The organism is Kocuria sp. WRN011, from assembly GCF_002295155.1.
Taxonomy (GTDB): Bacteria; Actinomycetota; Actinomycetes; order Actinomycetales; family Micrococcaceae; genus Kocuria; species Kocuria carniphila.
Genome location: NZ_NSGI01000005.1, coordinates 224,919 through 281,570, shown reverse-complemented (window position 1 = coordinate 281,570; position 56,652 = coordinate 224,919). Strand labels below are relative to the sequence as shown.

The following is a 56,652-nucleotide window of genomic DNA, read 5'->3' as shown; positions in this document are numbered from 1 at the left end:
GACGCTCTGGACCCGGAAATCGTGGCGAGGTGGGTTCAGGTCGGAGTGAGCGGCGTCGTCCTGGAGACCGGCCCCTATGACGTGGAACTGGCCGTGCGCGCGGCCGCCGGGGTGGTCCCGGAGCTGGTTGGCACTGATGAGTCACCGGACGAACAATCCACCCTGCGCGCGCGCCTGGGCCTGCCACCGGCGGAGAACCGCTACGCGAACGCCTGATGCGGTGAAAACCCCCGCCGATTGGGGCCTGAGCGGGGTTGTCTGCTACTGTCTTGGGTGCATCTGAACCGTGCTCGGTTCTGCTGCGCCACCTTAGCTCAGTCGGTAGAGCAATTCCCTCGTAAAGAATAGGTCGCCGGTTCGATTCCGGCAGGTGGCTCCGAACAGAAGAAAACCCCGGGAACCTGATCAGGTTCCCGGGGTTTTCTCGTATCCGAGCGACTTCCGCTCGGATGGTCACGCTTGGCCCCGGGGGGGTGTCCCTTTCCGGACCGGAGCGCGCCCACGAGGTGAGTTGCGATCAGACGGTCAGCTTGCCGTCCAGCATGGTGACCTCGCGGTCGGCCATGTCCACGAATTCCAGGTCGTGGGTGACCACCACGGTGGCCAGGTCGAACTTGCGGGTGAGGTTCTTGAGCAGTTGCATGACCTCGGCCGAGCGCTGCTGGTCCAGAGCGGACGTGGGTTCGTCCACCAGAAGCAGTTTGGGTTCGCCCATGAGCGCGCGGGCAATGTTCACGCGCTGCCGCTGGCCACCGGAGAGCTCGTGCGGGCGGCGCCGCCCGGCGTCCTCGAGGCCCACCAGCTCGAGCAGTTGCCGGGCCCGTTCGCGAGCCTGTCGTTTGGCCGCACCTCGAGCGCCGCGGATGTGGCTGGTCACGACCAACTGGTCCACGGCCTTGAGCGAGGGAATCAAGTTGGGCTGCTGGAACACGGTGCCCACCTCGTTGCGGCGCAGGCGAGCGCGTTCCTTCTCGGACAGTGTTCCCACGGACGTCTCGCCGATGAGCACCTCACCCGAAGTCGGCTTCAACAGCGTGGACGCCACGGCCAACAGGGAAGACTTGCCCGAACCCGACGGGCCGGTCAACGCGGTCATGGTGCCGGGAACGGCCGATAAGGACACGTTGTCGAGCGCGGTGATGGTGCGGGGAGCGCCGTCGGGCCCCTTGCCGTCCGGATAGGACAGCGTGACGTTGCGAAGCTCGAAAGCGGGCGCGGCCACAGCACGATCCTGCTCGTTCCAGGGCGCGGTGTGAGTGGTGGTGGACATGTCAGTTACCTCCCAGGGCAATCATGGGGTCGACTTTGGCAACGCGGCGTACGGCGAGCAACGAACCCACGATGCCCAGCAGCAGCACGCCGAGCGCCGGAATGGCCACGGCGGCCAGCGAGAACAGGAAAGGAACGGCGGTGACCTGCGTGGCCACGAGCCAGCCCATCAGGCCACCCATGAGAGCGCCGATGATCACGCCCAGGCCGACCACGAGCGTGGCCTGCACCAGGGAGTCGCGCACCAGGTACCCGCGTGAGGCGCCCAGTGCGCGCAGTACGGCTACATCGCGGGTGCGCTGAACGGTCCACACGGTGATGAACGAAATCACCACGAGCGCAGAGATCCCGTACAGGAAAGCCTGCATGAGCATGAGCGAGCCGTTCTCGGAGGAATAGGACGGGATGGCCTGGAACGACTCTCGGGTCGTCTGGGTCATGGTGTCGACCCGCCCGTCCAGGTTGGTCGCGATCTCGTCCATCTGAGCGGAATCGGTGCCGTCCGCGAACTGGACCATGATCTCGGTCCCCACGGTGGCGCTGGGCTGATGAGCGACCGCCAGGGCGTCCGCATCGGTCAGCCACGCCACGGGCAGGTGGCTGTAGAACTCGTCCGCAACGAACCCGACGACCTCAAGATCCTTGCCGCCAATACCCACGGTGTCACCCAGGCCGATGCCCAGGTCCTCCGTATAGGACTCCGACAGCATGATCTGGCCGTCGTCGGGGCGGTGCTGACCTTCGAGCAGGTCGACCTTCTGCGCGAACATCGAATCCTGGGGCAGGCCCATTACGGCACCGGTGGTTACCTTTGAATCCGAGCCCACCTGCGTCAGCGTGACCACGAGCGGTTCGGCGTGCTCAACCGCGGGCTCCGCGGTCCAGGCGTCCAGCTGCTCCTGGGTGATCTGCGAGGTGGTGAACGAGGGCATTTCCTCCGTACCCTCGGCCGGACCGAACACGATGCGCTGCGCGTCCAGCGTTTCCAACGCGGCGGTGTTCTGCTTGCCCAATCCGTTGGTCAACCCGCTCAACATGATCAGGAGAATGGTGATCAGCGCGACCACCGACGCCACCAGGGCTACACGCCCCTTGGCGAAAACGATGTCTCTCACCGAGACGAACATAGGTACCTCCGGTCCCTTCATGACAGATTTCTTCCATTTCAGGTTCCCGAAAATCCCTCGCCGTCACATCGCGCATCCGAGCGACCTTCCGATGCCGTTGAGTTGAGTGCACAATCCACCTTTTGGTGGATCTGCCGCTCGGGTTCGCCGCGTATGCTGCGCTAGCGAGACCGACGACGCCGCCGCGGCGTCGTCATCCTCGCTTTGAGACCAGCGAACCGGCACGAAAGGCAGACTCAGGTGGAAACGACCTCGACCGCCCAGGTGCTGCGGGCACTGCGGCTGGCCCTCCACGTGAGTTTCGCGGGGCTGTTGTTGCTCGGCGTGCTGCGGATGGCCTCGGACCCGCCCATGAAGTTCGCGTGGTCCCTGTGCTTGGCGTGCTTGCTGGCTGCCGTGTACTTGGTGGGCACCGTGTGGGAGAACCGGTACGCCCACGGTCGCAGTGATCGAAATCCTCGATTCCTGGCGATTCCGTGGCTCGTGATGATCTCCGTGCTGTGGGGCGCCCTGGTCCTCATGAGCGTCGACTTCATCTCCGTGGTGTTCCCACTCTTCTTCTTGTTCCTGCTGCTACTGCCGCGGGCCGTCGCACTGGCCTGTGTGGTGGTTATGACGGGCGTGGTGGTGCTGTCCCAACGGCTGCACATCGGTGCCGATGAGTTCACGTCCGCCATGGTCTACGGTCCCGCCCTGGGCGCGGTGTTCTCCGTGATCATGGCTTCTTCCTACCGGGCCATGTATCAGGACGTGCTGCGGTATCAGCGCACGTTGACTGCGCTGGAAAACACACGTTCGGAACTGGCCCGCACCGAACGTGCCGCTGGCCAGGCCACCGAACGTGAACGCTTGGCCCGCGAAATCCACGACACGTTGGCTCAGGGGCTTTCGTCGATCGTCCTGATGTCCCGTGCCGCCAGGTCGTCCCTGTCCGAGGTAGACATGCGGCGCACCGATGAACGGCTGGGCACCATCGAGACCGCGGCGTCCGAGAACCTGGCGGAGGCACGGCGGTTCGTCCACAACCTCTCGTCCCCGGCCCTGGCTGTTCCGTTGGCCGATGCGCTGCGTCAGCTGAGCGAGCGAACCACGGAGCAGGCCCGCGCCCGCGGGGAAGATCTCACCGTGACGTTCACTGAGGACGGCGCGGGACAGGCCGAGTTCGCTCAGCAGACGGTGCTGTTGCGCGCCGCGCAAACTCTGCTGGCCAATGTGGCCTCACACGCACACGCTCGCCAGGCCGTGGCCAGCCTCTCCTGGTGGGACCACGAGGTGAGCGTGGACGTGGTCGACAACGGTGTGGGCTTCTCACCGGATCGGCTGCCACCCAGGGACGGGTCCAACGGTTTCGGTTTGCCCGGCCTCCATGAACGGGTGACGGCCGCCGGTGGAATCGCCACCGTTGAGTCCGCACCCGGGGACGGCACCGCAGTGACCGTGCGGCTTCCCTTGAAACCGCCGCGTCCGAATCCGGCGTCCAGCCTTGTTGACCCCGCCCTCAACAGCACGGAACCTCAGAGCTCCCCCGACAACGACCTCTCCGGAGAATCATCATGAGCACTCGAGTCCTATTGGTCGACGATCACCCCGTGGTGCGTGCCGGACTGCGGGCCGTGTTGGAAGGTCTCCCGGACATCACCGTGGTGGCTGAGGCACGGGACGCGCTGTCCGCTCAACAGCGATCCCGCCACGACGACATCGATGTGGTGGTCATGGACATCCAGATGGGCCCCGGGCCCACGGGCATCGATGCGACACGTGCCATTCGCGCCGCCGGCGGACCTCCCGTGCTGATCCTCACCACGTACGACACGCAGTCGGACATCCTCTCCGCACTGGAAGCCGGGGCCACCGGGTACCTGTTGAAGGACGCACCGGAAGAAACATTGCGCCAGGCAGTTCTCGACGCCGCCGCGAATCGCCCGGTGCTTTCCCCACAAGTAACCGCGCAATTAGTGATGCGCACCACAAAACCCGCATCGGCTTTATCGCCGCGTGAAATTGAAATACTTGAATTAGCGGCTACCGGTGCAAGTAATCGCAGCATGGCAAAGCAATTGTTCATCTCCGAGGCAACCGTGAAAACGCATCTAGTTCACGTCTACAACAAACTCAATGTGGACAATCGGACAGCGGCCATCGATCGAGCCAGACAACAACGCATTATCTGATACTTGTCCCCCAAAAAGCTGCTGTAACCTGGGGCGTTGTCCCCAGCAGGGTGGATTTTAGTGCACTACCAGCGCCTATACTCTTAATAACGAACACTGACGGGGATTGGGCTCTCGGTCAGCGATTCAAAGCGCACAGGGGACGCGCGAGTGCGGTGGACTTTCAGTAAGAAACCTTGGGGAGAGGTTGAGAGTCTTCTACGCTCTTTATCACACGTAGAAGGACCGATCACCAACATGATCGTTGCGATCATTCCTGCCCATAACGAAGCACAAAGTATTCAAGGCACCATCACGTCCTTGTTACATCAAACACATTCACCGGATCGTATTCTGGTGGTTTCCGACAACTCCACGGACAACACCGTGGAGATCGCACGGGCCGCGGGGGCGGACGTGATGGAGAGTGTCGACAACACGCACCGCAAGGCCGGTGCGCTCAATCAGGCCCTCGAGGTCGTCTCGACCATGAACCCACGGCATGTGATGGTCATGGACGCGGACACCGAATTGGCACCGCAATTCATCGAGATCGCCCTTGAGCGGCTGCGCGACCCGAAAATGGGTGCCGTGGGAGCTGTCTTCGGTGGTGTGGACCCGGAAGGCTACCTGCAGTACATGCAGCGTCTGGAATGGGCCCGCTACGCGGAGCAGATCGAACGCACCGATCAGACTTTCGTACTCTCCGGCACCGCGGCATTGATCCGCTGGGACGCCATGGAAGCGGTCAAGGAGCACTTCGGTCGTTACTACGACCTGGGCTCCATCACCGAGGACATGCGTCTAACGCTGGATCTGAAGACCGTGGGGTACCGCTTGTGCTCACCGGTCGAATGCGAGTCCACGACCGAGATGATGCCGTCGGTCAAGCTGCTGTTCCTGCAGCGCCGCCGCTGGTACCTGGGCGCTCTGCAGAACGTGACCGCCTACGGCTTCACACGCGTCTCGGCCCCGTACTGGCGCCAGCAGCTCATGCTCTGCCTGTCCGTGGGGCTCATGTCCCTGTATCTGACGCTCACGGCCATGTCACTCGTGTTCGGTTGGTTCGCACTGAACCCGTTCTGGCTCGCGGTGGGCGCCGTGTTCGCCGTGGAACGCACCGTCACAGTGTGGAAGCTCGGCTGGCAGGCCCGCTTCACCGCGGCGCTCGTACTCCCCGAACTGATTTATGCACTGATCCTGCAGTCCGCGTTCGTCGCGGCTGTCCACCAGCACCTCACGGGCCAGACCGGCTCGTGGCACCACGTAGAAGTAGAGGAAGGTACCGCCGTCAATGTATAGCGTAGATCTCACCCAGGCCATGCCCGTAGCCGCCGCAGGACTCGCAGGCGTGAGTCTCACCGTTTCACAGAACATCCTGTCCGTGGGTGTCCTCTTCTTTGCCACGCTCGCCCTGATCACCACGGTGCGTTCGGTGTGGTTCACGGTGCGGAAGCGCCGCCGCGGCCGTCACGCGGCCGCCACGGATTCCGCCGTACTCGACACGCTGCAGTACTACCGGAATCGTCGCATCCAGGAGGCACAGCCCCAGCAGCTCGCCGCCTAGTCTCTCAGCAAGGTCTAGTCGCGCAGCAAGGCTTCTGCCTGCTCCACGCATTCGTGCACGCTGGCGGCCCGTCGTTCGATTCCTTGAACGCGCGGGTCGCTTTTGCTTTCCTCGTCCGTCGAATTCGCCGACGACGCCGCGAACCGCGCCATGGTCAGCGCCTCCGCCGTTTGTGCCATGGCATTCCCGCTGCGGGACAGTTGGCGGTGGACGTCCGAGAGATAACCGCCTTTGGACGCGGGGATGTCCTGTGTTTCGGACGGCGCGCGACGGTGGGCCTCCATACAGACCTGGCGCACTCGCGGCAACAGATCCGCGAGGTCGTTGGCGATCGGGATCGCCCCGGCGCGAAGATCGGGGTCCGTCACGCCCTCCAACATCTGGTGGTACCGGTCCAGACCTCGCTGGAAACGGTCGTGAGCACGCCGCCACACGCCGCGACCCAATTCCTGGTCGTCGCGACGGGTAGCCACGTAATCGCGTAAGAAACCCACGCACTGCCCCTTTCATGCATGAACCGCCGCGTCCAAGACGCGGCGGTTCATGGTATCGCTTCAGCAGCACCGACCCTGCGGGTTGTGGTCCTGCCAGTCCTGATAATCCCTCCAGAACTCGCGTTCCGTCATGGGCTCACCGGGTTGTCCACTCGCTCGGTGGTAGTCGAGGTACTTCTCATACTTGTCCGCGCCCAGCACACCGTTGCCGAACCGGAGTGCGGAACGGGCCCATGACCGCGCAAGGTCCCCGAGCGGCGTCGTCCGTGAATCCGACATCAGTGGTGACCGTGTCCCGTGGGGACCCGCTGCTCGTACGGCAGTGCGTCCCATTCCTTGGCCAGGGCCTTCTCGGAAGGCGTCGAGAGCATTCCCGACGGCGCGTAGTAGCGGGACTCCACGGCCGGGTCCTCGTGGGACGCGCGCTGATGACCGCGGAAGGCCTTGACCATCTCGATGAACGCCATGGTCACCACGATGATCGTGAGGACCGCGAACAGGACGGACAGCGTGCCCTGCACCAGGGTGTTGCGCACTACGGCTTCCATGGCCTCCACGTTCTGGGCGGTGCCCAGGCTGGTCTCGCCGTTGGCCAGGGCCTCCTTGAAGCGGAAGTGGTTCGCCCAGTACCCCACGGTGGGATCCGAGGAGAAGATCTTGTGCCACGAACCCGTCATGGTGACCACCACGTCGAAGAGCAGCGGAATCATGATGATCCACAGGTACTTGAACCGTTTGAGGTTCGCTGCAATCGCCAGGCACACCGCGAGCGCAATGGCCGCCAGCAGCTGATTGGAAATACCGAACAGCGGGAAGAACGTGTTGATACCGCCCAGTGGGTCGGTCACGCCCAGGATCAGGATGGACCCCCAGCCGGCCACCATGATGGCCGTGGTGAGCCACGCCCCGAGTCTCCAGTCGGTGTCGCGGAACTTGGGAATGAAGTTGCCCAGGGTATCGGTGAGCATGAAGCGGGCCACGCGGGTACCGGCGTCAACTGCGGTGAGGATGAACAGCGCCTCGAACATGATCGCGAAGTGGTACCAGAAGCTCATCATGGATGCGCCGCCGATCCACTGGTTCATGATGTGGGCCAGGCCCACGGCCAGGGTCGGCGCGCCACCGGTGCGGGAGACGATGGATTCCTCGCCCACGGCGTCCGCGGTGCCCTGCAGTAGTTCGGGCGTGACGTGCACACCGGAGAGGCCCAGTGAGTTCACGAAAGCGGCGGCGCCCTCGACGGTTCCCATGGTCACGGCCGGGGACGAGTTCATCGCGAAGTAGATACCGCGGTCGATGGACACGGCAGCAACCAGCGCCATGATCGCCACGAAGGACTCCATGAGCATGCCGCCGTAGCCGATGAACCGGGTCTGGCGTTCCTTCTCGATCATCTTGGGGGTGGTGCCGGAGGCAATGAGCGCGTGGAACCCGGACAGCGCACCACACGCGATGGTGACGAACAGGAACGGGAAGAGCGAACCGGTGAACACGGGGCCGTCGGAGCGTCCCGCGAATTCGGAGACGGCCGGAACGGTGATCTCCGGGCGCACCACCACGATCGCGGCGGCCAACAGCACGATGGTGCCGACCTTCATGAACGTGGAGAGGTAGTCACGCGGGGACAGCAGCAACCACACGGGCAGCACTGCGGCGATGAAGCCGTAGATGATCACGCACCACGCCAGAGTGATGCGGTCCAGGGTGAACAGCTGAGCGCCCAACTCGGTCTCGGCCACCCACCCGCCGGCCACGATGGCCGCCATGAGCAGGATGAAGCCGATGATGGAGATCTCCATGACCTTGCCGGGGCGCAGGTAACGCAGATACACGCCCATGAAAAGCGCGATGGGGATGGTCATACCCACGGAGAACACACCCCACGGGGACTCGCCCAGGGCGTTGACGACCACCAGCGCCAGAATGGCCACGATGATGATCATGATCGCCAGGGTCGCGATGATGGCCGCGTAACCACCCACGGTGCCCAGTTCCTCGCGGGCCATCTGGCCCAGGGAACGACCGCCGCGGCGCATGGAGAAGAACAGCACCAGGTAGTCCTGGACCGCGCCGGCCAGGATCACACCCACGATGATCCAAATGGTGCCGGGCAGGTAGCCCATCTGGGCCGCGAGCACGGGTCCGACCAGCGGACCGGCACCGGCGATGGCGGCGAAGTGGTGGCCGTACAGCACACGGCGATCCGTGGGCATGTAGTCCTTGCCGTTGGCCATGTACTCGGCCGGTGTGGCGCGGCGGTCATCCGGGCGCGTGAGTTTTGCCTCGATGAACTTGGAGTAGAACCGGTACGCAATGAAGTAACTGCACACCGCGGCAAAAACGAACCAAATGGCATTGACCGACTCGCCGCGGGCAAAGGCGATCATGACCCACGCGAAAGCGCCGAGCAGGGCGATGCCGACCCACACCGCGATGCGCAGGGGCGTCCAGCGGGTTTGTTCGGCCTCGAGGACCTCGGGGTCCACGTGGTTGGGTGGTAGATCAGTCGAGGGGGATCCGCCCGGCTGGGGAGACCCGGCGGCGGGGCCGCGGTGGGTAGTGCTCATGGGGAAGCTCCGAATCTCGTGTGAATTCGCTCAGAATCCTTGGGGACTCCGCAAGCGGGATTCTATTCCACATGGCACGCATCACAAACAACCACGGCCGCCGCCGTGTCAACCCGGTTCTCACATGGTCAGGAGCACCTTGCCGATGTGCGAGCCGGAGTCGAAGTATTCGTGGGCCTCGCGGACCAGCTCCAAGGGGAAGGTCTTGTCCAGGATGGGTCGCACCTCACCGGACTCCACGTGCGGCCACACGATCTGACGCACCGCACCCATGATCTGGGCCTTCTCGCTCAGGGGACGCGAACGCAGTGTGGTCCCGATGACCGCGCCTCGCTTGTTCATCAAGCGGCCGATGTTCAGCTCTCCCTTGACCCCACCCTGCATGCCGATGATGGTGATGCGGCCGTTGTTCGCCAGTGCCTTGACGTTGGGCTCCAGGTACTTGGCGCCCATGACATCGAGAATCACGTCCGCCCCGTGGCCGTCGGTCAGTTCCTTGACCCGCTCCACGAAGTCTTCGTCCTCGTACTTGATGGCCGTGACTCCGAGTTCGGTCACAAAGTCGGCCTTCTCCTGACTGCCCACGGTGGCCAGCACCGTTAGGCCCAGGGCCTTGGCCACCTGAATTGCGTGGGTTCCGATGCCACCGGCGCCGCCGTGGACGAGCAGGGTCTCCCCCTCGCGCGCGGCCGCGGCCATGAACACGTTGGAGAACACCGTGGCTGCCACCTCCGGCAGTGCGGCCGCCTCCACCAGGTCCATTCCTTCCGGTGCGGGGAGCACCTGCGGCCACGGTGCGACGACCTTTTCCGCGTAACCGCCGGAATCCAGCAGGGCTACAACCTTGTCTCCCACGTTGAGTCCCGCCTCAGACGGCACATCCGGGCCGAGTTCGGCAACGGTTCCCGAAACCTCGAGGCCGAACACGTCGGTCGCGTCCGGAGGCACGGGGTAGTTACCCTGCCGCTGCAGCACGTCCGCGCGGTTGATACCCGCGGCAGCCACCTCGATCAGCACGCCATCCCCGGTAACCGAAGGTTCGTCGATCTCCGTGGCCTTCAGGACCTCGGGGCCACCCGATTCAATATCTCGTACCGCGCGCATGGATTCTCCTTCTCGCTCGTTGTCTACCTTCTCCCTCCATCCTTACGCGGATTCACAGTCGCGGCTAGATTCCGACGCCGCTCGGCCATTTCACCACGCGCGTCACCGGACCGAGCGGCGTCGTATTGGCCCTGCGCCGTGGTCACGTGGAATAATGACGTGTCGTTCGCGACCGCCCCCGCGGGCGGCCGCGAACGGTCAGGAAGGTTGTCCGAGCGGCCTAAGGAGCTGGTCTTGAAAACCAGTGTGCGGTAACCCCGTACCAAGGGTTCAAATCCCTTACCTTCCGCCCATGACGAAGGCCCCGGCGCTCCCATTGAGGAGTGCCGGGGCCTTCGTGGTCCGCAGCGATGATTTGTGGTTCCTTATCCCCGATTTCTTACCTGATTTCGGTAATAGGGAACCATAAATCGCAGGCGGTGGCGCTAGAAGCCCACGGCCTGACGGATTTCGTCGCTGATCTGCTCGAGGCGAGATGTAGCTTCCGCTCGCGGGATCTCGGCGCCCTCTTCGACCGGCAGGACCACTTCCAGGTAGCACTTGAGCTTGGGTTCGGTGCCGGAGGGACGGACGATCACGCGGTCGTCGGCCTCGGTGCGGATGAGCACGCCCTCGGTGGGCAGCAGTTCGGGGCCGCCCTTGGACAGGTCCGTGTACTCGACCACCGGGGAACCCACCAGCTCTACGGGCGGGTTTTCGCGCAGTCGCTGCATGCCCTGCGGGATCAATTCCAGATCCGCCACGCGGAACGTCAGCGGAGCGGTCGCGTAGAGCCCGTGCAGACGCGCGAGCCGATCCAGTTCACCCTGCACCGTGGCGCTGGAGTGCTTGAGCCGATCCACATACGAGGCAACGCGCACCGCGGTGGTGATGCCGTCCTTGTCGCGCACCGCGAGCGGGTCGGTGCAGTACCCAATGGCCTCTTCGTAACCGAACCGCAGGCCGGGTGCACGGGCGATCCACTTGAAGCCGGTCAGGGTCTGGCGGAACTTCAGCCCGTGATGCTCCGCAATCCGACCGAGCAGGCGCCCGGAGACGATCGAACAGGCCAGAGTGTCGCCGCTACGTTCGGGGTCCGACGCCGCGTGCTCACCCAACAGCGCGCCCAGCTCATCACCGGTGAGTCGCCGCCACGTGGTTTCACCGTCTTCCGAGGTGCTCGGAATCGCGATGGCACAGCGGTCCGCATCAGGATCCAGGGCAATGACCACGTCCGCGTTCTCCGCCGAGCCCAAGGCAACGGCGAGGTCCATGGCACCTGGCTCTTCCGGGTTCGGGAAGACCACGGTCGGGAACTCAGGGTCGGGTTGAGCCTGTTCCGGAACCACCGTGACGTTCGGGAATCCGGCGCGTTCCAACACGCGAACTGCGGTCTCCCCACCCACACCGTGCATGGGGGTCAGGACGATGCGCACGTCGGAGGGCTCAGCGGTGCCCCGTAGGGAAGCCGCACGGTTGATGTAGCCATCGAGCAGCGAGTTGTCCGCCCATTCCACACCAGCTTCAGCACGCGGCACTTCGTTGGCGGGCGGGGCCGCCGCGATCCGCTCGGCGATGTGAGCATCGTCCGGCGGCACGATCTGCACGCCGCGCTCGTCGTCCGAGTCCACCGCGCGACCGCCCAGGTACACCTTGTACCCGTTGTCCGCAGGCGGGTTATGGGAGGCCGTGACCATGACACCCGCGTCCGCCCCGAGTTCCCGCACGGCATAGGCCACCACGGGAGTGGGGAGCTGGGCGGACAACCGAATGGCTCGGCAACCGGCGGCAGCGAGGACGGCGGCGGCGTCGGCGGAGAAATCCTCCGAACCGTGGCGGGCATCGCAACCGACGACCACCACGGGCCGCTCCCCCACGCGTTCGGTGAGGAATTCCGCGAGACCGGCGGTGGCGCGAATGACCACCGCGCGGTTCATGCGGGATTCACCCGCGCCCACGGCGGCACGCAGACCGGCCGTTCCGAACATGAGCGGACCCGCGAAACGGGACGCGAGATCTTCCAGGGCGGCCTGATCATTCGACTCGGCACTGGCCACGAGCGCTTCGAGCTCGGCGCGCGTGGTCGGGTCCGGATCCTGTTCGATCCAGCTGCGGACAGACGATAAGAGTTCAGCGGTCATGCGTACCTCCGCGGGGTGAGCGGTTGAATCAGTCGGACAGGCCGTCGAGCACGGCGCGCGAGCCGGAGAGGCCCAGGCGGGTGGCCCCGGCCTCAACCATGGCCAGCGCCGTGGCAGTATCGCGGATGCCACCGGAGGCCTTGACGCCCAAGCGGCCGCCCACGGTGTCCGCCATGAGACGCACGGCCTCGACCGACGCTCCGCCGGCCGGGTGGAAGCCCGTGGAGGTCTTCACGAAGTCCGCGCCAGCAGCCTCGGAGGCCTTGCACGCGGCCACGATCTCGTCATCGGTGAGTGCTGCGGACTCGATGATGACCTTGAGCACCACGTTCGACGGGCACGCCTCGCGCACCGCGGCGATCTCCGCCTGCACGCCGTCCCAGTCGCCGACCTTGGCCAGACCCAGGTTGATGACCATGTCCACTTCGTCCACGCCCGCGGCCACAGAATCCGCGGCCTCTGCAGCCTTCACGGCAGCGGCGTGCGCGCCGGACGGGAAACCGCACACCGTGGCCAGCTTGACGCCCTCGGGCAGGTCCACGTCCAGCTGGGACGGTGAGACGCAGATGGAGAAGGTGCCCAGCTCACCGGCCTCGCGGGCCAGCTCGGCCACCTGTTCGGCGGTGGCCTCCGGCTTGAGCAGCGTGTGATCGATCATGGTGGCCAGTTCGGCGCGGGTGGTCATGAATTAACTCCTTGGTTCGGTGAGCCGGGCGGTGGGTGAGGTCAGGAAATCCGGTCGAGCACGACGTCGTCGCGCGCGCCGGTGCCCTCGGCCGCCTGGGGATCGATGGTGTAGCCGCCGCGCAGGGAATCCAGCGCGCGGTCGAAACGGTCCGGGGTGTCCGTGTGCAGGGTGAACAGCTTCTGGCCCTTGGTGATCTTGTCGCCGGGCACCGCGTGGATCTCGATGCCGGCACCGGCCTGCACGGGGTCCTGCTGGCGAGCGCGGCCCGCACCCAGACGCCACGACGCGACGCCCACGGCGAGCGCGTCCATTTCGGTCATGACGCCGTCTTGTTCGGCAGTGACCTCGTGGGTGTCGGTGGCCACGGGCAGCGGGGCGCCCGGATCTCCGCCCTGCGCGGAGATCATGCGCTTCCAGGAGTCCATGGCGCGGCCGTCCTTGAGGGCTTCCTCCACGTCCGGGTCCTTGACGCCGGCGGCCTCAAGCATTTCCTTGGCCAGGGCAACGGTCAAACGAACGACGTCGCTCGGGCCGCCACCTGCCAAGACCTCCACGGACTCGCGGACCTCCAGGGCGTTGCCCACGGTCAGGCCCAGCGGGCGGGACATATCGGTCAGCAGCGCCACGGTGTTCACGTCGGCGTCGGTGCCGAGGTCGACCATGGTGCGTGCGAGTTCACGGGCGTCCGCTTCCTTCTTCATGAACGCACCGGGGCCCACCTTGACGTCCAGCACCAGGGCGCCGGTGCCCTCGGCGATCTTCTTGGACATGATCGAGGAGGCAATCAGCGGGATGCAGTCCACGGTGGAGGTGATGTCGCGCAGGGCGTAGAGCTTCTTGTCCGCGGGAGCCAGGCCGGAACCTGCGGCGCAAATGACAGCGCCCACGTCTTCCAGGATCTCCATCATGCGGTCATTGCTGAGGTCAGCCTGCCAGCCCGGGATGGCTTCGAGCTTGTCCAGGGTGCCACCGGTGTGGCCCAACCCGCGGCCGGACAGCTGCGGAACCGCCACGCCGTAGGACGCGACCAGGGGTGCCAGCGGAAGGGTGATCTTGTCGCCCACGCCACCGGTGGAGTGCTTGTCGGTGGTGGCCTTGGACAGGGCGTTGAAGTTCATGGTTTCGCCGGAGTTGATCATGGCCTGGGTCCAGCGGGCGATCTCCTCGCGGTCCATGCCGTTGAGGAAGATGGCCATGGCCAGTGCGGACATCTGCTCATCCGCGACAACCCCGCGGGTGTAGGCGTCCACCACCCAGTCGATGGCGTCCATGGGCAACTTCTGACGGTCTCGTTTGATACGGATGACATCTACAGCGTCGTAGGCCTCGACCACCGCGATCACTCCCTCGGGATTGGGGTTCGAAAACTCGTGTTCCTGGCTTGTGGAACCGGTGTTCACATCCTAAGCTGCTCATGAGAAATTTTGTCAATCACTCCTTTGACAAATGTTCGCGCCGACACGGCGCCCCATGTGAAGGCAGGATCATCGTGGATCGCTTCCAAGGCCTGATTGGCATTGTGCTCATTCTGGGCCTCATCATTCTTCTCTCCAGACACCGCAGCGCCATCAAGTGGCGCACCCTAGCGGTGGGCCTGGCCCTTCAGGTGGGCGTAGCCCTGCTGATCCTGAAATGGGGGCCCGGTTTCGAGGCCCTCAAGTGGTTCTCCGGTCTGGTGCAGGGACTCATCTCGTTCACCGATCAGGGCACATCGTTCGTGTTCGGCGGCCTGTTCGGGGAGAACAGTGGATTCGTCTTCGCCCTGAACGTGCTGCCCGTGATCATCTTCCTGGGTGCGCTCATCGGTGCGCTGTACTACCTGCGCGTGGTTCAGCTCTTCGTGCACCTGCTGGGTACCGCGCTCAACAAGATCATGGGCACGTCCAAGATCGAATCCGTCTTCGCCTCTACCGTGATCTTCCTGGGGCAGAGCGAAGCCCCGCTGATGATCAAGCCGTACATCAGCAAGCTCACCCGCTCCGAGCTTTTCGCGTGCATGACCGGTGGTTTCGCCGCCGTGGCCGGTTCCACCCTGGTGGGTTACTCGCTGCTGGGCGCGCCACTGCCCTATCTTCTGGCCGCGGCCGTGATGAACGCCCCGGGTTCGTTGCTCGTGGCCAAGGCCATGATGCCCGAAACCGAGAAGTCCGTGGCCTCCGTCAATGTGCTCAAGGTGCGCGACACCGAGTCCAAGAACCTCATCGACGCCATCGGCACCGGCGCCATGAGCGGCGGCAAAATCGCCGTGATCGTGGGCTGCCTGCTCATCGCATTCATCGCCCTGATCGGCATGGTCTCCGCAGTGCTCGGTTGGTTCGGTGGCCTGTTCGGTTTCGAGGGCTGGTCCCTGGAGGGCCTGTTCGGCATCATCTTCGCCCCGCTCGCGTGGGCGCTGGGCGTGCCTTGGAACGACGCCGCCATGGTCGGCAACTTCATCGGCCAGAAGACCATTCTCAACGAGTTCGTGGGCTACACGTCGTTCGGTCCGGAGATCCCCAACATGGATCCCCAGTCCGTGCTGATCACCACGTTTGCTCTGGCCGGTTTCGCCAACCTGTCCTCGATCGCCATCCAGATCGGTTCGATCGGCGGTCTGGCACCGGATCGCCGCGGCGACGTGGCGCAGATGGGTCTGTTCGCTCTGCTGGGTGGCTTCCTGACCAACATGCTCAACGCTGCACTGGTGGGCGTGATTCTGGGGCTTTGATCCCCGCTGATCACCACCTTTCACGAACGAGAGACCCCCATGTCATTGAGCCCCAGAGATATCCAGGGACTGAGCGCCGCGCGCCTCTACTACGAGCGCGGCCTGTCCCAGGGAGATGTGGCCCGTGAACTGGGGGTCTCTCGTCCAACCGTCTCCAAACTGATCCAGCACGCCAAGGATCGCGGTTTCGTGACCATTGAGATTCACGACCCCCGTCAGGTGTCCACGGCGGTGGCTGATCAGCTGCGCGAGCGTTTCGGCCTGGCCGAGGCCCGAGTCATCACCAGTCAGCCCACGGACGAGGAGCTGGTCCGCGAGTTAGGTGCCGTGGGCGCCCTCATGCTCGAGGAAAACGTTGCCGACGGCGATCTGGTCGGGATCACGTGGGGCCGCACCTTGCACGCGGTGGCCCGGTCCCTCAAGCACCAGAACTGTCACGGGGTGCAGGTGGTTCAGCTCAAGGGTGGGGCCACGCTGACCTCCCGTTCCACGAGTCACTACGAGACCATCCGGTTGTTCTGCGAAGCGTTCAACGCCTACCCGCAGACCCTGCCCCTCCCGGTCATCTTCGACAACGCAGAGGTCAAACGGGTGGTCGAGGAAGATCGGCACATCAAACACATCCTGGACCTGGGCAGGGACGCCCAGACCGCCATCTTCACGGTGGGCACCATGAGCCCGGAATCCACGTTGTTGAAACTCGGTTACCTCTCCGAGGCCGAACAAACTGCCCTGTTGGACAACGCCGTGGGCGACATCTGCTCACGCTTCATCGATGAGCAGGGAGAGCCATGCCTGCCGGAGCTCGAGGAACGCACGGTGGCGGTGTCCCTGCAGAACCTGCGTGCTAAACAAACCCGAATCTGCGTGGCCGGTGGACAACAAAAGGTTCGCCCCTTGAAGGCCGCTCTGGGCGCCGGATACGTGTCCCACCTGGTCACCGACGAGGACACCGCCCGGGCCGTTCTCGCCTGATCCGACACCGTTCTGCGGCTGGTTCTGCGCGTCGGTGGCGTGTGTCATATTGGGCTCAAGACCCCGTAATGACGCGCGGGTCATGATGCACAAGGAGAACTCCGTGGCCCCTTCCGGCACCCGCCCCGTGGCCCATGTGGTGGGCACTGTTCTGGCCGAGCTGGGCGCCGGTCACTGCTTTGGCGTGGTGGGGAGCGGGAATTTCGAGATGACCGCGGCGCTGCGCCGGGCAGGTGTCCCGTTCACCGCGGCACGCCACGAGGGTGGGGCGGCCATGATGGCGGACGGGTTTGCCCGGATGTCCGGTCGCGTTGCGGTGCTGTCCACTCACCAGGGCTGCGGGCTCACCAATGCGCTCACGGGCATCGCCGAGGCCGCCAAGAGCAGAACACCTTTGATCGTGCTCACCGCGGACACGGCGAGCGCTGCGGTGCGATCGAACTTCAACGTGGACCAAGACGCTCTCGCCCGCAGTGTGAGTGCCGTCCCGGAGCGCGTCCACTCCCCCGCGAGCGCCGTAGCCGATGTGGTGCGGGCTTACCGAACGACCCTGACAGAACGACGGACCGTGGTGCTGTCGGTTCCCACGGACATTCAACAGGCCAAGGTTGACTTCGACCCCGCTTTACTTCCCACGGTGTCCACCGCGCAGCCGGTTCGCCCCTCACGGCAGGCCGTGGCCGAACTCGCGCAACTCATCACCAAAGCCAAGAAACCCGTATTCGTGGCCGGTCGCGGCGCACGTCATGCGGCTGACCAGCTGAGGGAACTGGCCGAAGCGTCCGGCGCACTTTTGGCCACGTCTGCTGTGGCTCACGGGCTGTTCCACGATGACCCGTTCAACCTGGGCATCTCGGGTGGTTTCTCCTCCCCCTTCACAGCGGCCACTGTTGCCGACGCGGATTTGATCGTCGGGTGGGGCTGCGCCTTGAACATGTGGACCATGCGGCACGGATCCCTGATCGGCCCGGAAGCGACGGTCGTTCAAGTGGATACGGACCTGGACGCCCTGGGTGCCAACCGCCCCATCGACCTCGGAGTGCTCGGTGACTGCGCGGAATCCGCAACTGACGTGACCAAGGCTCTGAGCGGCGTCGGCGGCGATACGTGGCGAACCCCTGAAATGGCACAGCGGATCAAGTCGCATGCGCGGTGGGCCAGCGAGGCGATCGAGGACCTTTCCACGGAGACCCACATCGACCCGCGCGTGTTCTCGCGTGAGGTCGACAAGCTTCTGCCGGTTGAACGGGTGGTTTCCGTGGATTCGGGCAACTTCATGGGATACCCCAGTGCGTATCTGGACGTGCCGGACGAATTCGGCTTCTGCTTCACGCAGGCGTTCCAGTCCATTGGCCTGGGGTTGGGAACCGCCATCGGAGCGGCAATCGCGCAACCTGAGCGGCTCCCCGTGCTCGCGACCGGAGACGGCGGCTTTCTCATGGCCATCTCCGAACTGGAAACGGCCGTGCGCCTGGGGCTACCCCTGGTGGTGCTGGTCTACAACGACTCCGCGTACGGGGCCGAGATCCATCATTTCGATCAGGCCTCGAACAAGGACCTTGAAACGGTGACCTTCCCGGACACGGACATCGCTGCGATCGCCCGAGGCTACGGTGCCCACGGAGTGACCGTGCGGACGGTCGCCGATCTGTCCGGTATCACCGACTGGCTCAATGGAGCGCGCGATACCCTGCTGGTCGTGGACGCGCGCATCGCCTCGGACGGCGGAGCCTGGTGGCTCGCTGAAGCGTTCAAGGGCCACTGAGCACCCCGCACCATCAACCGATCCTTTCCGTCAGCAGACATCCGTCACCATTCATAGGCATAGACAAGGAGCACGCCGTGGGCGTCATCTCGCAACTCACCCGGGCACTGACCGATCAGCAGGTTCGATTGGTCGATCTCACCAACAAGCTCAGCGCCACCACACCCACGCTGGAGCTGCCGGAACCGTTTTCCAATCTGATCGACTTCTCACTGGAGGAAGTGTCGGCCTACAACGAGCCCGGTCCCTTCTGGAAACACCACAACATCCACACCGGTGAGCACATCGGCACGCACATCGATGCTCCCGTGCACTGGGCCACGGGTCGCGAGGGCAAGGACGTCTCCCAGATCGAACCCGCCCGGCTGATCGGACCGGCCGTGGTGCTGGACTTCACGGCGGAGGCCGAACAGGACGCAGATTTCTTGGTGGACGTTTCCCACATTCAGGAGTGGGAGGCCGAGCACGGTGCCATCCCGGACAACGCCTGGGTGTTGTTCCGCACCGGTTGGGATCGCTTCGCTCAGGATCGGGATGCCTTCTTGAACAAGGACGAGAACGGACCCCACAGCCCCGGTTTCACGGTGGAGTGTGCCCGTTGGCTCGGCGAGGAACGAGCGATCTCGGGTGTGGGTGTCGAGACTGTGGGCATCGACGCCGGAGCAGCAGGCGGCCTGGATCCCGCGTTCCCCATGCATTACTACTTGCTGGGTAACGACAAGTACGGGATCACCTCACTGCAGAACCTGGGTGAACTGCCACCCACGGGGGCGTTGTTGGTCGTCGCTCCCCTGCCCATCGAAGGCGGCACAGGCAGTCCCTCCCGCGTCTTCGCACTGATGGACGCTGAGTAGTTCCCTCGGGCAGTTAACCCATTGAGGGTTGACCGATTGAGCTCGGGGCCGCCGCCGTCCCAATGGCCCAGCTCGGGGCCGCCCGGGGCAGCTGGCCGGAGCTGGCTAGTCCGCCAGGATTGCCTGCGCCACCTGGTCCGCGTCCGCGAGGGTGCGGGCGCCCAGGTGCGCCGGCGATTCCGCTTCCGCGGCAATCGAGACACCCCACTGCACTGAGGACAGCTGTAGGCCCAGCACGTAAATCCCGGGTTCCACGGCGTCCTTCTCCCCCACAACTCGGTAGGCGAATGCGCCGGTTCCGAGTTTGAGACCGCCCAGCGCGGCGTCGCCACGGCGGGCGCTCGCGCTCACGTCCAGACCCGTGCTCGTGACGGGGCTCGCGCCGTCGCGCGTTTCCATGAGCTTGCCGCGCACCAAACCGCGCTCGTGCATATTGGACAGCAGCGGGGAGATGTTGCGGTGCACATCGTTGGCGGGCGACATGGCCTCGATAAGCCAGCGAGCACGAACGGGCGTATCGCTGACCCACGGCGACGCCGCCACGAAGCAGCCCTCGTTGCGGTCCACCACGAAGCGAGGCTCGGGGCCGAGGAACCGCACCACACCCGCCCGCGTCAGGGCCGCCAACTGCTGGATGCGCAACACGGGCGGACCCGAAGCCAGACCTTCCACGAAGGGCTCGAAATCCCGTCGCAGCTCATTGACCCAGGACGAGTCCGAGATTCCGGCCTCTGCCAGGACACACTTGAGCACGGTGCGGGCCGCGTTGAGAGATGAAATGGCCATCTTGACGGGGTCGTCCTCACCCCGCAGCGAGCCGTGAACGTCCCGGTCCAAATAATGCACCACCGCGGCGGCGTACTCATCGTGGCTGTCAAAGTTGACGTCCTCGAAAGGTCGCGCCAATCGTTCTTGTTGGAGCTGCCTGCCCGGCACCACGGAGGCCGTAACCAAGGCTTCGACGCGCTGGGACCAGCGAGCGCCGTCGTCATCAAGAAGGATGGCGTCCAACTTGCGTAAGAACTCGCCCGCGGGCTGGGTGAAGGCATCCGGGGAGGTGCGCGCCAGGACGCGGTAGTAGTTCCAATTCGCGTCCTTGCGGATCAGGGGCCACACATCGCGCTCGAACGACAGCTGTTCGCTGCTGGTATCGAGCAGGTTCTGGACGGCCTCGAGCGTGAAAAACCGAGTCTCCAGGGTGTGTGCGTAGTAACCCTCGAGCTGCGGCTTAGCGCGGTAGGGCGTGCCGCGGCGTGAGCCCGCGACGATGTGCGGTTCCTTGCCCGACGGCCGGTAAATCAACCGTTCGGGGTTGTTCTTATCCGGCTCGAACGTGCCGCCGCGGCCTTCGGTGAGCTGGGCGAGCGCGTCGCAGAAGTTCAAACCCATGCCGCGTACGAGCACGGTTTCCTGTTCGGGGAGGTCCGCCCACGGCGCATCGGCGGGCACGGTGGGCGGCCAGTACGTCAGACCGTGTTCGGCCGCACCGTCCACCAGTTCCTTCTGGCCGGGGCGCAGGTGGGCGTCCAAATGGCCCAGTGCAAGCACCACGGCATCCGCGGGGATCGACTGACCGCCCGCGAGCTCCACGGCGTAACGGTGCCGCGCCTCTTCGTGAACCCACGCGTCCACGGCCTCAGCGCGGTGGACGGTGAGGGTCACGTTGCTCGGCAGGTGGTTGTTGAGGGTCGTGAAGATCCACTCCAGATACCGCCCGTAGATGGCGCGAGGCGGGAAGTCCTGCGAGGTCAGCGCCTCCAGCGCATCGCGTTCGGCCTGATCAAGGGCGCTCACCGGGGTGATGCTGCCGTCGACGACGCCGCGCCGCCACCTGTCGAAGCTCATGTTCCGCACCTCGGCCAGCGGATCCACCGCCAGGGCGCCGTCCGGCGCGATCACCGTGGGGAACAGGGACGGGGTGTTCATCAGGAACAGCAGTGATTGATCGGTGCGCCACACGTGGCCGGCTCCGGGAGGGAAGGGGTCCACCAGATCTATGTGCACCCGGGCGCGTGTCTGTGCCGCCTGCGCCGTCAGCCGTTCCACCGCGGAGAGCCCTCGGGGGCCCGCACCTACCACTACCACTCGTCGCTGACTCACCATGACCACCAGGATAACGAGCCATCTGTGCGTGTCTTACCCCGCCCGTAGCATGGGCCCATGGTCACCACTTCTACTTCTCCCACGCATCTCGAGGATGAGCTTGTCGATGAGTTCTTGTGGCTCGAGGACATTCACGGCGAGCGCCCCATGGAGTGGGTGCGGGAGCAGAACCGGCGGACCGAAACCTTGCTGGACGGCCCGGAACTCACGTCCATGACCGAACGCGTCCTGGACGTGATGGACAGCCCCTTCCGCATTGCGGCCGTGACCAAGCACGGGCCCTATTACTACAACTTCTGGCGGGACGCTCAGCACCCGCGCGGGCTGTGGCGGCGCACCACGTGGGAGTCCTGGGTCAGCGACAGCCCCGAGTGGGACGTCTTGTTGGACGTGGATGAATTGGCGCGCACCGAGAACGTGGACTGGGTCTTCTCCGGTGCTCGGCTGCTGCGACCGCAGTACACCGACGGGCAGTGGCAGCGCGCTCTGGTCAGGCTCTCCCCGGATGGTGGCGACGCCGTGCGCACACGGGAATTCGACCTGGAGAGCCGGGAATTCGTGACCGGTGGCTTCGACGTCCCCACGGCCAAGTCTTCCGTTTCCTGGGTGGACGCGAACACCGTATTCGTGGCGACCGATACCGGCCCCGGCTCCATGACCGAGTCCTCATATCCGCGCCAGGTGCGCCGAGTGTCCCGCGGGCAGAACACCGCGCACGCTCCCGTGATTTTCGAGGTGCCCGCTGACCACGCCCAGGCCGCGGTCTACAAGGACCACACACCCGGCTTCGAACGCGTGATCGCCATGGATCTCGTGGATTTCTTCACGGTGCGCACATACCTGTGGAGCGAGGAGCAGTGGGTTGAACTCGACCTGGACCCCACGGTGAGCGTGGATCTCCACAAACAGTGGCTCCTGATACGCCCGCGGCACACTCTGGAACTCAACGGGACCGAGTACCCCGCCGGTTGTCTGCTCGCCGCGGATCTCCGAGCGTTCATGAACGGCGACCGCTCCGTGGAATCGGTCTTTACTCCGGACGCACACTCGAGTCTGGAGAGGTGGTCCTGGACGCGCGACCACCTGATCCTCAACACCCTGCATGATGTCTCCTCCGCGCTCTACTCCACGGTGCCCGGTGAGTGGGAGCTCACTCCCCTGCCGGGCATCCCGCCGCTGCACAGCGCTTCCGCGTGGGCCGTGGACGATGAAGATCCCGAGGTCGGCAACGACTATTTCTTCTCGGTTACCGGGTACCTCACACCGTCCTCCTTGGGGCGGGGTTCCCTGCCCGAAGTCTCCGGCCCCGAAGGCACTGCAGACAGCACCGAACGCCCGGCGAGCGAGCCCGCAATCCTGAAGCGAGCGCCGTCGTTCTTCGACGCGCAGGGTCTGGACGTGACTCAGCATTTCGCCACGTCCGCGGATGGTACGCGCGTGCCGTATTTCCAGGTAGGCCCGCGCAATCTGGAGCTGGACGGGCTGAACCCCACGCTGCTCAGCGGCTACGGAGGTTTCGAGGTCTCCCGCACCCCGGGATATTCGGGAGCCACCGGGATCACCTGGTTGACCCGGGAGGACCAGCGCGGTCGCACGGGCGTCTACGTGGTGGCCAATATTCGCGGTGGTGGCGAATACGGGCCGTCGTGGCACACCGCCGCACTCAAGGAAAACCGCCACCGTGCGTACGAGGATTTCGCGGCGGTCGCGGAGGATCTGCATCGACGCAGCGTATGCACCGCCAGGAAACTCGCGTGCGCCGGCGGCTCCAACGGCGGACTGCTGGTGGGCAACATGCTGACCACCTACCCGGAGCTGTTCGGTGCGATCTCGTGCGGTGTGCCTCTGCTGGACATGCGCCGGTACACCAAGCTCTCGGCCGGGGCCTCGTGGATCGCGGAATACGGTGACCCCGAGCAACCGGAGCAATGGGAGTACATCCGCACGTTCTCCCCCTACCACCTGCTGTCACCCGTGATGTGTTATCCGCCCGCTCTGATCTGGACCGCAACCTCCGATGATCGGGTGGGGCCCGTTCAGGCCCGCAAGATGGCGGCGAAAATGCTCGATCAGGGGCACCAGAACGTATGGTTCCACGAGGCCACGGACGGCGGCCACGCGGGTGCCTCGGACAACCGACAGGCTGCGGCGCTGCACGCCCGTTCCCACGAGTTCATGTGGCAGATGCTCGAGAATCCGAAGGGCCGTTAACCACTGGCAAGTCACCATGGCTATCCTGGCTGACGGCCCTGGTACAGATCTGCCAACGGGCACATCCTCAAGACATTCAAGCGTTGGAGATCATCCTTGCCTTCTTCACCCTCTCAACCGGCGTCGGGCGGCACCGCGGAACACCCACCGCAAACCGCTCCGGGCGCAATGGGAACCATTGCCGTTCTGCTGATCGCAGCCTTCGTGGTCATCCTGAACGAAACCATTTTGAACGTGGCCCTTCCTCACCTGATGGAGGACCTCCACGTTGACGCGGCCACTGTGCAGTGGGTGGCCACCGCGTTCATGCTGACCATGGCCGTGGTCATTCCGACCACTGGCTTCCTGCTGCAGAAGGTCTCCACCCGGGCCGTTTTCGGACTGGCCATGGGCTCCTTCGCGCTGGGCACGCTCCTTGCAGCACTGTCACCCAGTTTCGCCATTCTCCTGGTGGCTCGAGTGATCCAGGCGTTCGGTTCGGCCATCATGCTGCCGCTACTGATGACCACCATCCTCACGCTTGTACCCAAGCAACGGCGCGGTCTGGTCATGGGCAACGTGTCCATCGTGATCTCCGTGGCCCCGGCCCTGGGCCCCACGATCTCCGGAGTCATCCTGAACCACTTCCCGTGGCGCAGCATCTTCTGGTTCGTGCTGCCCATTGCCGTGCTCGCCCTGATCATCGGTCTGACCCGTCTGAAGGACGTCGGATCACGGGGCGATCTGCGGTTGGATGTGCTCTCCGTGGTGCTGTCCGTGTTCGGTTTCGGCCTGCTGGTCCACGGTTTGTCCACGGTGGGCGCCGGTGGCACACAGGGCGACGACTCCGATTCCTTCATGGGCTGGGCAACTTCCGCCGGTGGCGGCGCAGTGATCCTGATGCTCGGTGTTCTGCTCGTGGCAGCGTTCGCGTTGCGCCAGCTCCAGTTGCAGCGGAAGAACAACCCCTTCCTGGACCTGCGCACGTTCAAGCACCGCGATTTCACCGTCTCCGTGGCGTTGATGGCCGTGGCCATGATGACCTTGTTCGGTGGAGTGATCGTGCTCCCGCTCTACCTGCAGACCATTCGCGGCCTGGACACCCTCCAGACCGGTCTGATCCTGCTGCCCGGCGGTCTGATCATGGGCCTGTTGGGGCCGGTGATCGGTCGCTTGTTCGACGCCTTCGGTCCCCGGCCGCTGGCCGTACCCGGTGCTGCGCTGCTGACGTTCGTGATGTTCAACTTCTCGCGGCTACAGGCGGACACCGCCGTGTGGTGGATCGTCACGCTGCAAATCGCGATGTCCGTGGGTCTGGCCATGATCTTCACCCCCGCGTTCACGTCCGGGCTGAACCCGCTGCCGCCCAAACTGTATTCGCACGGTTCGGCAACTTTGTCCACGCTGCAGCAAGTGGCCGGTGCGGCGGGCACCGCACTGCTGGTAGGCATCATGCAGGCCGGCACCACGGTGCTCCAGAACCCCGACGGGTCAACGACTACTGACGCCATTCCCGGTGTTCACGCGGCCTTCCTCACCGCAACCGCTCTGGGTGTCGTGGCCTTCGTGCTGACCCTGTTCATGCGCAAGGCCACCCCGGAGAACACCCGCGTGACGGTTGAGGGCTTCGAGCCGGCCACCCACTAGTCGAGCTCCGTCCCGTCCGTTTTCGGACAGACTGAAGGCCCCGCTTGCTAGAAGCGGGGCCTTCAGTCTGTTCGCACCCCTGGCGCCCGGTCACAGACGCCTGATTACGGTCATTCGACCGGTGGAGCAATCTTTACAGTCGCGTCACCTTCACCCCGCCCCGCGGGGTCCAGGTGTACTGCGTCCGCACGCCGGTCTTGATGTTGAGGAAGCGCTGGTACGTACCGGTCGAGGTCTTGACTTCGCCAGTGGTCGGGTATCCGGCCTTGGCCTCGTAGCCGTTGCGCGCCCAGGTCTGACCGATGCCCGAACGTTCCACGATCGGGTTGGCCCGGCTGCGCGAGCTCCACAGGATCTTGGTGGTCTTGTTCGTCTGCGGGTTCACGAAGGTCTGGTACGCACCACCGGTCGAGGTGGGTTGTTCGTTGTTGAACGGGATACCCACTCCGCGAGGGCCGCCCAGCGATACGTGCCTGGCTCCGATCCCCGTCCAGGTTTTCACTTCGTGGGCGCCGGTCCGGGAGGACCAGTAGATCTTGGTGGCCCGGCCGTTCTTCACGAACGTCTGCACCACTCCACCCACACCGGTGCTCTGCTCACCCGTAGTTGGCGGACCGTACACAGCGGCCCCGCCCCTGGCGTTGTAGTAGCTGGCAATCGCCCCGCGCGCCGTGGGCGCCACGGCACGCGCGGCGCGGTTCGCGTCAACCTTGCGGTAACCGCTCACGTTCACCCCGGTGTTGCGGAGGGTGGTACGGATGGATTCGACGCCCAGGTTCGGGTTGCGTTCCTTCATCATCGCAATCACGCCGGACACGTGCGGTGCCGCCATGGACGTTCCGCTCAGGTCGCCGTACGTGGGCGAGCCCAGGGAAAACTGTCCGGTGTTGACCGTGGACCAGATCTGCGCGTTGGTATCGCCGCCCGGCGCCACCACATCCACCATCGGGCCCCAGTTCGAATAACCGGTCATCCTGTTGTGGGACGACGTCGCTCCCACCACGATCGCGCCACCACAGTTGGCCGGCGAGGCCAGATTCGCACTCTTGCGCGCGTTGCCCGCAGCCACCACGAGCGGGACGCCAATCTGGTGCATCCGGTTGACCGCGTTCTGCATCACGGGCGCGCAGGTCGCGGCGTCCCAGGCTTCGGAGAGATTGACGACCTTGGCGGGAGTCGTGTTCCTCGGGACTCCTGGGATGGCAATGCCGGCCGACCACATCACGCCGTCGGCGATGTCCGAGACGTAACCGCGGCCGTCGGCTCCCAGGACGCGCGCGTGCTGAATCCTCGCGTCCGGGGCGACCCCGGCAATGCCGGTGCGGTTATTGGTGTGTGCTGCCGCAATGCCGGCAACGTGCGCACCGTGCCACCAGTTGGCCCGGCCCGGACTCCAATCACCCATGTCCTGGGGGTTGCTGTCCCGACCGTTACCGTCGCGCGAGTGGTAGAGGTCGGACAGGAAGTCGTAGCCGCGGACCGTGCGCTGGTTCAGGTCCGGGTGGTTGATCTGGCCGGTATCCGCGATGCCGATCACCACGCCGTCGCCGGTACCTTGCCACCAGGCACCCGGCACGCCAATGTTTCTGGGGCCCCATTGATAGCCCCAGTAGCGGTCATTCGGGGTGGACCCGGCATGAGCAGCGAGCGCGTTGACCACGATCTGGTCCGGTTCGGCCGATTCGACGGCCGGGTCTTCCTCAATGGTTTCGACCACGGCTTCCTGCTCGGCCTTGTTGAGCATCGTGTCGGATTCCACGACGTCTTCGGCGTTACCGGTGGTCTTGACGATTTCCGGGTCCTCGATCTCGGTGGTGGTCTCCACCTCGGTCAGGACATCTTCCTTCTGGACCTCGGGCACCTGATCCTTGAATTTCACGACGATGCGGTCGGTTTCCGGCAACACCGTGCCCTGGGTGCCGGTACCCCTACCGAGCGACCCGATGCCGCCCACGGTGGGTGGCTGAACTTGGGCTTGCTGTTCCGGTGATGGTCCCTCGGGCGGTGCCGCCACCGCAGGTGCGGCCGTGGCGATCAACAGCGCCGAGAGTGAGAGTGTCAGAAAGGATCTTGCGGAGCTCTTTTTCATGGTTTCCCCCTAGGAAACAGCCCCCTGTCGCCGTGATCAGCGCTGGCCCTCATTGACTGACGTCCGTTGGCAGGAATTCCGAACTGCTAGTGGCTCGGAGTTTACACCTGCAAATCACTGTTAGATAGGTCACGGCACGACTGAGGGCCTCACATTTCACATGTGAGGCCCTCAGATTTTTTGGCGGAGACGGGGGGATTTGAAAACCGCTCACGGCTGTTTCCGGGACTGACCTATCTCGGTACTGTGCGGAACTGGTCTAACCGTGAGGGGTGGGAAACCGGGGGTTCGTTGACGGCGTCAACGGGCATAATCCCATCTATGGAAACCGTCTGGGCACCCTCCGATATTGCTCGAGTCTACGGCCGCACCCACAGTGTGGTGCACCGGTGGATCAAAGACCCACAGCAGCACTTTCCGGAACCAGACTTCATGACACCGGTGGGCAAACCCACCTGGCGGCCGGACACCGTGCGAGCCTGGACTGCCGAGCACAAGCCCGTGCTTGTCGAGCAGCTGCCATACACACCTCCCAGGTAACACTCAGGTTAGAGTGACGACACTCCCCACCGTGCCAAACTCCAACCTCATCCCGGTCGAGTATTCATACATGGCCCTTCGCAGACACAACGTCGGCGTCGCACTACCTGGCCGCGGGGAAAGTGTTCCAACTATGAGGTACATCGAGCATCTGTCAACGGATAACTACCTGACCGGTTTTACAGCGATAAGTCAGATCGCGCAGGTAAGGCTTACTTATCACGATCCCTCGGGAGTTAGGGTCGCGTTTATGAATGCAGCTGGCCAGGTGTTGGCTTCCAAGGTTATGTCTTCTAGTAGCTCCGCAAGGGAGCTCGTACGCCGCTATGCAGCTTACTGCGAGAGCTCAGCGACGGATTGGCCCCACACTTTCGATTTGGAAGTCGTAGGTGAGGAAGTCATCGATGGGCATCCGCGTTAATTTTTGCCCTTAACCACGGAAGAAGCGCCCCACACCATTCGGTGTGGGGCGCCTTAGATCGGCCAGGTCAGCGGGACTCGACCTCAACCACGGTATGCGTCACAATCGGGTCCGGCTCAATCAGCTCCTCCGGATCCGCGAGCTCATCAGCAGCGACAGCAGCGGACGACCCGCCAGCCGCACGGTGATCACCCGTGCCTTCCGGGATCACTGCGGCTTCCGGTGCCGGCGCACCGAACGGTTCCGCGATCTTCTCTCCCGCGGTGAACACCGGGTTCAAGACCGAGGTACACACCGATGCGAGCGCCATGAGCAAGGCGAAGAGCACGGCCGTGACGACGACTGACCAGGTAGTGGGTAGAACCACGTTGGTGAGGTCGGTGGGAAGCGCTTCAGTGCCGGCTGCCGCTGCGGTTCCGCCGGAGAAGAGGCCTCCGACGAAGAGGCCCTGCACGAAGGACTTCAGTGCGCGTTCCCCGGCGCCCTGCCAGAATGCTTTAGTCCAGATCGAGGTGGTGTAAATGATGGGTTGGGTGCTCATTACTTGTTCTCCAAATTCTTCTCGATAGCTTCCAGGCGGGTGCGTACGTCGTCCCAGTTGTCCTTGTCGTAGGCGATGACTTCCGCAAGGGTCACGACGGACCCGGCGCCGGAGCCCTTGCGTTTGGCGCCGAACGCGAAGATCGACTGCACCAGCCCTTTGACCAGCGCTTCGATGTTCACCCCGCGGTCGCGGTTGTTGCCGATTCCCCACGCGAGGCTGCCGGCCACGCCGCGGCGTTGGCGGTAGTAGGTGTCCATGTAGGTGTTGAACTTTTCCTGGCTCATGAGAAAGACCTCCAGATCATCAGTGAGCGCGGCGGCCACGGCTTGATCCCATTGGGGGATGCCGCCGAAGTATCGGTTCACGTCCAAGGGGCCGCCGTAGCCGGGGAGGATCGTGTTGTCGGAGTACTGCCAGAGGGCGACCTTCCAGCCCGGTGCGGGAGGGATGTGGGAGAAGTCCGTGGCGTAGCCGCTGCGGCGCGCCGCGCTGCCATACCAGGACAGCCACATGGGTCTGCGGAACGAGCCCCACGATGTGTGTGCCGCGGCTGTCTGACGTTGGTACACGACGACCTGGGATCCGGTTTTCTTCTCCACGTAGCGGATCCAGTCGATCGCCCAATCGGCTCGGTGATTCCAGGCGTCCTCTTCCCAGTCGAGCACCGGCACCGCCCCGGCCTTGATTGCCTTGGCTGCAGCCTTGAGGAAGTACTTCGCCTGAGTGTCCGAGTCCGACTGGCTGACCCTCGCGTAGTGGTACGCGAGGGTGCGACGGCCCAGCTTCTGCGCCTGGTTGATCTGTTCCTTGAACGTGGGCGAGGTGAACCCCGCGCCGTCGGTTGCGAGCACCCCGACGAAATCCGCCGGCACCCTCGAAAGGTCAATGCCCTTCTGCCAGTTGGACACATCAATGCCGTTACCCGGCAGCGTGACTTTCTGCGCCACCTCGGCCGGGGTGGTCTTCCCGCCATAGCCACGCTTGTCCGCACCGGTGTAAACAACCTTCTCCCAGCGCGGTCGAAGCCACCCGATCACGTCCCCAACAGCCGGATCCCCGATGTACCAGAACGTTGCCTTGTGCGCGGGCTTAACCGAGTACCGGTACTTGTAGGTAGGTGGCCACAACTTCGCCGGCTCCGCCGCGCCATCCTGCTGCACACCCGTCTGTTGGGTCGACGTACGAGAGTCCACAACGAACGTGTGACCGTAGTACTTCCCATCCCACAACGGCGCCGCGCCCCGGTACACCGCGATGTCACCCACGCGAGGCAACAAATTCGGGTTCTTCGGGTCGTTATAGATCTTGTGGAAGTACGCCGTTGAAGCATTCGTGATGTGATCAATGGCGTTCCCGTACCTCAATGTCTCCTGGTACGGACGCCCGAACAACGTGACGCTGTTCGATTGGATCGCCGCGGAGCACTGATTCCCGAACTCATTCGGCATCGACCTGCCCACTGCAGTCGCCAACCACTCGAGCTGCTCCGCGTCGGCCTGGGCCTGCGACTTGCAATACGTCACCACCGCGGACCTCCTATCCCCCGCAAGTGCGGGCATGAAAAAACCCCGCGGTGCGCGGGGCTTAGATGTTTGTGATGTCCGGGGGCGGTGGTGGATCCTCGGAGAGCCGGACAATATGCCACCGTCCACGTATGTCGAGGATCCATTCCCCCTGGATCGTGTTGATGCGGGTGACGTGCTCGAACTTCGCGCCAAGTTCTTTCATCTGGTCCTGTAGCGTGCGCAGGGATCCCCGGTCGCTGTCGGAGATAGCCAGCGCTTGGCGCGCGATCCATAGCGCATCTCTATCTGGTGCCGGCGCAGCCACCGTCTCCACCGCTTCCACTTGCTCAGATTTGGGGGGTTTGTCTTTTAGAACATGGCGGATGACTAGCATCACGACGCCGCCGAGACCGCCCGTTCCAAACACTGCAGTGAGGACGGTCGTTGCGTCGGAGGATCCAGCCCACTCCCAAAAACCCATTACGCCCCCTCCGCTTGTAGTCTCCGCAGCGCGTCCGTGGTGGCCCGTCGGGCGGTGATCTCCTGTCGTACCTCGCGTTCCAGTGACCACAGGAGGACCGCTTTCGACGCGGCACCGAGGGTTAAAGCGGTCATGATCACAAGAGAGAGCGTGGACCCCATTCGCCCGTTGCCGTACACAGCGACAGCGGTGGTGCCCCACCCGAAAGCGAGCATCAGCCACCCAGTGCGCTCGAGCAGGATCGTGGTCAGCGGCGCGAAAGCGTGCTCACGTACCCGGCGCACCAGCACCCCCAGAGCGGTGACCACTCCCCCGCCGATGAGCAGCACGGCAATCACGACCTGCACCCACACGGGGATCGAAGCCAGCGAGTATGAGGCCAACCATCTACCGTCCGGCACTAGCGCGTCCGTGGCGATCAACCCACCACCCACCATTGCTAATGCGGAGTCCCGCAGGGAGAGGATATTAGCTCGCGCCCGGTCCCACAGCCACGGCGGGTCATGACGGGCGCGGGGAGCGTGATCAGGCATCACTGACCCCCAAGCTCGACCGCCAGCTCGGCCGGGTCACCGCCGGCGGCCTCGTACTGCTCGGCGAGCGCCCGGATGTCGGTGGGGATTCGGGCGAGGTTGCGGCGGCGTTCCAGCTCGGACATGAGTGCGACTCGTGTTTGTTCGAGCTGGGCGTCAGTGAGCTTCGAGTAGTCAGTGGTGGCCATGGTGTGTCTCCTTCGGGTACGAAAAAAGCCACCGTGTGAGGGTGGCTTGTGTGGTGCTTTTAGACCGTGCGGTGTAGCCGGCCGTGCTCGTCTAGATTGTCGCGTTGGCGACGGTCAATTGATAAGGCGATAACACCGAAAGGTGCCCGGCATCCCGCTGGGTCGCGATGTGATCGAGTATCCGGGTGAGAATTGCGGTTGTAACGCGGCCAGCTCGGTCCAGTGCTGAAGGGTGCATCATGAACTGCAGCCCAGTTTTGTTAGCGATCGCGGCGGCGATTTGGTTACTCGCTCCGGTCGGGCTGGACGCTGCCGTGGTGTCTAGCGTGTAGTGGCTTGATCCCTGGCGGAGCCGTCCATCGAGAACACGATGTGATGTACCAGCCATGTATCCCGCCGAAACGGCGTGATGTTCCAGGATGATCCGGCCAGCTTCCGTTCCGAAAGCTTCGGGGCGGTCGCCTCCATTGAATCCCGCGTACCCTCCGACACCCACACCGGCCGGGGCGAACCCGTAGATTTTCGCGGAAGGGATCTGAGCTTCCAGTTCCCTTTTGCCCCCGACAATCACCTCATCGAGTTCGTCCATGGGATGATCCGAATGATCAATGCCGTGATTCCACACCTCGCATAGTCCACCGGTGGCCCAGTAGTTCACCACCCCGGCGTCCACGCCGGCGTTCTCTGCCAATCCCCAAGCGCGGGAATTCAGCACGAGCGAGTACGGCAATCCGCGGGCTTCCAGTAGGGGCCGGATCTTAGCATTGAAGTTTGCTAGCCCATGATCAAAACGCAGTGCTACAGCACCTTTGCCACCGGTGCTCACGACACCCATAGCATGAGTGAATTCATCCTCTCGAACCTCGTGCACGAATTCAGGGCGGTCGGCAGTATTCATCAGTCCCCCTCGAAAATAGTTGACTTCTACGGGCATATCAGGGCGGGCTCTAGATCGTACGAAGGCGCGCATCCTGGACCGTGACGGTCCCGCCCGAGACCCGTGTGATGTTCACATCAATCGATGACCCGAGCGCGGTACCGGCCGGGATCGTGGCGGGCTTGTAGATCCACTGCGTGGACGCCGTCAGGGTCACGTTCCGTGTGGTGTTCAGCGCACCGCCGGCGGCCGTGAGGTTGATACGGACGATATCGCCGGCCGTGCCGCTGACCTTCACCGCGAGCTCGACCGGCGCGCCACGAGATCCGGCGAACGGATTGATCGTGAGCTTGTGTGTCAGCGGGCGAAGCCCCGAAGTGGACGCGGCGCCTCCACTGATGCTCCATTCGGCACTGGCCCATTCCGGTCCAATGGGGGGAAGCATGTTCACGCGGTGGCTACTGGACGCATTCGCGAAAGCCATACCCGTGGCAGTGAGCGCCACAAGACGCCCCGCCTCGCGTTCCCCGGCGATCCACCCCATGGCCTGATCCAGGGTCGCACTGGTCATGTGCCCTGCCGTGTCCAGTTTGCTGGGGTGGAGCATCAGAGTGATACCCATGCCGGCGTTTTGTGCCTTACGCACCATATCCTGGACCTGGGCGAGCGTGTACGCCTCGATGGTCACGTGGGACTGCCCTATGGTCGGCTCACCCGTGAGGGGCTGCAGCCACCCGCCCGTGCCACCGTAAGCCGCGGCGTAGCGTTCGAGGATGAGACGGCCAGCGTAGGTGTCCGCGAACAGACTGGCGTAAGCGCCGGCGTTGAGACCACCGAAGTCCCCGCCGCCCGGGAACGTCCACGCGTCCACCACGACCTGACCCACGAGGGACTGTAAATCATCAGCCCACGTGTAGACGTTGTCGAGGATCGCGGGATCCGTCGCGGAATCCGAGTGGGTCCGCGAGTGCGAGGTGACCTCGGCGGCGTCGTTGAGCGCCCACGCCTGCAGGTCCGCGCCAGTGACCGTTGAGCCGTCAAGGTTTGTCTTGGATACGGCCCAGTAGCCGGGCAGCGCGTGCTTACGCAGTAGCGGCAGCACCTTGTCCCGTGCTGCGTCGTGGCCGTCATCGAAGCGCAGGGCCACGGCACCCACACCGCCAGTGCCAGCGCCGCCCAGCAGCCGCTTGCGGGCAGCGTCCACGCGGGCGGTACGGCGGATTGCCGACATCCCAGGAGAGCCAGCAGCAGAGGATTCAGGGGTGGGTGCGGGGGTGCTCACGGTCCCTGACGTTACCTGCTCCCACGCGCCCCACACAGACCCTGCCGCGACACGACGCCAGATGCCCAGCCCGGGCGATGTTGGCCAGTACGTTTGCGACCGGTCACCGCCGGCCGCGTACAGAGTGCGGACTTCCAGTTGCCCGGCAGACTTCACCGGGTACCCCAGCTCCGGGGTAGCGCCGGAGCTGTACCTCTGGAACCATGTGCCCTCATCGATCACTTGATCCAGATGGGTGGACCCAATGATGCCGCGGTTGCGGATCGAGGAGTCAACGCGTTCCCACGCGGACCACTGGAAGTCTGCGCCGCGCTTACGCCGCCAATTCCCGCGGCCAGCATCAGCGGAATACGTCTGCCAAATGATTGACCCTGATGAGACGGCAGTAAGAAACCCCGACGTCGTGATGGGGTAATGCAGGTCAGTCGTCGCGCCGGACGAGTACGGCTGCTGCCAGAACCCCTCAGCCACATCATCAAGATCTTTCGACCCTAGATTGCCGCGGTTGGTCATCGTGGACGTGAGCCGGACCCATTCCCCCCAGAGGTAGGCCACGCGAGCGCGGTGCCAGATACCGGTGGTGCCGATGAAGGTCTGTCGGATCTGATTGTCCGGGTCCGAGACGGTGGCCACCAGGACTCCGGTGATGTTCGCTTGAGGGTAGTTGCGCGCCTCGGTTGCGTTGCCTTGATAGGGCTGCGACCACAGGCCGCGGCCAATGTCATTGAGATTCTGGGTGCCGAGGATCCCCTCGTTCTTGAGAGCCTTACCGTCCAACACCCCCAGAGCATCGCTAATGACCTTGTCCTGAACGTCCGCGTACGTCTTCGCCGAGCCCAGAGCTTGCTGATCGCCCGTAGTGATAGCTTCATGGATGGATTGGTCCAGGTTGTCCCTATTCAGGGCAATGGCTTTCAGCCCCTCGACCAGCTGCGTGAACGTCCCTGACGCCCCGAGCCAAGCGTTGCCGCCCGGGGTTTCCTGAAGGTCGTATGCCATGTGTGTTTCTCCTATCGGCTCAGTGGTGCGGCATCGAGTGCCGCAAGTGTTTGCCCGGACCACAGGGCCTCGAACTCCGCCAGCGTCTTACCTGCGTGCCAGGTGTCGAACTCACCCAGCGTCGGGTAGGCCGCATCGACCTTCGTGACGATCAGGGACACGGTCATGGTGTGCTCACCGGCCTTCACCGACTGATCCACCCCGCAGATCACACCGGTGATGGACAAGCCCGTGATATCCGGGTCCTGGACCTGGACTTTGTCCCCGAGCTGCAAACGCGGGTCCGGGCGGATCGGAATGGACTCGAACACCGGCAGCGGGTCCGCCGTGGCCTGCGCGATCTCATTCGCCAGCGCCAGCGCATCCGCCCGATACTGAATGAACCAGCTGGCGTCGTGGGTGAGATCCGTGGCCCACGACGGGCCCGTGATCCCCGGCGTGACCTCTTGGTCCGTCCACTTGCCCTTACCCATACACCGCAGCAAAGGCAGCCCACGGGACCGGTACGACTTTTTGATCGCCGAGGTATCCTCCGACCGCGACTGAGTAATGACACGGTCCACGTTCGGGGGCATCTTCGGGATCGACAGGGTTGTGCGCCACGCACGCGTACCCACCAGCTCGAAAGCCATGCGGTAATCGGCGGCGGAACCGTCAAAGAACGCGTACTCGTCGCCGTCCTTGTTCAGCCCCGTGAAGCCAATGAAGCTACCCTCACCCGAATTGAACTTGTCCGCGTTGAAGTCGCTGAGGATCGTGCGCGGGGTGGAATCAACCATCAGCCATTCCTCGTCCTCCGGCGGCTCGATCAGCACCTCCTGGTCCTCGCCCTCCCGCAACTCCTCCTTCTGGCCCTCATAGGCCACCAGAGTGGAGCGGCGGGTAATAGACACTGCCGCGTCCCGGTACTTGACCGTGACCTTCCGGCGCGCGTCCTGGGAGTCCGTGGACCACGACAGGCCCAGCAGATCCCGCCTCGAGGTCAGGGTCTTCACCACCGACCCGGACAGCAGAGAGGCTCGGTCACGGTACTGCAACCGCCCGTCCTCATCGATCCACAACGCGGAGATCTCCGCCTCCGCCTGCGCCTTCAACAGCTCACCCGCCGACCGGGTCGTCAGCCCCGGCACAAGGATCATGTTCCGCAGCGGAGTGGACGGACGGATAGCCGCGGTACGCGACCACGACGACGCCGGCGACAACGACGAGAACGACACCTGCGCCCCCGCGATATAGCACCCCGCCGGAGCGTAGACCCGCACCTGAGTGATCGGGGCAGTGAACATGCCCGCCGTGGACAACGGGGTGGCCGACCCGGTCGCTGATGCGCCCGTGTCCGTGGTCAGCTCCACCGTCAGCGAGGCTGATCCAGATGGCCGGAAACGCGCCGTGACCGTCGTCCACGCCCCCGCAGCGGTGGGAGTAATGAGCGCCATGTTGGTGACGGTGCCGTCAGCGGCGATCATTTGCGCCCGGATCTCACGAGACCCAGTGCACGCCACGCGCAGCATGTGCCCGGACGCCCAATAAGCCGCCACGTACGACGACAGGGACTGCGTCCTGCCGGCCATCATCGTCAGATTCAGCGGCCTGGCCGACGTGATGCCCGCGTTGTACGGAGTGTTGTACGGGTCCGGCTCATACATGGCATAAACATTCGACATCGTCAGCCACCCGTCCGGCTCACGCGTCGCGCCGGGGTGGTACTTATGCCAGACCCCGACGTTGTCTCCACGGTAGGAGTCACGCAGCTCCCCCCGCTCCGGCCACGTGGACCCCTGCAATGGGGCCGACACCAGGCAGTACCCATCCATGGGCGGGGTCGCGTAGAAACCCGCAGCGCGGGCGGCGAGGTCCGTCACCCACGACGACAACAGCCCAGTCATGCGCTGGAAACCCTGCCCGATCGTGGACAGTGGCGGCATCATCCTCGCCATGGGACGGTGAGAGAACTCAGAGTTGAGCTTGTCGAAGTCGTCGACCACTTCCACACTGATCTCCCTGGAGGACACATCACCAGAGGTGGAGTCCACGCGGCCGGTGAAGACACGAGCCTCAGCCCCATCATGGGACACCCAAATCTGAACCCGCTCCCCACGCTTCGGATAAGTGCGCGAAGTCCACGGCGTAGCTACACGCCCCGACACGTCCTCCGCAGGGGCGATCACCATCGTGCCCGTCGCCGCCGTCAGACCCCCAGCCATGGCCACCTGACCCGGCAAGGTACGCGGAAGCTCCCGCGTCGTACTGACAGAGACCAGCTTCACCGCACGGCCCGCGACCGTGGCGCGAGCGCCGGCGGTGACGATGTCGGCGGTTGGCCAGCCTTGGACGTTAAGCACCGGCTCCCACCTCCGTGACTGTGAAATCGAAGTCCGCGATCTGCTGACGGTCGAAGCGTCCCGCGAGGACCGTGGAGTCACTGATCCCGTGGATGACGGCCTTGTCGCAGCCGCGCCCGCGAGACCAGGGCATGAGTTTGCTGGTCCAGGTGATCGCGGGGGCCGCGACCACCGAGGCACCGGTGACGGTGAGGTACGCCGCAGCGGCACCCGAGGGCACGGTCACAGTAAGGCTGTGGCGTTTCAAAGTGGCTGCGGGGGCGTCGGTGGTCAGTCCGCCAATGCCCGTGAGGTATGCGCCCTCGGAGTCGAAGAACCCAAAGGTGATCTTCACCGCCGAGCCCCGGGCGTAGAACGAGCCCGTGATCTTCCGCCCCGGGACGACCGGGGCGTTGTTGCCGAGCGAGACCAGCCCGCCTCCGGAGAGCAGGGACGGCACGCGAGCGCCGTCCTCGGTGAGTGCGAGACCGCCGGCGAGCGCGTCGCCGGAGACTCCGGGAGTGTTCCCGCCCAGCCCAGGGAGGGACTTCAGCGGGCTGATCACATTGGTGACCAGCGCGAGAGGTTCGAGGAACCGGTGCTGGTCGCCGTACGCGCCCATGGTGAGCAGGTCGAATCCGGCCCATTGGGTGGGGTCCATGTGGGTGGCGGATAGTGACCAGGTGCGTAGGCCGGTGGTGGGGGACGTTTGTCCGAAGCGTCCCCCACCGATGGTGGTTGTGAACTTCACGTCACGGTCCAGGTCCGCGGAGGCGGACCCCTTGTAATGGGCGAACTCGATCATGTTGCCCCGTGGGCCGAGCCATGCGCTCATCGTGAACCCCATTTCGTGTCGAGTCGTTTCACGGTGGTGTGCAGTTCCCGGCCGTCCACGGACAGTTGGACGTCACGGTCAGCGACAGCGCGCAGCAGGGCCCGGTCGGCGGCGGATAGTTCCACGGTGCCGACACGGTCCGCTGATGCGGCCATGGGTGCGACTCGTTGGAAGTATTCCGAGCTGCCGGTGCCGTTGTAGATCGTGTTCACACCCGGTCGTAGTGACTGGATGCTTCCCACGGGGCTGTCCCACACACCGTCGATGGCCGGGCGGGCCCCGGCGCCGAAGATCTTCCCGAGCAGGCCGTCGGCCCAGTCGGGAATGATTTTGTCTGCGGCGTCGGTGATGGTCTTGGACACGAAGCCCTTGAACCCGTCCCACACGGTTTTCGCTGCGCCCTTCATCAGGTCGGTGGCGAATCCTCCGCCGGGGATGCGGCCCAGGAGGCTGTCGAAGTTGACGATGCCCTTGAGCTTGTCCCAGATGGAGGATGCGATGTCGCTGATGGAGGGCCCGGAGTCCCCGCCGCCTTCGGGCGGGTTGCCCTTGCCTGCGCCGCCGTAGATCCGTTGGATCGTGGAACGGTCGTAGGACGAGGGCCACAGGGGTCCGCGCATCATGGGGTGCATGATCGAGTTGGTGCCGGCGTGGTCGAGCCCGAGGACGTGCCCGACCTCGTGTGCGCCGGTACCGGTCTTCATGCCACCGGGGATACCGGTGTTGAGGCGGATCTGACCGTTGGTCCAGGCGTAGCCCCAGGTTCCTGCGGGTGCGCCGCCTCCGACGGTGATCTGGTTCTGACCGGAACCGTGCTTGACCTTGAGGTTGGACATGTTGTTCCACGCCCTGGCCATGGCCCCGATATTGAACCCGGATGCGCCACCGTTGAGGTGGGCAATACCCGTGCGGTAGATCGCGTTCTGCAACGGACCCCACAGGTACGTACCCGGCCCACCCGGACCACCAGCAGCCAGACCGCCATGAGCGGCATGACCGGAGTGACCAAAGGTCGGCAGCGCGGATGCACCGTGCTTGTTCAGGCGGTCCAGGAAACCCGGTGCGGCCCGCTCGATGTCACGAGTGGACTCCGCACGGATCACTTCCTCCTGGCCGTGCACCACGCCAGCGACCTCGTCCTTGCGGTACTTGCCGCCGGTGTAACCACCGGTGCGGAAGCCCCGGAAGGAGACCTCGGGGATCTTATCGATCTTGAACTTCTCAGCGATCTTGTTGAAGTTCTTGATGAACCCATCGTTGATGACAGTGTTGACCACGAAATCAACGGGCTTCGACACAATCGACTTGATCTTGTTCCAGGCCGTCTCAATACCGGACTTCGCCGTCTCCCACGCGGAAACCACGTTGTTACGGACGAAGTTGATCATCGGGTCGAGTACGTTGCCGCGGACCCAGTTCCAAGCGCCGCTGACAGCGGACTTGATCCCGCCCCAAACACGCTCGATCAGACCACGCAGCCAGTTCCACGCACCCGCCAGGGGGCCTTTCAGGAACCCAATCAACGGATTCAGGACGACGCCGCGGATCCAGTTCCACGCAGACGAGATCACGGCCCGAATCACAGACCACACGGCGTTGATTAGGATTCGCAGCCCGATCCACGCATTGGTGAGCACGCCACGGACGAAGCCAATCAGCGGAACCAGGACCGAGTTACGGATCCAGTTCCACGCCGCGGTGATTGCGCCGCGAATCGCGCCCCACACGGCGGCCACGATGGTACGCAACCAGGTCCATGCGGCGGTCAGCGTGCCGCGCACGAAGCCAATCAGCGGCACCAGGATCACATTGCGGATGAAATTCCAGGCCGCAGCGATCGCGTTCCGGATCCCGTTCCAAACCGGCACGATGATGTTGACGTAGAGCCAAGTGAACGCCGGGCCCAGGACGCTACGCACGAACCAGACCAGGCCCTGGATGATCGTCATGACCACCGCTATCACGATGGCCACGGCAACCTTGATCCCGTTCCAGACTGGAAGGATCACATTGGTGTATAGCCACTGGAACGCCAGACCGATCGCGGACACGGCAGCGGACAGCATCGGCAGCACCACGGTCTGGAACCAGGCCACGACACCGGCCACGATGGTCTTGATCGCGGTCCACACCGTTGACCAGATCTGCTGCCCCAACTGAGTCTGAGTGAAGAACCACACCAGACCCGCCACCAATGCGGCGATCGCCAAGATCACGAGCCCGATTGGGTTAGCGGACAGCGCGGCGTTGAACACCCACTGCGCCGCCGCTGCAGCCCGCGTAGCGATCGCAGACGCCACCGTGGCCACACGATGGGCCACCGTTGCGGCCACGGCCCGCACACGGGCGAATACACCCATGTTCTGGGCCGTGTTATTCGCGGCGGTCGCGGTCGTGTTCGTGGTTGTGGCAGCCGTGTTGGCCAGGTTCGCGCTAGTTTGCCGGTTCTCCAGCGTGATATTGATCAGACGCAGCGCGTTATTGGCCAACAGCACCGGCGCCATAGCAACCTGCGCCCACTGCAACTTCTGAGACGAGTACGCGAGCGCGGTGGATGCCACGCGCCATGCGACGAAGCCGGCGACGATGGCCGGCATGAATCGAACGATGGTGTCGGAGTGGTCCGCGAGGAATCCGAGAGCGCCGGCCAGCAGCTTCACGCCGCTAACTGCGAGGGTGACGACTGAGCCACCGATGGCCGGGAGCTGTCGGGCGAATTCGGACATAGCCGGCCGCAGCGTGCCGAGAGACTCCCCCACTGATGAGAGTGCGGGCCCGAATTCGCGGCCGAGCGCACCGGAGGTGGTGGACAGGGAGCTGGTGAAGCTCGACCACGACGAGAAGTCGAGGTTGCTCATGGCGTTGCCGAGCTTCTCCGAGATCGTGGCCACGAACGGAGTGACCTTCGCCTCGGCGGCGTCGAGCATCGCGGTGATCTTGTTGAACGTGGGGCCGATGGCCGGGTAGATGCCCTTGAGCATGCCCGCACCGAAGCGCGAGAGCGCGGCCATCATGTTCTTCCACGCGCCCGTGGTGGTCTCGCCGCCCTTGAGTGCGGCGCCCTCCATCGAACCCATGGCCTTCAAGAACTCGTCGGAGCTGATCTTGCCCTTCGAGCCGAGGTCATAGACTTCGTCGGCTGCGATTCCCATGGAATCTGCGAGCATCTGCACGACCGGGATACCAGAGTCCGAGAGTTGGGCGAACACGTCGCCCTGGACCTTGCCGGAGGTCATGACCTTGTTGAAGATCGACCCCATCGAGCCCATGTCCGTTCCCGCGATGGTCGCAGCGTCACCGACCAGGCCGAGGTACTTGGTGAGGTCCTGGCCGGGCTTCACACCAGCAGCCACGGCAGAAGCAGCCGTAGTGGCTGCCTCGTCCATGCCGAAGGCGGTTCCCTTCACCGCGGCGAGGGCGTTGTCCATGATCTTCGACGTGTCGGCGGCAGAGTTGCCCAGGCCGGTGAGCTTCGCCTCGGCGTTTTCAATGGCCGAGAGCCGCTGGAAGCCCTTCACGAGGGAGGTTCCCAGGACGGTGGCCACGCCCGCGCCAGCGACCTTCACACCGGTCTTGAGTCCGGAGGACAGACGCGAGCTCATGCGCGCGCCCATGGTCTGGCCAACCTGGTCCGAAGCCTTCGCCGCAGCAGGGGCCATGGCGTTGGTCAGGTTGCGCTGCAACCCCTTCATCGAGGGGATGACCGGCATGTGGGCAACTGCGACTTCGGTCATGTCCCCTCCTTCGGAAACGACGGAAGGGGCAGACCGTTGTGGTCTGCCCCTTCCTGGTGGTGCTGTATTCGGTTATGCGGCGAGCGCGAAGTCCTCGAAGCCGGGTCCGAGCCATTCGACGATGTCGTTGACTGGTTCGGGGGTGCCCTTGATCCTCTTGGTCTTGTCCTCCACGCCGGGCCGTGGGATGGGTTTGGGCTGGTTTCGGCCCTTTTCCCCGTCCTTGGTTTTGGCCCATTGCAGCCAGTGGATGCCGTCGGCGACGGTGGCCATGAGGAGCGCTTCGAGGGACCATCCGGCGGCGTCCGGGTCGATTTCCGCGACTAGGGCGGATTCGCGTGGGAGGTATTTGATGAAGATTCGCAGGTCTCGCCAGGTGAATTCCGGGGTTCCTACGTCTCGTAGGCGTAGTTTGCGTTCGATTAGGTCGAATTCGAGGGCCTCACCGTGATCCCAGATCAGTCGGATGAGGCCGCGGATTCCCCCATGGTGACTCCCTGGGCGCCGAACCACTGCGTCATGAGGTCCTCGAGCGAACCGTCGATGCCTTCGAAGTTCTGCTGCGGCAGCATGCGAACCACTGCGAGGGACTCTTCGTCGGTGTTCTCGGTGAGCATCTTCGTGAAGATCTCGCCCTCGGTGAGGTTGGCGTTGTCGATGATGAATCCGGTGGGCATGTAGCCGGGCAGGTGCACGTCGCCGAAGGTCGTGGGGTAGACGAAGTCGGGGACGGCTTCGCGGATCGCCGCCAGGTAATCCTCGGGCACCTTCGCACCGGATTGGACGGCAGCCTTCTTCGCGGGAGTGTTGGCGGGGCGCTTGCGCGGGGCGGGGGTGTTCTTGGTGGTAGCCATGTGGGGTTGCCTCTTTCGGAAACGGTGGGCGGCCGGATAGAGAAGGGGACCCTTGGCGCGGCGGGCCGCCCCACGGAATGACCGCGCCAAGGGGGTATAGGAAAGAGCCGCCCGGATTGGACGGCTCTTACAGGTGGATGGGATCAGGCGGCGGCGACAGCGGGAACGGTGTCGTACTCGTAGGCGTACTGGCCGTTCTCGTCCTCGAAGCAGTCGATGGTCACCGTGTAGGCGATCAGCTCGGAGTGGACGTACTGCACGTCGTCGATCTCGGTGATCTGAGCAATGGGGTAAACGATGCGCAGATCGTGGTCGCCGTCCTTGATGTCGGCGATGTAGGAACGCTGGGGCAGCATCTTCGAGTTACGCAGCACGGTGCGCAGCTTCTCGGTGTCCGTGCCGGCGACCTCGGTGACGTTGTCCTGCCCACGGACTTCCTTGAGCACCGCGGTGGTGCGTTCAATGAACGTCAGCTTGAGCTGGATGCCGTACTCGGTCTGCAGCACACGGGCGACACCGCCACCCCAGTGGCGCTTCTTGTCGGTACTGCGCTCCTCGGTCTCTTCGAGGCCGTCCTCACCAATCAGGCCAAGGGCTTGGAAAGCGGCAGGTCGGGCAGTCTTGGCATCGGTAGGAAGTGCAGAGCCCAGCGCAGCGGACGAAAAACCGCCGACCGACTTAATGGGTGCACCGACTCGCGTTTGATTCGCCATAGCGGCGGTCCTTTCATCAGGAGCGGGGCGGCCCGTGATGAATCAGAGAGATGCGTGCTTACTTCTTGGTGTCGGTGACACGCTCACCGACAGGAACGGTCTCCGACGCCTTGGGCGGGTTCACAAGCCAGCCCTGTTCGCGCCAGTCCTTTTCCTGCTGCTCGGTCTCGACCGTTGCCACCACACCGGCGACGCGGGGGTGGTGCAGGGTCTTGGGGTAGTTGGACGTTGCCATCAGATTTCCTCCGTGAGAGTGATTTCAGTCAGTGGGGTAGTCATTTCGACCGTGAACTGCACCCGGCACAGATCCGGAGCCAGCTCGTCATCAAGAGCACGCGGCACTTGAAGATCAACGTCATGCAAGGCCACACCCGGAATCAGGAACCCCTCGTTTTCGAGGATCCGGAACACAGACCACGCACGCAGTGCAGCATCGAACGCGGCCGGGGAAGTTTCTTCCCACACCTCGATCAACATCAGCGGACGATCCCGCTGCTGCTGCGCTGTCAGTTCCCCGCCCACGCGGGAGACACGCACAGTGCCCGGCCCACGCGCACCAGGCACAATCGTGGACGCCTCCACACCGAAGCGTGCGAGCGCTTCGAGTACGTCTGCTTCGGCGTCTCTGGGGGCTTCGACGATGTATTCGTGGGGTTCTGGTGTTGGTTCAGCCACGGCGTGCTGCTCCTATCGAGCGCAGCAGGGTGTTGCGTTTCGCGTTGTCTCTGCGGGCTTGGAAGGTCTTGGTGTACACGGATGCGCGGGCACGGTTCTTACCGATCATGGAGTCAGCTTCGTAGCCGGGTCCGGCTGCGGTGGCGATCTGTCGGGCGCGTTTCTCCACGGCTTTGCGCATGGACGGTGATTTGAGGATCTTGGCGACCCCTTGGCGGTTGAGCTTGACCGTTACTTTGCTCATCCCTGTCTCCGTTCCACTGTGAATTCCACGCAGGTGTGCTGCGTGGTGTGCAAGCTGTGTGGGTTGTGGTCCCATCTGCCGACTTCGCCCACGACCTCGGTGATGGTCCCGTCTGGGAGTTTCACGCGGTCGTAGGGGCCGATCGTCAGTGACAGTGGTCCGTAGATGTCCCACTTGCTCAGGACCGCGTTGGAGCGGCCCTGTTCGGTCGGTTCAGTCCGTGAGCTCGGCGCGATCAGGTACACGTATTCGGGCTGGAAGTCAGAGAACGTGTGCTTCGCGTTTCCATGACGGTCGCGTTCGGGTTGTTCTGATCGGTGGCTGACGCCGATTGCGATATTGGCTTTACGGAGGGTCATCCCATTCCCAATCCCGGGCGAACCCTGATCGTGCCGATGTTGAAGGTTGCCCCGTAGGAGGGGAGGAATAGTTTGAGGTCGCCATCGGAGACGTAGAGGTTTACGCCCGCAATGGACTGGTCCAGGGTGTACGACCCCGACGTTGGCCCCGTTGACTCGGTGATCTGTTTGAACCCTTCCGGGTTCATCAGCACACGTTTGACCACCTGCTGAGCCGCGAAATCGACAAGAGTCCTGTCTACTTGACCGCTGTCGAGTCGGGCATCAAGATCAGGGACGCGAGCGCGGAAAATCGCTGACACGACAGTCAGTAGATTTTCCGCGGCTACGCGTTCCTGATCGGTGAGCGGTCGCCAGATCCCCTCCAGGCCTGTGGTGGTGCCGTAGGAGTTCATGGTGCCCGCCTTCCTACTGGTTCAGTACCTCGAGGATGTCGGCCTTCACGCGGGCCTCGCCCAGGTCGATGTCGTTGGCCTGGGCGTATTCACGTAGTTGGCGCAACGTCCACTCGTTGGACGGTGCCTCAGTCTCGGCTGCAGCCTCGGTCTCTTCGGTCGCGGAGTCGTCGTCCGATTCCTCAGTGGCCTCGATCTCTTCGGCGGAGGCTTTTTCGGTCACCACTTCGGCAGGCGTGTCGCCCGTGTCGTCAGTGTCCGAGTCGTCGTCGTCGCCCGCGTCCGATTCCTTGACTTCCTCGGTCACTTCGGGTGCCTCAGCGGGCGGCAGGTCGGTGAGAACGCTCGGATTGGTCACCATGTCGGCGGCCCAATCCGGTACGTCCTCACCAGCGGCCAGCACCACGAGAGTCGAGTCCGAAGGTCGGCGCACGATTACGTTGGCTGTCAGTCGCATTACGCCACCGTCGCAGCCATCGTCTTCTTCGGGTTCGCCAGGACCGGGAATCCGATCGCGGAGGCATTGACCCAGGACTGCTTCGGGCTTTCCTCTTCGAGGTGAGCCACAACGATGCCCGGACGAGAGGGCTCTTCGATCTGGTACTTGTCGTCAAGCGCTTCTGCGGGGGTTCCCCACACGGTGGCGCCGGCAGACTTGGTTCCAGCCGAGGGCACGAACAGCACCTTGCCACGGGGCAGGATACGAGTTTCCTGGCCGAGGTCGTTGGTGTACTTCGCGTCGTAGATGGTCACCTTCGGGAGCCCATTGGCGGCCAGCACGTTGTTCACGAACTCGTTGGTGACGAAGTCCGGGGTGCCCACGAGGTTGACCGATGCCAGGGCGCGGAACTGCTCGCTGCTGGCTAGCAGGGCGAAGGTCTGCTTGGACATGACCATTTCGCCGTCCTGGTCCCATACCTCGACCCAGTTACGGAGGTCGGTGAGGGGCTTGGACGTCGGGTCGGTCCACAGCACGCCTGCGGACACGGAGTGCGAGGCCGGGCGTGCCCAGTCTGCTTCCTGCGTGACGCCCTGCTCATTGGTCAGGGTCGTCTTGCCGGTGAGCAGGGTCTGAGCAACCGCCAGTTCCATACGCACAATGGTGGCCAGGGTTGCGTCGCGCGCGGCCTGGGCGATTTCCTTACGGAAAGCGTCCTCACCCGCGCGGCGAACCGTCAGGCGGTCCTTCTCGGTCAGCAGGTAACGCTCACCGAGGGGCAGCAGCCCACCAGTGATCTGCTCGAAACCCGGGCGGGCTCCGAGGTGGTTCTGTTTGTCGAAGGTGCGGAACTTCGCCGAGGACGGGATACCGGACTGACCGGCCTTGATGCGGTACTCGACGTCGTAGGTCTGTTCCAGGGGCAGGTAGTCCCGCTGGAGTCGGTAGTCGATGTCGGCAGCCTTCGGCGCGGACGTCTGGATCTCGCGTGCGAGGTCCGTGAGCTCCGCAGGCTCGAAGTAATCGGTTACAAGAGTAGCCATGAGTTATTCCTCCTTGATCAGGCCGAGCCGAAAACGAAATGGCCGATGTTGCCGCCGGTGACAGCGGTCGGGTCAAATTCCACCGGCAGCAAGGAGGCGTCGATTGCCCCGTGCCAGATGTAGGCGTCCGAGTCGTCACCGTGGGTGACGTCCACGGGGTTGACCGTGAAGCCGGAGAACGGCGCCGTGGCCTGGTCCGCGACGGTGAACGGAACGGCCATGCCGTTGGCTGCCACCGATACCGGGTACAGCGCGGGGACAAGGTTGTCCGTGACGCCCGTGGCGGTCTTGAACTGGGCAGCGGTCAGGGTGCAGCCGAGGCCGTCACCCACCGCATGGCTGGTGAGCAGGGCACGCCGGTCGGCGTGCCCATGGGTCTTGCGTCGAGGATTGACGCTCATTGTGTGCCTCCTACAGGCCTAGAGATACTTACTAGCGATGTCGGCCCCGCTCATGCGTGAGGGGACGTCTCCGCCGTTACCAGTGCCTGTGCCAGGCCATGTCTGCCGCGTCCCGGTGATCCGGGTCGCGAAGTTCTTCACCTTGTCGGTGTCGACCGTCAGGTCGTCTTTGAGGAATCGAGACAAGTCCAGAGGTTCCAGAGCTTCCTCGATCTCGTCCTGCTTATGCGTGGACGCCAGAAGACCCTGGAAGGTGGCCCGGACCAGAGCCGGCGCGTACTTCGAAGCAGCCTCAGATTCAGCAGCCTGCCGGCCACGATCCTCAGCTTCTTGCACGGCACGCTCCTGCGCAGGAACCTGCTCCCGCTCGTGCTGATCCCACTTCGCGGCCTTGGCAGCCACCTCGTCGTAGTCAGAGCGAGCGCGGGCGGTGTTCTCGTGCTTGCGGGCCTTGTCCTTCCAGTAGGCCTCGCGCTGCTCGACGGTCATTTCAGACAAGGGCGTGTCCGCGGGGAATCCTTTGTCGGACTCCTTGGAATTCGTCTTGCTCTTGTCCTCGTCGGCGCCGTTCTTTTTCTGCTCGGATTCTCCGTTGTCTCCGGAGTTTTCCTCGCCTTCACCGTCGTTGCTGCCGTCGCCGTCTTCCATCACCGCGTCGCCGAAGGTCTGGCGGTGGAAGTCCAGAAGCTCCTGAATGCCGCCGGGTGCGGTGATGTCGATTCCGGAATCGGGGTGGATGATCCCGGAAGTCTTGTTCTTGTGCGTGGGCATGTTTTTCTCCTGTGTCAGGTGTGAAATTGATGGTCACTACTCCAAGGCCATGGGCACCTCGTCGGGGCCACGGAAATGGTGTTTCGGGTCAACCAACATGGGGCCGATTTCTCCGTGCTCGGTGATCTCGTACCGCTGATTGAAAAGGGCCCACCGTTCAGTAGAGTCGCCGGCGTCGGCATAGAGCCGGTCGAGATCTCCTCTGGTCAGGAACCGGCCTGGGTCTTTGCCGTTGATGATCGGCATGACCGCGCACTTGCACCCGTTGTGGATGGGGAGGAGGTCCCCGACGAAGTAGATCCGGTCGGAGGCCGCCAGGCAGATGCCGCACACGCCCTTCGGGGACAACTCCGGCCGGATGACCCGCCGATAGAGCTTCACGCCCTTGTTGGACAGCGTCTTCTGCGCCTGAGCACGGGCTGCCATCCGCAGGTCGGTCTTGGCCATGGTGCGAGCGCGGTTGACGGCTGCTGAGGCTGCGGCGCTGGCGGCGATCCCGAGGGAGATTTGCCACCGGTACTGGTTGGCCAGTCGCGTGTACGCGCCCACGTGGGTGGTTCCCTGACGCAGTGTGGCCGGGTCAACCAACGCAGTGGATCCCACCTCGGTGCCGATGGTCTCGGCGATGATCCGTTGCAGGTAGGCATCCGTCAGGGCTGTCTCGTTGCGCTGCCCGGACTCCACAAGGGCAGTGAGTTGGGTGGCGAGCGCGGTTACGGCGTCGTGGTTGTACCAGTCTCCGAAACCTGTGACTCGTTCGAGCACGGCGGTTTCGACGCGCTCAGCGATCAGCTGCTCGGAAGCTGTGTAGGCGTCGAGTACCGCTGACGCTCTGGCGTTATCCACGTGCCCCGCCTGCGAGCGCGTTGCCTGCTGTTATTACCGGGGACGGTGGGATGGTGTTGGGGTTGACCTGTGGGACGCCGAGCATGAAGTCGTCCAGGGTCGCTCCCTTCTCCCGTTCGATTTCCTCCGGGGTGGCTTGCCAGCAGCGTTCGAGGATCCATTGCTTGGACATCCCGGCTGCTTTGGCCTGTTGGGCTGCGGATGCTTGGGCGGTGAGTGGCCAGCGGTCCACGGGCATCCAGTCCACGGAGAGTTTGGTGACGTCGCCTCGGACTTCGTCGCCGATCATTCGGAAACCGTAGCTAAGCGCTCGGGCCAGGTCCCGGCCGAACCGGAGTTCTCGGTCCTCGGTGGCGAAGGTCAGGCCCTCGCGTGTGAGCGCGGCGCCTTCTGCGGACTGGTTTTCGCCTTCTGGTGAGAGGACGTTGACCGGGCGGCGTGTGACGGCGGCGAGGTTTCGTACGTCGTCCTTGACCGCGTTGAGGATGCCGGAGAGCTCGACTTGGCCTGATTCCCAGATCTCCGCGGCGCCGGGGATTACCCACATCGCTCCGGGGTCTGATTCGAACATCTCGTCGTAGTCGATTTCCTGCCCGGCTCTGGGGTGATCGGCTGGGTAGTGGGATGGCAGTTCGCCCTTAATGGCGCGCTGACGGAAGGCCTGCATGGTGGCGATCACCATGCGTTGGAGGATCATGTGGTCGATCCGGTCCAGCACGTCGAGGTGACGTTCGAATTCTCCGACGCCGCGGCGGTTACGGATGCGTACCACGGGTACTCGGATGTCGCCGGGTAAAATCAGGCCTTCCTCTGCTTCCCAGTTCCATTCCGAGGCGGTGAAGTAGATCTTCTTACGGTTGGTCTTGCGCGGGGTGGACGCCCGGAACAAGCGGCCAGCGACCCAGAGGAACGCGACGTCTTTCTGTTCGTCGGCGTCGTGGTAGAAGCGGGCGGCGGCGCGGATGACGCTCTGGTCCTCGGCATCGTGGATGGTGACCATCTGCCGGGGGTCTTCCCATGTGATGCGGATGTCCTCGACCGAGAGTGTCCGGTCCATGGGAGTGCCCGCACGGATACCGGTGATCAGGTAGGCGTCGCCCATCACAAGCACATGCTCGAGAGCGTCGGCGAAAGACACGTCGAGATCGTTGTGGCGGTAGAGCGCCCAGGCGATGCTGTCCCCATCTCCGGCGGTGGCGTCACTGCGGATCGCGCGCACGCGCATGCGTTCGAGCATGGAACCAACCACGAGCTCGGCCATGTTCAGTCGGGTCTTGCGGTAGAAGGTCTCCGCCGATTTCGGCATCGAGGCTGAGAGCTTCGGAACAGGTCCTTTGCCCTCGTAGCGGTCCATGAGCTTCTGATGGTCGTCGCGGGTCTCGCGGAGCTTTTGGTAGAGCCGCTCCAACCACCACCCGGGGGTGTACTGCTCGGATGTATCGATCGCCATGTTCAACCCCCTCCATCAGTCAGCGGACCCGCATGGGTACCGTCATCACGTTCGTGTTTTTCTTCTTGAGTGCCCCGCCCTTACGGGCAGCCAGGCACGCGGCCCAGGACAGGACGGAACACATGGCGAAGTCCATCTTGTTTTCCAGCCGGCCATCGAGCTTGCCGATAATCCACAGCGGGTTACCTTCGTCGTCGAGGATCCGCAGCTCTTTCTTGCCTGCGTTGCCGAAGTGTCTGATCAGGTCGTCATGACGTTCTTCCGAGCCGCCGAAAGCGACAGCAGCTGTCTCCATCGCTTCCACGAACGCTTGGAGCGCGTAGGCCATGACCTTGTGTCGGTTGGTCCACCACTCTTCGACGACGTCGTGCTCACCGGCCCACTTGCCCATTGTGTCGGTCCAGTACGGCGGGTCACCGTAGAACAGCAGCACGTCCCACTCGGACATGATCCACTCGAAGGTCTGCGTGACCTCGTCCTCGGGGACTTCCCACTCGCGTGCCTGTTCGGGGGTCAGCACCTTGTCGGGTTGTTCCCACGCGCCCACGAGCTCCTGCAGCCCGGTCTCTACGTCCGTGATCACGAACCCGGTCGAGTCACGACGACGGGCGCCGTCGAATCCGACCGTGACCCGGCGGCCACGCGCGATGCGCTGGCCTGGGACGAGCAGGCCGTTCTCCCGCATTGTGGAGATGTTGAATGCCTGGGAGCCGGATGAGTGCCAGCGGTTGAGGTAAACGCGTTCCCAGTAGGCCTTATCCATTCCCTTACGGTCGTAGTCCTTAGCGATACGCAAGAACTGTCCGGGCCCGTACTCGCCGGTGGGCCCGGTGGCCTCGGAAACCGCGGCCACGCGTTTCTCAACGGTGGACAGGTCGTCGTGTTTATCTCCGGCCCAGCGGGCGAAGAAGAACAGGGAAGGGTCCTCGACCTTTCCTTGCCCGATCTCCTCGGCCTCTTGCCGGATGTCCTCCTGGATGGATCCTTGCCCGGATGCTCCAGCAGTGGAGGTGTAGAGCGCCCAGGGGTCTTCCAGTGGGCGCTTGGCAAGGTTCTGCATCATCGTCTCGTGTGCGTGCCGCGCGCGAGGCATGAACAGTCGGTGAGGTTCGTCGAAATGCTGGAACGTGGTCAACGCACCATCTCGGGAGCCTGGTGAACCGGATACGGGGACGGCTTTGCCGTCCTCCTGGCCACGCGAGCCCATGCGGATGATGCGTTCCAAGGACACGTCAAAGAAGTCCGCGTCAGGCCCGTTCTCGATCACGTATTTGAGTACACCGAACGCCAGCTCGGACACCTGTTCCTCGGAGACGGCCATCATCGGGATGTACGGGAACTCCACAGGCCGGCCAACCGGGTTGCCGTAGGCGTCGAAGCCGTCGCAGCGCACCGGTGATTCAGGGTGTAGTTCCGCAAATGCGATCCAAGCCGCACGTTCCGTTTTGGCGGTGCCCTTGCGTTCCTCGAGGTCTCCGCGTTGGAATCGGCGGCGGCCGGCGAGGTCGTGGCCCTGCGGGAACACTTCGTACATGCGATAGAGCTGCGCACGAAATTCCGGGGTGATCTCGGCCGGACGGCCGGCCAAAGAACCGGGACCGTAGACGCAGCGTTCCTCGATGAACTGAGCGACCGCAGGCCCCAAGGTGGGATACGCGAGGTCCAGGGGCGGCACCAGCAGAGTTGCCACTGTGCCGCCTCCATTCTCGGGCTACTGCACGAGAGTCAGCCTCGGGTCATCACCTTCATCAGGTTGTCGGGATGTCGAGCCGCCAGCGCGCCGGCGTGTGCCCCGATCTTTGGCTTCCTCGGCGGTTTCGATGGTCCATTCCAGCCGCCGACGGTCGTAGGGGGTCAGGCCGAAGGCTTGACGCTGCAGACGAATCTCACCGGCAAGCTTGGCACTGGGCATGATCCAGAACTCGTCCATCAGGGCCGCGAGCACGAACAGTGCGTGCTTGTCCGAGGAGTGGTACTCGGAGGACATGGGCGCAGCCCACAAGTCCTCCCACCACTCCAAGGTCTGAGGCTGCCAAGGCACTTCGCCGCCATCTTCATCGCGGCGGGTGGGCAACTCCGGGGCGTCGTGGACGACAGTGCCGGGGCGGAGAACGGATGCAGTGGAGGCCTTGTTGCCGCGAGCGCGCACGGACGAGTGCTTCTTGGGCTGTGGCATCACACCTCCAATAGTTTTCCGGTGACTGCGATGTAACGGCCTTGGCTGTATCTCTCGACGAGCAGCCCATTCTCTCGGCGGCGGCTGCCGCGTCCGGGTCCGCCGGTGTGCCAGATGTGCACGCCCTCGCCGGACTGGGAGATCTCCACGAACAGTTTGTTCGGGGTTCCCTCGATGAGCTTCTGTGCCCGTGGGTCTAGTTGCCCGTCGTGAATGCAGTGGTCGAGGTCGATGCACGAGATGTCGTCGTCTGCGGTGAGCACGAAGCCGAGGCCGGCGCCGCGCTTGGACTTCTTCGCTTCCTCGTAGGTGCACCAGCTCTCGGGGTTGGTGACCGAGGCCCACCGGCCGTTGTCGGCTCGGACGGGGCGCTTCTTCTTGTCCCGGCGCACCCACTGGCGAGCGCTGGTCATGGCGGCCGGCAGCTTGGCTTTCCGATCGCGGTCTCGTTTGGCTGCGACGCGGCAGCGGGCCGAGCAGTACTGCGCGCCATCGCGCAGCAGGTTGATCGAATCCCCGCAGCGAGCGCATGTCCTAGGCATGCCCTCAGTCTACCAAAACAACCCCGGAATCACGCGGATTATCCGTAACACTTCCGCGCGTTCACCGATGCACCATCAGGGGGTCAAAGCGGGGTGTTTGCCCTAGTCAGAGGGTGATTGGGTGGGGTGGGGGAACCGTAGGGAACTAAGTTCCACGAACCTTAGCGTGGGAAGGAAACAGAGGGGGGAGGGGGTGGAGGCCCCCCGGTCTGGCCAGCCCGGCGCCGCCCCTCCCTCGACTCGGCCTGCGTCTTGATCGTGTGGCAGTTCGAACACGCCGCCTGCCCATTCGACAGGTCGAACTCAGCACCACCGAACGCGACCGCCACCTTGTGGTCACCGATCGTCGCACGGCCTGAGCAGCCGGGGAACTTGAGCTGGCATCGGAAGTGATCTCGTCTTAGCACCGTCAGTCGCCATGCCTTGTGTTCGGCTGTCGAGGTCCTTGGATCACCTCGCCAGTTCATCGGTTGATGATCATCGCAATAGGTGATGCCTCGAACCTTGGTCGAGCAGCCAGGAAACCCGCAGGCCTTGCGTGCTCTCGGCACGGTCATCACCTCCGTTGCTCTCAGCTGGTCACGACGTCAGGTTCACCAGGGTCAGATCCAAACTCATCGCTGCCCCACGGGATGAAACCCAGTGTCGATTCCTTCGGTGCCCGATCATGCGCGCACCGCCAACACCATGGCCCAGTCACAGCAGGGCAACCACACTGGCATGTCCTGATGGCTACCATCACTCGCCCTCCCACTCGACAGCGATACACCAGTACGGGGTCGGGAACTGCCTAGACCCCGGGGGCCGCATCCCAGGGGTTACCCCCTGGGATGCCTCTCCCCCGGCATCTATCCCTGGGGAGGGGCCGTGCAGAGACCCCCCGGGGTGGGTAGTCACATCGGCTCGATGCGAGCCGCAGGTAGGTGAGCTGCTCCGTCGCTAAGGCCCAGTCACCCGTTCAAGTGATGATGATCAAGCCGGAGCTGAGCGTGATGCAGCATTCCCATGCGAACCACCTCGTCCGTATGCTCAGACGCCCCTTGCACTCCAATAGATAGATCACCATCAGGAGACTGAGCACGCACCAACACCACGACATCGAGGACCACGGCATCGGCCTCAAGGTCCAGTTCAATGTCATGACCCAGGACCTGCTCGACCAACATGGCTTCCCCCGTTCGAAGTAGGTGGCCAAGTTCGCGCAATGCGCCCGGTGGCCAGCCGGTCAACCCAGCGACGGCGGTAACGACCCGGTAGCGAACGAGGCCCGGTGCTGAGGTTGGTACTCAAGAAGATGGCCAGCACGCAGAAAGAATCATCAGCGGCAGGAAGTAAGATCCGCCTCGCCTATCTTCGATCCGAACCCGTGGCCGGCATGATCATTCAGCCACGGTGGTGACGTTGACGCGCTGAGCCAGGTACGACGAAGGCCCCGACGTGAACGCCGGGGCCTTTCGAAACTCAATGGTCTCTATCCGAGACTTCATCCATTTGAGTACACCATATACCTGCAAGCCGCTGTACGCCAGTCTCCCGGCCTAACTCAACCCGCACGTGTCTTCACCTTCCCCTGCTCCTGATCGCCCACAGGCGGCACGATGCCATGCGCCCTGCAATGCAACAGAACCACATCACCCACCCGGAACTTAGCCGGCGACCCACCAACCGAGACCAGCTGCTTCCGCTGCACCCACGACTCCACGGTCTTCCGCTTCACGTCATAACCCCACCGAGAACGCAGCACCTCGATCAGCTCACCCGTAGTCGCCACAGCATCCAGCAACAACCCATCCCGATACGACACCCACTCATCAATGACCCAATCGGTACGGCAATGCGGGCAGGTCATAGTCCCGCTACTGCGCTCCGTCGCCAAAGGCCGGCCACAATCACACACACCAATCACCCGCCGCTCCGGCGCGCGATCGATACAACGACCGCCCACCGACACAGCACGCAACAACCCCGCGTGATACTCCCCGATCTCCGGATGCCGAGCAGCCACCGACAACCTGCGCGCAGTCCACGCTGCCAACTCCCTCATACCCACAGGCACCCGCTCGCCCTCGCCCACGGTCAAATGAGCCACAGCCCGCAACCACATCCTCACCTGACCCGCAGCCTCCGACGCCGCAAGATTCAAAACCAACCCGCGCTCGCCGCCTGAGCCGCCAGCACCGGGTGTGGTCTGTCGTGCTTGCTTCGTGATCGTCACATCCAGATCCACCAGCAGACGCGGCACCTGCAGCACCGTGGTGTGCAGCGTGGTCATGCATGCGGTGCAGAGATTCCCCACGGTCGCCGGCACCTGATCAACAACACACAGAGCGCTCATCCCTCGTCCTCCTCGATTGACCAGAGCGGTTGACCTTCGTAGGACGATGCGGAAGATCCAAGCAGCCCGTACTTCTGCCAGTACGGCATGCCCGGAGAGGACAGGTCATGGACCTGCTGGTCTCCGTCCTCGCCGATGCAGTTAGCCACCACCACGTAGTGCGTGACGATCGGAACACCCAGCGCCTTGGCGATCTCGTTCGTGAGATCTGCGGGTTCGAATTCTTCACTCATGGCTTCACTCCTTGAGAGTTGGGGACGCCGGTCATGTAGCGCTGGACGTACCCGGACCCGTAAGAGGTTCCGGCTGACAGCTCGAGCTGCACCCGCTGCGAGACCACATCCGACGGGCGCCACACACCCGCATCAATCCCCGCGGACTTGAGGCCGTCGAGCCAGTCCTGCTGCATCGGTCGGAATCGTCCCTTCTCGGTCTTCAGCTCACGCACCAGACAGATCTTCTTCTCCGGATGCACGAGCACCAGATCAGGGAAACCCACAGGCGACCGCCGGCTGTTATGAGTGTGGTAGTGAATCCAGCCCAGCGCTCTAGCCGTACTGATGACATGGTTCTGCAGCTGTTCCTCTGACCACTTGAGGATCAGCTGATCTTGGTAATCCTTGAGTTGCATAACTACTTGCTCCCTCTCTTACCCCTACGCCTACCCCTGGACCTGCCCTTGATCTTGGGGTCATGAGATGGCCGGGGGTTGATGTGCTCGTGTTTGTTCTGCCTGCTTGGTTCTTGAGGTGGTCGTGCTGGGCTTCCGCCCCTACCCGACCCGACCCGACCCGACCCGACCCGTCCCGGTGCGTCAGACCCCGAAGTCACAATGTCTGCCGAGTTCTGCCGAGTTCTGCTTGTCTCTGCAGATGGGTGTTTTGCTGGCTCCTGCGCTGGTGGCGCTGGGGTGGGTTGGTGGTGGCCTGGTGACACGTGCCCTGGTTCCACGCGGGTACGTGGTGGTGGTGGTGCCTCGATCCCGTTTGACCGTGCCCACTCCGATCCGGCGATGAAGTCGCAGGTGTCCTGTGAGTAGTAAGGCTTCTCCGGTGGTGGCAGCAGTGGATAATCCTTCTCGGCGGTCGGGTTGTTCTTCCGTCCCGAGTTACACGCCTTGCAAGCCACCACGAGATCATCAGGTGACTGCGCCGCCTTACCTGGACTGCGATGGTCATAAGTTCCCGCGAGACGACCGTTGCGGGCTTTGAACTTCACCACCTGCCCGCAATACCGGCAGCCGTCACCATCGCGCATCCGCACCGGGATGATCAGAGAGGGCCGAGAGTTATCCCGCTTGCGCTGCCGCTCCCACGTGATCTCTTCCTCCGTGCGCATGTGGATGAAGTCCGGGTCTTCCACGATCTTCCACCGCTGGCGCGGCTTGCCCTTCACGTCCTCCACGACCGGCTCCATGTAGCCCGCGAACACGGCCTGCTCGAGAAGCAGATCCGCCCGCTGTAGTGACCCGGCGACGTCGGCTGCGGTGGCCCGCGATACGACGTAGTCCGTTAGGTGTCCGGCCGCGACCGTCGCGCACAGTCCGACGAAACCGAACAGCTCCAATTTGCTGCGGTCGTCGGCGGCTGGATGCTCAAGCACCTCTGCGACGATTGGGTTCGTGGGGGCAGTGTCGCCCACTTTCAGCCACGGCATCAGTCGCGCTCCTGCCCGGCCGCGCTTCCAAACCCGTACGCTGCGGTGCCCGACATTGCGGGTCGCGCTGGGGCGGC

56 protein-coding genes and 2 tRNA genes (1 of these 58 cut by a window edge) are annotated in these 56,652 nt (G+C 63.9%); 14 read left to right on the top strand and 44 right to left on the bottom strand.

Annotated elements, in window-relative coordinates; translation table 11 throughout:
* Both CKW39_RS09155 and CKW39_RS09150 read left to right on the top strand, forming a co-directional pair.
* Positions 1–216, top strand: the final stretch of a protein-coding gene (locus CKW39_RS09155; RefSeq protein WP_095797816.1) for an LLM class flavin-dependent oxidoreductase. 795 nt of this gene lie to the left of the window's left edge; 216 of the gene's 1,011 nt are visible here — the last part of the coding sequence; the start codon falls outside the window, past its left edge; it ends in the stop codon at positions 214–216.
* Between the two features lie 87 nt (positions 217–303).
* Positions 304–376 (top strand) — tRNA-Thr (locus CKW39_RS09150).
* 141 nt (positions 377–517) lie between these two features.
* On the opposite strand, the gene CKW39_RS09145 is transcribed toward CKW39_RS09150, so the two are convergent.
* Both CKW39_RS09145 and CKW39_RS09140 read right to left on the bottom strand, forming a co-directional pair.
* Positions 518–1,270 carry an ABC transporter ATP-binding protein gene (locus tag CKW39_RS09145; RefSeq protein WP_095797815.1) on the bottom strand — a complete coding sequence of 251 codons (753 nt, stop codon included), beginning with the start codon at positions 1,268–1,270 and terminating at the stop codon, positions 518–520.
* A 1-nt stretch (position 1,271) separates the two neighbouring features.
* Positions 1,272–2,417, bottom strand: coding sequence for an ABC transporter permease (locus CKW39_RS09140; RefSeq protein WP_254049348.1), 1,146 nt, complete (start codon positions 2,415–2,417; stop codon positions 1,272–1,274).
* A 219-nt stretch (positions 2,418–2,636) separates the two neighbouring features.
* On the opposite strand from CKW39_RS09140, the gene CKW39_RS09135 reads away from it, so the two are divergent.
* From CKW39_RS09135 to CKW39_RS09120, 4 genes are all read left to right on the top strand, one after another.
* Positions 2,637–3,953 carry a sensor histidine kinase gene (locus tag CKW39_RS09135; protein ID WP_095797813.1) on the top strand — a complete coding sequence of 439 codons (1,317 nt, stop codon included), beginning with the start codon at positions 2,637–2,639 and terminating at the stop codon, positions 3,951–3,953.
* A complete protein-coding gene (locus CKW39_RS09130) occupies positions 3,950–4,567 on the top strand; it encodes a response regulator transcription factor (protein ID WP_095797812.1) in 618 nt (205 codons plus the stop codon). Before CKW39_RS09135 ends, CKW39_RS09130 begins: the two co-directional genes overlap by 4 nt.
* Positions 4,568–4,804: 237 nt before the next feature.
* A complete protein-coding gene (locus CKW39_RS09125; RefSeq protein ID WP_095797811.1) occupies positions 4,805–5,848 on the top strand; it encodes a glycosyltransferase family 2 protein in 1,044 nt (347 codons plus the stop codon).
* Positions 5,841–6,113 (top strand): hypothetical protein, encoded by a 273-nt coding sequence (locus CKW39_RS09120; RefSeq protein ID WP_095797810.1) that lies wholly within the window; start codon positions 5,841–5,843, stop codon positions 6,111–6,113. Before CKW39_RS09125 ends, CKW39_RS09120 begins: the two co-directional genes overlap by 8 nt.
* A 14-nt stretch (positions 6,114–6,127) precedes the next feature.
* Here the strand turns inward: CKW39_RS09120 and CKW39_RS09115 are convergent, their stop codons facing one another.
* The 4 genes from CKW39_RS09115 to CKW39_RS09100 form a co-directional block, all read right to left on the bottom strand.
* Entirely contained in the window at positions 6,128–6,607 is a 480-nt protein-coding gene (locus tag CKW39_RS09115; RefSeq protein WP_095797809.1) for a hypothetical protein, read from the bottom strand.
* Between the two features lie 60 nt (positions 6,608–6,667).
* Positions 6,668–6,886 (bottom strand): YbdD/YjiX family protein, encoded by a 219-nt coding sequence (locus CKW39_RS09110; RefSeq protein ID WP_202976195.1) that lies wholly within the window; start codon positions 6,884–6,886, stop codon positions 6,668–6,670.
* A complete protein-coding gene (locus CKW39_RS09105; protein ID WP_095797807.1) occupies positions 6,886–9,174 on the bottom strand; it encodes a carbon starvation CstA family protein in 2,289 nt (762 codons plus the stop codon). The genes CKW39_RS09110 and CKW39_RS09105 overlap by 1 nt, the downstream gene beginning before the upstream one ends.
* A gap of 120 nt (positions 9,175–9,294) precedes the next feature.
* Positions 9,295–10,278: an NAD(P)H-quinone oxidoreductase gene (locus tag CKW39_RS09100; RefSeq protein WP_095797806.1), complete on the bottom strand. Its 984-nt coding sequence runs from the start codon at positions 10,276–10,278 to the stop codon at positions 9,295–9,297.
* 201 nt (positions 10,279–10,479) lie between these two features.
* On the opposite strand from CKW39_RS09100, the gene CKW39_RS09095 reads away from it, so the two are divergent.
* A tRNA-Ser gene (locus CKW39_RS09095) sits at positions 10,480–10,567 on the top strand.
* Between the two features lie 136 nt (positions 10,568–10,703).
* Here the strand turns inward: CKW39_RS09095 and CKW39_RS09090 are convergent.
* The 3 genes from CKW39_RS09090 to CKW39_RS09080 are packed head-to-tail and all read right to left on the bottom strand — an operon-like array spanning position 10,704 to position 14,420.
* Positions 10,704–12,398 carry a phospho-sugar mutase gene (locus tag CKW39_RS09090; protein WP_095797805.1) on the bottom strand — a complete coding sequence of 565 codons (1,695 nt, stop codon included), beginning with the start codon at positions 12,396–12,398 and terminating at the stop codon, positions 10,704–10,706.
* Positions 12,399–12,426: 28 nt separating this feature from the next.
* Positions 12,427–13,083 carry a deoxyribose-phosphate aldolase gene (gene deoC, locus CKW39_RS09085; protein WP_095797804.1) on the bottom strand — a complete coding sequence of 219 codons (657 nt, stop codon included), beginning with the start codon at positions 13,081–13,083 and terminating at the stop codon, positions 12,427–12,429.
* A 41-nt stretch (positions 13,084–13,124) separates the two neighbouring features.
* A complete protein-coding gene (locus CKW39_RS09080) occupies positions 13,125–14,420 on the bottom strand; it encodes a thymidine phosphorylase (protein ID WP_095797864.1) in 1,296 nt (431 codons plus the stop codon).
* A gap of 155 nt (positions 14,421–14,575) precedes the next feature.
* On the opposite strand from CKW39_RS09080, the gene CKW39_RS09075 reads away from it, so the two are divergent.
* The 4 genes from CKW39_RS09075 (at position 14,576) to CKW39_RS09060 (ending at position 19,387) form a co-directional block, all read left to right on the top strand.
* A complete protein-coding gene (locus CKW39_RS09075) occupies positions 14,576–15,793 on the top strand; it encodes a NupC/NupG family nucleoside CNT transporter (protein ID WP_095797803.1) in 1,218 nt (405 codons plus the stop codon).
* Between the two features lie 39 nt (positions 15,794–15,832).
* Complete coding sequence (locus tag CKW39_RS09070; RefSeq protein ID WP_095797802.1) at positions 15,833–16,768, top strand: sugar-binding transcriptional regulator; 936 nt, start codon at positions 15,833–15,835, stop codon at positions 16,766–16,768.
* Between the two features lie 103 nt (positions 16,769–16,871).
* A complete protein-coding gene (locus CKW39_RS09065; RefSeq protein ID WP_254049347.1) occupies positions 16,872–18,533 on the top strand; it encodes a thiamine pyrophosphate-binding protein in 1,662 nt (553 codons plus the stop codon).
* A gap of 77 nt (positions 18,534–18,610) precedes the next feature.
* Positions 18,611–19,387, top strand: coding sequence for a cyclase family protein (locus CKW39_RS09060; protein WP_095797801.1), 777 nt, complete (start codon positions 18,611–18,613; stop codon positions 19,385–19,387).
* A 105-nt stretch (positions 19,388–19,492) separates the two neighbouring features.
* Here CKW39_RS09060 and CKW39_RS09055 read toward each other — a convergent pair whose 3' ends face one another.
* On the bottom strand, positions 19,493–21,490 hold the full coding sequence (locus CKW39_RS09055) for an FAD/NAD(P)-binding protein (protein WP_095797800.1): 1,998 nt from the start codon (positions 21,488–21,490) through the stop codon (positions 19,493–19,495).
* 57 nt (positions 21,491–21,547) lie between these two features.
* Between CKW39_RS09055 and CKW39_RS09050 the strand changes: the two genes are divergently transcribed.
* Together CKW39_RS09050 and CKW39_RS09045 are read left to right on the top strand one after the other, a co-directional pair.
* Positions 21,548–23,701 carry a prolyl oligopeptidase family protein gene (locus tag CKW39_RS09050; RefSeq protein WP_095797799.1) on the top strand — a complete coding sequence of 718 codons (2,154 nt, stop codon included), beginning with the start codon at positions 21,548–21,550 and terminating at the stop codon, positions 23,699–23,701.
* Positions 23,702–23,797: 96 nt separating this feature from the next.
* Entirely contained in the window at positions 23,798–25,327 is a 1,530-nt protein-coding gene (locus CKW39_RS09045) for an MDR family MFS transporter (RefSeq protein WP_371514689.1), read from the top strand.
* Positions 25,328–25,460: 133 nt separating this feature from the next.
* Here CKW39_RS09045 and CKW39_RS09040 read toward each other — a convergent pair whose 3' ends face one another.
* Positions 25,461–27,416, bottom strand: coding sequence for a S8 family serine peptidase (locus CKW39_RS09040; protein WP_254049346.1), 1,956 nt, complete (start codon positions 27,414–27,416; stop codon positions 25,461–25,463).
* 321 nt (positions 27,417–27,737) lie between these two features.
* On the opposite strand from CKW39_RS09040, the gene CKW39_RS15300 reads away from it, so the two are divergent.
* Positions 27,738–27,956 carry a hypothetical protein gene (locus CKW39_RS15300; RefSeq protein ID WP_143469969.1) on the top strand — a complete coding sequence of 73 codons (219 nt, stop codon included), beginning with the start codon at positions 27,738–27,740 and terminating at the stop codon, positions 27,954–27,956.
* A 488-nt stretch (positions 27,957–28,444) separates the two neighbouring features.
* On the opposite strand, the gene CKW39_RS09035 is transcribed toward CKW39_RS15300, so the two are convergent.
* The 33 genes from CKW39_RS09035 to CKW39_RS08880 all read right to left on the bottom strand — a co-directional run bounded on the left by CKW39_RS09035 (position 28,445) and on the right by CKW39_RS08880 (position 56,575).
* The gene (locus CKW39_RS09035) at positions 28,445–28,918 is read right to left on the bottom strand and encodes a hypothetical protein (RefSeq protein WP_095797797.1); all 474 of its coding nucleotides are present in this window, start codon (positions 28,916–28,918) and stop codon (positions 28,445–28,447) included.
* Positions 28,918–30,444, bottom strand: coding sequence for a glycoside hydrolase family 25 protein (locus tag CKW39_RS09030; RefSeq protein ID WP_158222933.1), 1,527 nt, complete (start codon positions 30,442–30,444; stop codon positions 28,918–28,920). Before CKW39_RS09030 ends, CKW39_RS09035 begins: the two co-directional genes overlap by 1 nt.
* Before the next feature lie 61 nt (positions 30,445–30,505).
* Positions 30,506–30,907, bottom strand: a complete 402-nt coding sequence (locus tag CKW39_RS09025; RefSeq protein ID WP_095797795.1) for a hypothetical protein — start codon at positions 30,905–30,907, stop codon at positions 30,506–30,508.
* Positions 30,907–31,440, bottom strand: coding sequence for a hypothetical protein (locus tag CKW39_RS09020; RefSeq protein WP_143469968.1), 534 nt, complete (start codon positions 31,438–31,440; stop codon positions 30,907–30,909). Before CKW39_RS09020 ends, CKW39_RS09025 begins: the two co-directional genes overlap by 1 nt.
* A complete protein-coding gene (locus tag CKW39_RS09015; RefSeq protein ID WP_095797793.1) occupies positions 31,440–31,628 on the bottom strand; it encodes a hypothetical protein in 189 nt (62 codons plus the stop codon). Before CKW39_RS09015 ends, CKW39_RS09020 begins: the two co-directional genes overlap by 1 nt.
* Positions 31,629–31,719: 91 nt before the next feature.
* Entirely contained in the window at positions 31,720–32,526 is an 807-nt protein-coding gene (locus CKW39_RS09010) for a polysaccharide deacetylase family protein (protein ID WP_158222932.1), read from the bottom strand.
* A gap of 49 nt (positions 32,527–32,575) precedes the next feature.
* Positions 32,576–34,786, bottom strand: coding sequence for a pyocin knob domain-containing protein (locus tag CKW39_RS09005; RefSeq protein WP_095797791.1), 2,211 nt, complete (start codon positions 34,784–34,786; stop codon positions 32,576–32,578).
* Positions 34,787–34,797: 11 nt separating this feature from the next.
* Positions 34,798–36,819 carry a hypothetical protein gene (locus CKW39_RS09000; RefSeq protein WP_143469966.1) on the bottom strand — a complete coding sequence of 674 codons (2,022 nt, stop codon included), beginning with the start codon at positions 36,817–36,819 and terminating at the stop codon, positions 34,798–34,800.
* Between the two features lie 301 nt (positions 36,820–37,120).
* Positions 37,121–37,942: a hypothetical protein gene (locus tag CKW39_RS08995; RefSeq protein WP_143469965.1), complete on the bottom strand. Its 822-nt coding sequence runs from the start codon at positions 37,940–37,942 to the stop codon at positions 37,121–37,123.
* Complete coding sequence (locus CKW39_RS08990; protein WP_095797788.1) at positions 37,939–41,676, bottom strand: tape measure protein; 3,738 nt, start codon at positions 41,674–41,676, stop codon at positions 37,939–37,941. The genes CKW39_RS08995 and CKW39_RS08990 overlap by 4 nt, the downstream gene beginning before the upstream one ends.
* A gap of 72 nt (positions 41,677–41,748) precedes the next feature.
* Positions 41,749–42,189: a DUF5361 domain-containing protein gene (locus CKW39_RS15635; protein ID WP_095797787.1), complete on the bottom strand. Its 441-nt coding sequence runs from the start codon at positions 42,187–42,189 to the stop codon at positions 41,749–41,751.
* Positions 42,135–42,530, bottom strand: coding sequence for a hypothetical protein (locus CKW39_RS08980; protein ID WP_095797786.1), 396 nt, complete (start codon positions 42,528–42,530; stop codon positions 42,135–42,137). Before CKW39_RS08980 ends, CKW39_RS15635 begins: the two co-directional genes overlap by 55 nt.
* A 143-nt stretch (positions 42,531–42,673) precedes the next feature.
* The gene (locus tag CKW39_RS08975; RefSeq protein ID WP_095797785.1) at positions 42,674–43,243 is read right to left on the bottom strand and encodes a phage tail protein; all 570 of its coding nucleotides are present in this window, start codon (positions 43,241–43,243) and stop codon (positions 42,674–42,676) included.
* Positions 43,244–43,301: 58 nt separating this feature from the next.
* Positions 43,302–43,478, bottom strand: coding sequence for a hypothetical protein (locus CKW39_RS15445; RefSeq protein WP_158222931.1), 177 nt, complete (start codon positions 43,476–43,478; stop codon positions 43,302–43,304).
* Entirely contained in the window at positions 43,478–43,918 is a 441-nt protein-coding gene (locus tag CKW39_RS08970; protein ID WP_095797784.1) for a hypothetical protein, read from the bottom strand. Before CKW39_RS08970 ends, CKW39_RS15445 begins: the two co-directional genes overlap by 1 nt.
* Positions 43,911–44,162, bottom strand: a complete 252-nt coding sequence (locus CKW39_RS08965; RefSeq protein WP_095797783.1) for a hypothetical protein — start codon at positions 44,160–44,162, stop codon at positions 43,911–43,913. The genes CKW39_RS08970 and CKW39_RS08965 overlap by 8 nt, the downstream gene beginning before the upstream one ends.
* Positions 44,159–44,521, bottom strand: coding sequence for a hypothetical protein (locus CKW39_RS08960; RefSeq protein WP_095797782.1), 363 nt, complete (start codon positions 44,519–44,521; stop codon positions 44,159–44,161). Before CKW39_RS08960 ends, CKW39_RS08965 begins: the two co-directional genes overlap by 4 nt.
* Positions 44,518–44,916: a Gp19/Gp15/Gp42 family protein gene (locus CKW39_RS08955; RefSeq protein ID WP_095797781.1), complete on the bottom strand. Its 399-nt coding sequence runs from the start codon at positions 44,914–44,916 to the stop codon at positions 44,518–44,520. Before CKW39_RS08955 ends, CKW39_RS08960 begins: the two co-directional genes overlap by 4 nt.
* A gap of 13 nt (positions 44,917–44,929) precedes the next feature.
* Positions 44,930–45,373, bottom strand: coding sequence for a hypothetical protein (locus tag CKW39_RS08950; protein ID WP_095797780.1), 444 nt, complete (start codon positions 45,371–45,373; stop codon positions 44,930–44,932).
* Positions 45,373–46,398: a major capsid protein gene (locus tag CKW39_RS08945; protein ID WP_095797779.1), complete on the bottom strand. Its 1,026-nt coding sequence runs from the start codon at positions 46,396–46,398 to the stop codon at positions 45,373–45,375. The genes CKW39_RS08950 and CKW39_RS08945 overlap by 1 nt, the downstream gene beginning before the upstream one ends.
* 17 nt (positions 46,399–46,415) lie before the next feature.
* A complete protein-coding gene (locus tag CKW39_RS08940; RefSeq protein WP_095797778.1) occupies positions 46,416–46,799 on the bottom strand; it encodes a hypothetical protein in 384 nt (127 codons plus the stop codon).
* A gap of 18 nt (positions 46,800–46,817) precedes the next feature.
* Positions 46,818–47,570: a hypothetical protein gene (locus CKW39_RS08935; protein WP_095797777.1), complete on the bottom strand. Its 753-nt coding sequence runs from the start codon at positions 47,568–47,570 to the stop codon at positions 46,818–46,820.
* 36 nt (positions 47,571–47,606) lie between these two features.
* Entirely contained in the window at positions 47,607–48,416 is an 810-nt protein-coding gene (locus tag CKW39_RS08930) for a hypothetical protein (protein ID WP_095797776.1), read from the bottom strand.
* Positions 48,409–49,866, bottom strand: a complete 1,458-nt coding sequence (locus CKW39_RS08925) for a phage portal protein (RefSeq protein ID WP_095797775.1) — start codon at positions 49,864–49,866, stop codon at positions 48,409–48,411. The genes CKW39_RS08930 and CKW39_RS08925 overlap by 8 nt, the downstream gene beginning before the upstream one ends.
* Before the next feature lie 19 nt (positions 49,867–49,885).
* The gene (locus CKW39_RS08920) at positions 49,886–51,556 is read right to left on the bottom strand and encodes a large terminase (RefSeq protein WP_095797774.1); all 1,671 of its coding nucleotides are present in this window, start codon (positions 51,554–51,556) and stop codon (positions 49,886–49,888) included.
* A gap of 21 nt (positions 51,557–51,577) precedes the next feature.
* The gene (locus CKW39_RS08915) at positions 51,578–52,042 is read right to left on the bottom strand and encodes a hypothetical protein (RefSeq protein ID WP_095797773.1); all 465 of its coding nucleotides are present in this window, start codon (positions 52,040–52,042) and stop codon (positions 51,578–51,580) included.
* On the bottom strand, positions 52,042–52,584 hold the full coding sequence (locus tag CKW39_RS08910) for a DNA primase (protein WP_143469964.1): 543 nt from the start codon (positions 52,582–52,584) through the stop codon (positions 52,042–52,044). The genes CKW39_RS08915 and CKW39_RS08910 overlap by 1 nt, the downstream gene beginning before the upstream one ends.
* Positions 52,585–52,745: 161 nt before the next feature.
* Positions 52,746–53,051, bottom strand: coding sequence for an HNH endonuclease (locus tag CKW39_RS15980; protein WP_371514698.1), 306 nt, complete (start codon positions 53,049–53,051; stop codon positions 52,746–52,748).
* A 483-nt stretch (positions 53,052–53,534) separates the two neighbouring features.
* Positions 53,535–53,750, bottom strand: coding sequence for a hypothetical protein (locus CKW39_RS08900; RefSeq protein ID WP_095797771.1), 216 nt, complete (start codon positions 53,748–53,750; stop codon positions 53,535–53,537).
* A gap of 377 nt (positions 53,751–54,127) precedes the next feature.
* Positions 54,128–54,919, bottom strand: a complete 792-nt coding sequence (locus tag CKW39_RS08895; protein WP_095797770.1) for a hypothetical protein — start codon at positions 54,917–54,919, stop codon at positions 54,128–54,130.
* A complete protein-coding gene (locus tag CKW39_RS08890; protein WP_095797769.1) occupies positions 54,916–55,152 on the bottom strand; it encodes a hypothetical protein in 237 nt (78 codons plus the stop codon). Before CKW39_RS08890 ends, CKW39_RS08895 begins: the two co-directional genes overlap by 4 nt.
* Entirely contained in the window at positions 55,149–55,550 is a 402-nt protein-coding gene (locus tag CKW39_RS08885; RefSeq protein WP_254049345.1) for a VRR-NUC domain-containing protein, read from the bottom strand. The genes CKW39_RS08890 and CKW39_RS08885 overlap by 4 nt, the downstream gene beginning before the upstream one ends.
* A 2-nt stretch (positions 55,551–55,552) precedes the next feature.
* Entirely contained in the window at positions 55,553–56,575 is a 1,023-nt protein-coding gene (locus CKW39_RS08880) for a hypothetical protein (RefSeq protein WP_095797768.1), read from the bottom strand.
* Positions 56,576–56,652 lie beyond the last annotated feature (77 nt).

Bases quoted from the DNA above. Each gene is read 5' to 3' on its own strand.
- CKW39_RS09145 (WP_095797815.1), bottom strand. From the start codon at position 1,270: ATGTCCACCACCACTCACACCGCGCCCTGGAACGAGCAGGATCGTGCT.
- CKW39_RS09140 (WP_254049348.1), bottom strand. From the start codon at position 2,417: ATGAAGGGACCGGAGGTACCTATGTTCGTCTCGGTGAGAGACATCGTT.
- CKW39_RS09130 (WP_095797812.1), top strand. From the start codon at position 3,950: ATGAGCACTCGAGTCCTATTGGTCGACGATCACCCCGTGGTGCGTGCC.
- CKW39_RS09125 (WP_095797811.1), top strand. From the start codon at position 4,805: ATGATCGTTGCGATCATTCCTGCCCATAACGAAGCACAAAGTATTCAA.
- CKW39_RS09120 (WP_095797810.1), top strand. From the start codon at position 5,841: ATGTATAGCGTAGATCTCACCCAGGCCATGCCCGTAGCCGCCGCAGGA.
- CKW39_RS09110 (WP_202976195.1), bottom strand. From the start codon at position 6,886: ATGTCGGATTCACGGACGACGCCGCTCGGGGACCTTGCGCGGTCATGG.
- CKW39_RS09105 (WP_095797807.1), bottom strand. From the start codon at position 9,174: ATGAGCACTACCCACCGCGGCCCCGCCGCCGGGTCTCCCCAGCCGGGC.
- CKW39_RS09100 (WP_095797806.1), bottom strand. From the start codon at position 10,278: ATGCGCGCGGTACGAGATATTGAATCGGGTGGCCCCGAGGTCCTGAAG.
- CKW39_RS09090 (WP_095797805.1), bottom strand. From the start codon at position 12,398: ATGACCGCTGAACTCTTATCGTCTGTCCGCAGCTGGATCGAACAGGAT.
- deoC (WP_095797804.1), bottom strand. From the start codon at position 13,083: ATGACCACCCGCGCCGAACTGGCCACCATGATCGATCACACGCTGCTC.
- CKW39_RS09070 (WP_095797802.1), top strand. From the start codon at position 15,833: ATGTCATTGAGCCCCAGAGATATCCAGGGACTGAGCGCCGCGCGCCTC.
- CKW39_RS09055 (WP_095797800.1), bottom strand. From the start codon at position 21,490: ATGGTGAGTCAGCGACGAGTGGTAGTGGTAGGTGCGGGCCCCCGAGGG.
- CKW39_RS09050 (WP_095797799.1), top strand. From the start codon at position 21,548: ATGGTCACCACTTCTACTTCTCCCACGCATCTCGAGGATGAGCTTGTC.
- CKW39_RS09040 (WP_254049346.1), bottom strand. From the start codon at position 27,416: ATGAAAAAGAGCTCCGCAAGATCCTTTCTGACACTCTCACTCTCGGCG.
- CKW39_RS15300 (WP_143469969.1), top strand. From the start codon at position 27,738: ATGGAAACCGTCTGGGCACCCTCCGATATTGCTCGAGTCTACGGCCGC.
- CKW39_RS09035 (WP_095797797.1), bottom strand. From the start codon at position 28,918: ATGAGCACCCAACCCATCATTTACACCACCTCGATCTGGACTAAAGCA.
- CKW39_RS09025 (WP_095797795.1), bottom strand. From the start codon at position 30,907: ATGGGTTTTTGGGAGTGGGCTGGATCCTCCGACGCAACGACCGTCCTC.
- CKW39_RS09020 (WP_143469968.1), bottom strand. From the start codon at position 31,440: ATGCCTGATCACGCTCCCCGCGCCCGTCATGACCCGCCGTGGCTGTGG.
- CKW39_RS09015 (WP_095797793.1), bottom strand. From the start codon at position 31,628: ATGGCCACCACTGACTACTCGAAGCTCACTGACGCCCAGCTCGAACAA.
- CKW39_RS09010 (WP_158222932.1), bottom strand. From the start codon at position 32,526: ATGAATACTGCCGACCGCCCTGAATTCGTGCACGAGGTTCGAGAGGAT.
- CKW39_RS09005 (WP_095797791.1), bottom strand. From the start codon at position 34,786: ATGGCATACGACCTTCAGGAAACCCCGGGCGGCAACGCTTGGCTCGGG.
- CKW39_RS08995 (WP_143469965.1), bottom strand. From the start codon at position 37,942: ATGAGCGCATGGCTCGGCCCACGGGGCAACATGATCGAGTTCGCCCAT.
- CKW39_RS08990 (WP_095797788.1), bottom strand. From the start codon at position 41,676: ATGACCGAAGTCGCAGTTGCCCACATGCCGGTCATCCCCTCGATGAAG.
- CKW39_RS08980 (WP_095797786.1), bottom strand. From the start codon at position 42,530: ATGGCTACCACCAAGAACACCCCCGCCCCGCGCAAGCGCCCCGCCAAC.
- CKW39_RS08975 (WP_095797785.1), bottom strand. From the start codon at position 43,243: ATGGCGAATCAAACGCGAGTCGGTGCACCCATTAAGTCGGTCGGCGGT.
- CKW39_RS15445 (WP_158222931.1), bottom strand. From the start codon at position 43,478: ATGGCAACGTCCAACTACCCCAAGACCCTGCACCACCCCCGCGTCGCC.
- CKW39_RS08965 (WP_095797783.1), bottom strand. From the start codon at position 44,162: ATGAGCAAAGTAACGGTCAAGCTCAACCGCCAAGGGGTCGCCAAGATC.
- CKW39_RS08960 (WP_095797782.1), bottom strand. From the start codon at position 44,521: ATGACCCTCCGTAAAGCCAATATCGCAATCGGCGTCAGCCACCGATCA.
- CKW39_RS08955 (WP_095797781.1), bottom strand. From the start codon at position 44,916: ATGAACTCCTACGGCACCACCACAGGCCTGGAGGGGATCTGGCGACCG.
- CKW39_RS08950 (WP_095797780.1), bottom strand. From the start codon at position 45,373: ATGCGACTGACAGCCAACGTAATCGTGCGCCGACCTTCGGACTCGACT.
- CKW39_RS08945 (WP_095797779.1), bottom strand. From the start codon at position 46,398: ATGGCTACTCTTGTAACCGATTACTTCGAGCCTGCGGAGCTCACGGAC.
- CKW39_RS08940 (WP_095797778.1), bottom strand. From the start codon at position 46,799: ATGAGCGTCAATCCTCGACGCAAGACCCATGGGCACGCCGACCGGCGT.
- CKW39_RS08935 (WP_095797777.1), bottom strand. From the start codon at position 47,570: ATGCCCACGCACAAGAACAAGACTTCCGGGATCATCCACCCCGATTCC.
- CKW39_RS08925 (WP_095797775.1), bottom strand. From the start codon at position 49,866: ATGGCGATCGATACATCCGAGCAGTACACCCCCGGGTGGTGGTTGGAG.
- CKW39_RS08915 (WP_095797773.1), bottom strand. From the start codon at position 52,042: ATGCCACAGCCCAAGAAGCACTCGTCCGTGCGCGCTCGCGGCAACAAG.
- CKW39_RS08910 (WP_143469964.1), bottom strand. From the start codon at position 52,584: ATGCCTAGGACATGCGCTCGCTGCGGGGATTCGATCAACCTGCTGCGC.
- CKW39_RS15980 (WP_371514698.1), bottom strand. From the start codon at position 53,051: ATGAACTGGCGAGGTGATCCAAGGACCTCGACAGCCGAACACAAGGCA.
- CKW39_RS08900 (WP_095797771.1), bottom strand. From the start codon at position 53,750: ATGTTGGTCGAGCAGGTCCTGGGTCATGACATTGAACTGGACCTTGAG.
- CKW39_RS08895 (WP_095797770.1), bottom strand. From the start codon at position 54,919: ATGAGCGCTCTGTGTGTTGTTGATCAGGTGCCGGCGACCGTGGGGAAT.
- CKW39_RS08890 (WP_095797769.1), bottom strand. From the start codon at position 55,152: ATGAGTGAAGAATTCGAACCCGCAGATCTCACGAACGAGATCGCCAAG.
- CKW39_RS08885 (WP_254049345.1), bottom strand. From the start codon at position 55,550: ATGCAACTCAAGGATTACCAAGATCAGCTGATCCTCAAGTGGTCAGAG.
- CKW39_RS08880 (WP_095797768.1), bottom strand. From the start codon at position 56,575: ATGCCGTGGCTGAAAGTGGGCGACACTGCCCCCACGAACCCAATCGTC.